We start from the raw sequence: 57,671 nt of genomic DNA on the forward strand, positions 1-57,671 counted from the left end.
GTTCCACGCCGACGTCGCCCATTACCTCGGCACACACCGCGACAAGTACCGCGACTACATCACCAACGACGATATTGCCGACGCCGTGATCGAAGCGGAACAGGCCGACGAAAAGCTGTTTCAGCACGGATTCGGCAATAACGACATGTACATGGAAATCGACTTCGAGCTGTCCGACGCCGACCAGCTCCGCAACAGTATTGCCCTCGAGCAGGACGAAGTACTCGAACGCGAAATCGCGGCAATCCGTCGCGGCGAATCCACCGGAAGTCGCTTCACCAAGTACCCCGGCGTCCCCCTTGCGCTCGTCGCCGCGATCGACCACGCCGAAGCCAATGTCATCATCCACCAGCACGACACCACGCATGCGATCATCAACAACCCCACCCCGGGCGCGCGGATCCACTACCTCCGTCGACAGCCGGGTAGCGGCAACTATCAATACGGCCGAATGCCGGTCCAGCACCGCTACATCACCACTATCCCCGGGCCCAGGCTCACGCAGCTGCAGAAGGCATTTCTCGAGCGCCGCGCCGCCGGCTACGAGAAGTATTCCACGATCGCCGGCAGCCTCCGGCAACGTGGCGAATATTCGCACATCAAAAAAAATGCGATAAGCAAAGCGGTGAGCGGGAAGGGGGGAAGAGATAAAGGCTTGTACGGCAAACTCGGCGTTTCCGATCCGGACGCCGCCGTTACCGAGGCTCGCTGGTGGCACCTGCTCGACGAGGAGGCCATTGCCGAAGCCCGCCGGCAGCGTGAATTCGGCGCGGCCCAGGACCGGCCCGAATCCCCGGGCGCCGTCACCACCGCGGCGCAGGACACCGCCACCACAGCGATCCACCGCTCTCCATCGGACGACTCGGGGCTCACCCCGCTCGCCGACCTCACCGACCGGCTCGATCGCAACGATCTGCTCACCGACAATCCAAATCAGCTGTCCGACACCACCGCTACCGCTGCCGACCGCGCGCCGTGGTCGCCGTCGTTCGGCAATCTGACGGAACCACAGCAAAAGGCGCTCACCCGTGTCGGCAAGGGCTACAGCATCTCCCGGACCGGGAAAGCTCTGGGAATTGCAGCTCCGTCGGTGAATCAAAGGCTCGGGGCGGTGCGTGAAACATTTGGCGAAAGGACTACTGCCGGGGTATTGGAGAAGGTCGGCACCGATCCCGAATTTATTGATGCGATGAAGGATGTGCCACATCCGTCCGAGTATTTGTCCGACGATGAGAAGATCGTGCTCCGATATGTTGCCGGAGGCTACAGCATCGGGCAGATGAGCGGTATTCTAGGAAAAAGCGGGCCTTGGATCTGGGGCCAGGTCAAAGAGTTGGGCCGGGTATTCGAGGTCGACTTCGGCACGAACACCGACTGGGAGACGTCCGTTGCGACCCTGAAAGAACGTGCCCAGAGGTTGGGGGTGCTGACCGCCACGGCTCTGCAGGAGGCGATGGCACCGCCGCCCGCGACGGTCTCCGATGGGCAGAGCGCCCGCGGGCACGAAGCAGCGACCGATCGCGGGCCCAGGGCTGCGGTGGTGCCGTTCGGCCGGCTGGCGAAGCCGGTGAAAGAGGCGCTCGCCTATGCCGGCAAAGGTTACAGCAGGTCGCGGACCATGAGGGCGCTGGAGATCAGCGATTCGACCGTCAAGGAAAGGCTCAGGAAGGCACGTGAGGGACTTGGAGAAGAGACTACTGCCGGGGTATTGAAAAAGGTCGGTACCGACCCGGACTTTATCGACGAGATGAAGGAAGTGCCGCATCCATCGGATCATTTATCCGAGGATGAGAAGATTATTTTACCCTATCTTGCCGCAGGTTATACCGTCGAGCAGATCGATGAAATTTTCAGGCAGCGTAAGAACTGGTCCAGGCCGTATATCAAAGAACTGGGTGAGATATTCGAGGTCGGATTCGGCGCCGATGCGGATTGGAAGGTTTCCGCCGCGGCCCTGCAAGAACGCGTCCTGGAACTCGGGGTTCTGTCCGCCGCCGCATTGGACGCGATAGCGGCGCCGTCGCCGTCGCCCGCGACGGCCACGCTTTCGCTGTCGTCGAATCAGCGAAACATCTTCGAGCACTACGCCGCTGGTTACACACGTCCGGAAATCGCGGCGGAGCTCGGGTTCGAGCCGACAACCGTGGCCGGGAATCTGCTGGCTGTCGGCAAACGTTTCGGAATTGCGATCGATAGTTTCCGAGTGGATCCGCATCGGGCGGAGCGGCTGCTGGCGCCGGTCATGCCATTCTTGCGGCCCGAGCGGATCGCGCGGTTGCGGAGCCGGCGCGAAGCTGGTGATGCCGGCTCCACTGCGGGACCGGCCCCGACCGAGAGTAGCAGTCGACACCATCCCCTCAGGGGTGGCGCCGCTCAGCACAGCGCTGCGGCCGCACTTCCCTCGCGCATCGGGGATATTCCGGCGCCCGGTGGTGGGGTGTGGGAATCGCAGACAGGTGACGGCAATTGCATGTTCCATGCCGTCGCCCGGGTACTCGGCATGAACGACGCCGACGCGCATCTGGATCTACGCGCCCACGCTGTGGAAGCCGCGTACCACAACCGGGCCGGCGCGATCGACGAATTCATGCCTGCCGGCCCACCGGGTCATTTCATGCCCGGGGAACCGCCCACCGACTTCCTGCCCGGCAGCCCGGACGCCGAGCGCCGCGACGCGTACCAGCAGCAGCGTCACGGCATTTATCGGGAGCTTCGTGACGCCGCTTTCACCGGCCAGCTCGAAAACCTGCTGCTGGACGGCCGGTATGCCGATCCTGCCGCCGAATTCCTGCTGCCCGCGGCGGCTCGCACGCTCGGGCTCGACCTGGACATCCGCCACCCCGACGGCACCGCCCACCACCTCCAGTACGGCGCTTCCGGCACCCCCACTTACACGCTGTTCCGTGACAATATCGGCGGCGGTCACTACCACGTCGCCGTTCACACCGACGGTCGGCCTATTGCCAACTATTTCGCCCTGACCGAGCTGGAACAGGAATTGTTCAGCGACGCGGAGTGGCTGGAGAGGTCGTCGAGTGCGGATCCGTATGGGAGCCGGCGCGGATTCGACTCGACGGCGCCCGAAAGTCCGACGGTTGGTCAGGTCAGCACTATTCAGCCGACGCAGAACACCGTGCTGATAGGCGCGGACGGCCGGGCCGTGGTGATCGGGCCGGGGGAGCCGGTGGTGCTGGAGCGGATACCGGGGGCGAGTGGTGCGGCGGCCCGGTATTCGATTCGGCTGCCGTCGGATCCGGCCGCGGTGCGCTATCCCATGCCTGCCGGGCTGGTGCGTTTCTTCAGCTGGAGCCCGACAGCGGACGGTGCGAGAGTCGGTGTGCTGCAACGTGATCAGTACGGTCGGGCGCCGACCGGGTTGATGTTCGCGATACCCGGCGGGCCGTCGGGTGTGCTGGGGTTCGCCAATCCGGTGCCGACTCGTCCGGCCGATGGTGGCGGTCTGCGTTACGAGATGATGGGCTCGGACTTCGTGATCCCCCCGCACGCGGTGCGGGCGCTGGGCATGCACGAGCCCACGGCGATGAGAATGCATGCGGGCCCGGTGTTTTCGCAGGTCGACTCCAGTCCGGCGCCGCGGCGGTCCGATGTCCGGCCCGGGACTCGCAGGGACCATCAGGAGCTGATCGACCAATTGGCCGAGACCGCCGAGCGGGATCCGCAGGGGCTGGTGGACATGTTCCACGAATACCGCGACGGCACGGTCGGGGTGCGGTTCTTCGTCAATGGCAAGCCACATTGGGTGGCGCTCGACCGGAGCCTGCTGCACGACGAGTCGGGATCACCGATGCACGTGGGGCATTCCGACGGCGAGCCGATGTGGGCGGCGTTGCTACAGAAGGCGTATTCGCTGCTGCGATTCGAGATCCCTTTCGATGCAACAGTATCGGTGCGTCCCTTCGGCATACCGCTGGACCCGCGTTCGGTGCCGATAGCTCCCATGCCGCGGTCGACGGTCGATGCGCCCTCGGACCGGTTGGGCATCGTGGACCGCAGCGGAAGGCTGCTGAGCCTGCGGCCCGGGGATCGGCTGTCCGGCACTGACGAGCCGGGCGGCCCGAATTTCATTTCGGTGCGGGTCGGTGACGATCCGGTGGCGCCGAGCTATTCGGTGCACCGTGAGCTCTTGTCGGAGATGACCGCGTCCGGTCTCGGCAGTGACGGTAGATATCACTGGCAGGTGCCGGATCAGGATTCGCGCGTCCAGGGGTTGCGGTGGATGCGCAACGACGCCCCGTGGCATCTGCCACCCGGTAAATCGACGTCCGTGGGCGTCGGCCCGCAAGGTACGTTTGTGATCGACGGGCACGCCCGGGTATCCGAAGCGGCATTGCGCGAATTGGGGCGCACGATACTGCGGCCGACGGGTCCGGTGTTCCACAGTTCGCCCGAGGGCGAACTACGGCCGGTGGCACGGGATGCGGCGCAGGGCAAGCTCGGAGATTGCCACCTCATCGCGCCGTTGCAGGATATCGCCGACAACAATATGCGGCAGATCCTGGATATGACGTACGAATATCGCGACGGCACCGTGTTCGTGCGGACTTTCGACCGGGACCGTGTGCCGCGCTGGGTGCGGTTGGCCAGGGATTTGTGGGCCGACGCCGATGGCAAGCCGATCTATGCCGCGCACGACGAGGATCATGCGTTGTGGGCGGCGCTCGTGGAGAAGGCCTTCGCGACGGTGAAGGGCGGCGACTTCGAAAAGATCAGGGCCGGCTGGCCGGTAATCAATATGTCGGAGCTGCTGCCGCCGTATGAGGTCGGCGGTTCTGGTTCCATCCATCAGCCGGTACGCAGCGTCGAACTGGTGACTTTCCTGCATCCGATGCGGTTCGGGGTCGATACCCTGCACGATCTGGTCTCCGAGCAGCTGGGTGCGGAGGCCGACTGGGGGTTCGCGCAGCGTCTCGGAGAGTTGGAGCCGCAGTGGCAGAACGAGTGGTCCCAGAATCATGAAGTCTCCGAATCCGAGAGATTCGGGAGCTTCCTCCAGGGGCATCTGAACGATGCCGAGCGGAGCCGGTGGTCGGCCGAATTAGATGCGGTGCTGAGTTACCTGGCCGACGCCTATGACCCCGGTAAACTCTTTACCAGCAGGGTGGCCGGAAGGCATATCGCTGACTTTATCGGGTTCCTGCGTGAGCGCGGTGACACCATCATTCTAGGCACGGCTAGTTTCGGCGAGAATTCGGAGAACACCACTCGATATCCGGGACTCGTGGGTAGCCATGCATATCCGAAGGTGGACGTGCAGTCCGGCGACGACGGCCGAATCATCCTGCGGTTGGGTAACCCCTGGGGCACCAACCCGGTCGTGGCGAAGACCGTCAAGGGCGTCACCTACGGCGAGAACGGTGAGCTGAGCATCGATATCGGGCATCTGAGCAAGTTCGCCCACATGCACATCCGCGGCACCGGTGTGAGATTCGCTCTCGGAGACTGGGATTCGGAGCGGCCCGCCGCATGGAACCTGGTACGTACGCAACCGCCGGGCACCACGGCGCTCGCAGGCCAGATTGTGCCGCAGACCGAGGTGGCGCCTGCCGACAATATCGAGCTGACCGAATTGCCAGCTGAATCGACGCCCACGGCGCCGGTGCCCGCGGCGAACACTCAGCACGCACCACGCCCCGCCGTCCCCGACATCGTGATCACACCGCCCGAGCCGAATTACATTGTCCGGGAACTCGGTTCGAGGCATAACGGCCTCCAACCGGATGTCGAGGTCATGTCGATTCCGGAAGAGACGGCGCGGCGGCTGGTCGAGCAGGTTTACCGATATGTCATGGACAAAGCGGGCCCCGAAAACAGGTCCGCGATGGATACGGTGAACCGGATGGGCAGGCAGGCCTACGCCTATGTGGCGGGCTCCGATGGTCCGGAGGCGAAACTCCGCGTCGAGATCGAGCAGATGCTGACCTCCCGCTTCGTCAGGGCCGAGTATTCGCGTCTGTTCACCGCGTCGGGGGTGCCGCTGAGCTTTACCTACAATGGTCACGCTTACCCGATTTCGCTACGCATGAGTCTGCACGATCCCCAGCCGGTGGTGCAGCAACTCGTACCCGAGGGTGAACACGGCGAACCGCAGAGCGTCCCGCCCGCAGCCTATTTCCGCTATTCGCGCGGTTTGGCCCAGATCAGCAATCATGCCAGCGAGCACAACCTGCGGTCTGTCGCGGGCTCCTATGGAACTAAAAAGCCGATGAACACCAGTGGGCTGCGTAGTGTGGATTTCACACCGCAGGGTTCGACCATATACGGTCAGTCGTCCACCAACATTACAGCGTTTATAGCGCTCGAAGCTTCCTACAAAAAGTCCAGCAAGGGCCCGTCGGTACTGTTCCATTATGGAATTCGGTTTCAGATCAGCGACAACGAGAGCCCGGATGGACTGCCTTCGGTAGACCCGGCGGACAAGGTCTGGCGCGATCTCGAGGAGGACGTGTCGGAACGGCTTCCGGTCATGGTCCCGAAGTTCCTGGCCGACAGCACCGAAACGCCGCGGGTCGACCCGAAGAATCGCGCCACCATCCCTCCATCGTTCCATCCCGATAAGGACGACGAGGTTCCCTCCTTGCAAGAGCACCCCCAATTCGCGCCGCTGAGCATTCCGAACCACGATCGAATTCTCCTCGATGCCGTAGCCGGCTACCGGACCCTTCTCGCCGGCATCTCCAAACGTTCCGCCCGCACGTTTGTGGATTTCTTCAAGGAAGAAAATATTATCGGCAACATACCGCTGATGCGGCGCGGCGGTGCGTGGATTTCCCCGTCCTGGAAAACCGAGTCGAAAGAATCGCTGGGCTTCTTCCTGATCCAGGCCGACTTCGAGGGCGGTGAGGAGCTCACCGGTCCCATACACGAAAAATTCGGCCTGGAAACCTATACGAAGCGGGAATTGGGGGTGCAAGGGAGGTCGAGGATCACCGATGAACTCGGTTTTCACCCAGCGGTCAGCGCCACCTTCGGCGCCGGCGATGCCTTCGAGGACACCGGGTATCCGCGCCGAGGCGGCCAGATCACCGGCCGTGGCGGAGCATCTCATCAGACCACGCAGTCCCTGGGCTACGGCAGAAAATCCCACACGGCCCGCTCGCTGCGTCTACATGACGACCTGCTGCACACCACACCCCGCATGAAACTCCGTATCACCCTGATCCGCGACGGCGAAAGATTCGGGCCGGAAGAGGGGACACCGCTGGCCAACGAACGGAATTCATATCCGGTCAATATGCTGGTGCCGTCGAAGGAGGCCCTCGGCTACAAACCGAAACCGGATCAGGTTCGGTACCTGCCCACGAACGTCCTGCATCTGCGGCAACTCGGCCTCGACACCACCCCGACCGGGGTCATCGGCACCGACCCGCTCTTCGATGTGGCCGAGAAGTTCCTGTCCGACCACGGTTTCTTCTCGAGCAAACACGATGACCCGGACGCGCTGGACATGATCGACCGTAAGCAGGAACTCGCGGATGCGCGCGACAACAATATCGGCGCATTCGAGCGGATGCGTTCACAGTTCGACTTGAGTTCGGCGCTACAGGAGATGAGCGATGGCGAAGTAGACGAGACGACGGGGAAGATCGAAGGAGGTTCTATCACCTGGTTCGAAAAGCCCAACCGGTTCGGTACCGAGAAGATTTCGGTCCAGCTCGTCGCGAAAAGGCACTGCGATTCGGAGGACGATCCACACGAGGGATCCAGGCACGATTGGACGTATCCCAAGGGTCAGACCCAGAATGTGGCGGGCATCGTCCTGTCCGGTGGTACGCAGTCCGGCAGGAATTCGGTGTGGGTCAATCCGAGTGGCGGTGGCAATGCCGCGTTCAACAACCCGTTCGACGTGCCGGGCAGTGAACTGATCGCGGGTGTTACCCCGAGCTACGTTCATTCGTACCATCGAGCGTCGGATAAATCATTCGGTTTCGAGACCGGCGGGACCAATATGATCATCAGCTCCGCCGACGAAGGGACGCAGACCTTCTCGGTTCCCGTCAAATATTGGATGAAGATCACCTACGATCACGGCGACGATTCGGAGCTGGAGAGCACCGCCGGCTACGTTCGGCTGAATCTCCCCACCTATCGCACGCTGGCCGAGAAGCCAGCCGACTCGTCCGCGCCGCCGCCGGCCACCATTCGCGAAGTCACGCCCGAGGACATCAAACAGCTCACCGACCCGGATTGGGTAATTCCCGAGCAGGCCATCGTCGTCGACGGCGGAACCAGCACGAGAGTACGCCGGGCCACCCTCGCACTCATCGACGGAACCGCGTCCGACCTCACAAATCCCCATACCGGCACCGAGGGGTCTCGCCCGGACGTCGAGGGTGCCCGGGAAGAGGCCGGGCATCCCCGCCAGGAGACCGAGGATTCTCGCCCGGAGGCTGACGGTACGATTCCCGGCGCGTTCCCCGACGCGGAACCCGTGCTGCCGCGCTGGAACACACCCCCGGCAGTGCCGCCGCAGCAGACCGAGCCACAGCCGTCGGATACGCCGATGCCGGATCCGCCCACCCTCGTCGTGACGGATCCATCCGGTGTGCTGCACAGCGCACACATCGATACCGAATTCGACTTCACACCTGCTCCGCGGACGATTCCCGGCGAATTCCCCACCGACCCTGAGGAGCAGGAACAGGAACAGGAGCCGGAGGCGGCGGCCCGGCCGGTCGGCCCGCGCCGAACCGATACGTGGGCCTCCGACGCCCCCACCATCGTCGTGACGGATCCATCCGGTGTGCTGCACGATGCGCCCGCTGACCCCGCACCAGGCCCGGAACCCGAGATCGGCTGGGTCGAGTGGGGGCTGGACAAGCTCACCGCCGGCGGCCAATGGTTGTGGGAACATTCCTTCGGGGAGCCCGTGACGAACCCGGAGTCGCTGTCCTATCAAGTCATTCACACTGCCTTGTCGTCGCACGCCATGCTGGCTTCGCTGGTGCAGACTTCCCGGCAATCCGACGACATCCAGGGTATCGGCACCGCCGGCGTCATCGCCGGTACCGATTACAACATCCGTCTCGATTCCTATTTCCGGAACGTGAAGGTGCTGCCGGTAACGGTGAATATCAACTCCGAGAACTGGGTCCCCTCCAGCAACAACGCGGCCCAGAGCAATGCCACCGCGCACAGCGATCTGCTCGGCATCAGCCTGACCCAACGCGTGGGCAACAAGGCCGACTTCAGCTACATCCCCGGCGAGACCTTCCAGCACACCTATTCCAGGTCACAACATTCCAGTTCCGTCGAGACGATCGGCAGCAATCGGGTCACCACGAACTCGGGAACCCCGGCCTATGAGTTCACCGCGGACGTGGTTCGTGTCGTCACCGTCGAGAGCGGCACCCAGCACTTCGTCATCAGTGTGGCGAAGGATCTCACCAAGAGTGCGGCGAGGGAATTTACCGCGCTGGTGGAGCGCCTCGGCGGCAAGGTGCTGGGTCGACCACGCGAGGCGCCTGGTGAATTGGACGAGATGCCGGGTGAACTCGGTGATGTGCGGGGTGAATCCGGCAGTGGCAACAACCTCGTCGTCATCAGTATGGCCAAGGAACTCACCAAGAGTGCGGTGCGGGAATTTACCGCGCTGGTGGAGCGCCTCGGCGGCAAGGTGCTGGGTGAACCCGGCAAGGTGGCGGGAGAACCCCACAGTGGTAACAGCCTCGCCGTCGAGGAATCCGGCGTGGTGCGATTCCTGTTGTACGACAAGGATTTACATCTGCATCCCGAACTGGCCCGACTCGTCGAGGCCGCCGGGCACAAAATCCCCAAGCGGAAGAAAGCCGACCTGTTCCCGCCCAGCGCTTACGTTCAGAGCGGCGGCGCTATTTCCCTCGGCACCGTGCTCGCCGCCAACCTCGAGGGCGGCCGCAACGCTTTCCGGAAGCAGGCCATGGACCTCGTGGAGTCGGTGACGCCCCGTTTCGCGACTCCCGGGTCGCCCGAACTTTTCCGCGGGGTGCTGGAGCAGATCGAGAAACACACGTCCACTTTCGGTGTGCGTACCCTGCCGAATGCCGGGCCCGGCGGCAGCGCATTCTATTACGACGACTGGTCGCCCTTGCTCGGTCCACGCCGGGTCACAGTGACATTCAGCGCGATTCCCCATCCCAAGGCGAATCTCGGCAAGATTCGTGGCTGGCGAGCCCCCAAGGGCGTCGCGATCGAGAACACCTTCCTGGTCACCTCGGCCGACGGCAATGCGCACGGTGGCCGCGTCACGGCGGTGAGCACGAGTCGTGGCGGAGACGACCAGTGGAGCTTCAACCCCAGCTTTCAGATCAACGGTGTACGCCCCACTGTCAGCCTCGCCAGGCGGGGTGCCGGCACCGCCACCGAAACCCACGACTCCCAGCGCGATGACGACACGTGGATGCGCGGCGAGGACACCGCCTTCTTCGGCCTTCCGTACCTGTACAGGGTCACGGTCAGCTGGCAGCGCTTGAACATGTCGCAGGCGACGTACCTGTTGAATCTCGCCCGATACACGGGTGGGGTCCTGGTGGGATCCGTGGTGGGAGCCCTGCTGGGAAAGGATATTTCAGGGTTGTGGCGACAGTCCCACACCGAATCGCGGACCGTGAACTCCACGAACTTCATCCAGTTCCACGCCGCCGACACGAGATCCGCCGCCGACAACGCCGCCGCCACCCGCGTCGCGCCCGCCGTCTACAGGTCCGATCCGTCGGTCCGGCGCCCGGCTCCGCCCGCGGGCAGCGTGGCCATCGAGATGGAGGTACCGCGCGACGTTCGCAATCTGCTGATGGAGCCCTGGGTGCCGACGAGGCCCATCCAGGTCTACTGGTTCGATGGTTTCGAGCGCCTCGGCCGGGCGCTGCGTGCGGTCGCACCGGGCATCGAGGCGAGCAGCCGGAACCATTCCTTCGAGACCATGCTTCTCGCCCTGAACACGCTGGCCCAGCGAAAGCGATCGAAGGTGCTCGGCCCGGCATCGATTTCGGCGTTCCTCAACAGTGTCGACGCGTCGACCGGCAACCTGCCGACGCCCGTGCCGCACGCTGGCGGCCGGAAGGTCACCGGCGTCACCGCCGAGGCGACCTTCTACTCGCTCGAGATCGAAAACACGACCGACAAACTCGCAAATGATGGCTTGCTGGTTTCGGCCGACAATTTCAAGGTCGAGGCTGACCTCACCGTCACCTTCATGCCCACCCTCGGCGTGAGTATCCCGACCGTTTCGGACGCCAGTAACCGTGGCGCACCGTCCGGCTGGCCCCTGGGCGGCGGTGCCGGGGGCTACGGGTCGGGCCGGAGTACAGGCAGCCAGCGCCGTAACCTCATGCGCTACGGCCCGGGCGGGGACAACCATCGCGTCTGGACCATCATGCTGATCAAGCTGATCGGGCCCAAGGGCACGCTCTGGGTGCTCGGCAACGCCCTCGCGCGCACCACCGATACGTTGGTGAAACCCATTGTCGCCAGCACGGATTCAACAGCTACCGACAACATCGCACCCGAACCGCAGCCAGCCATTGAAAAGCCGCGGCGGAAGCGGCGTACCAAAAAGTCTCAGCCGGAGCGGAGCATGGAGGAGTCTCAGGCGAAGCGGAGTACCGAGGAGTCTCAGCCGGAGCGGAGTACCGAGGAGTCTCAGCCGAGACGGAGCACTGAGCAGACGCAGACGAAGCAGGGCGCCAAGGGGACTCAGCAGGAGCGGGGCGCTGACGAGACTCAGGCGAAGCAGAGCACCGAGGGGACTCAGCAGGAGCCGGGTGCCGAGGGGAGTAAGCAGGAGCCGGGTGGCAAGGGGACTGAGCCGAAGCAGAGTGCCAAGGAGACTCAGCTGAAGCAGGGTGTCGAGGAGACTGAGCAGGAGCCGGGCGCCGAGGAGAGTAAGCAGGAGCCGGGTGCCAAGGGGACTGAGCCGAAGCAGAGCGCCAAGGAGACTCAGCCGAAGCAGGGTGCCGAGGAGTCTCAGAAGAAGCAGAGCGCCAAGGAAGCTCAGCCGGAGCGGGGTGTCGAGGGGACTCAGCCGGAGCAGGGCGGTAAGCAATCTCAGCCGGAGCGGGCTGCTGAGGGGACTCAGCAGGAGCAGGGCGGCAAGCAATCTCAGCCGACACACGGTATCGACGGGACTCAGGTGGAGCAGAGCACCGATGCCGACGCCGAACATGATGTCGCACTTGACAACTCGGTCGAGCAGGCAGGACAGGATGAGACGCCTGCCGGTGAGCGGCGAACCCCCGGGGAAGCGCTGTCCGAAACCGAGCGCCAGGTCCCGGCGACGCTCGAGCCGATCACCGAACTCGATGCGGCACTTGACTATTGGATGGCCCGGGCCGACGAACTCCGGATCGGGCCCGGATACGACATGCAGTCCGACGGAAGGACCCCCCAGGACTACTCCGGGCACGGGCGGCCGTTCGTCGAGACATCCCTCAGGACAGGCCGTCCCGAGATCGATGACCGGTCGTGGTGGTCCGCACCCCTCGACCACGACTGCATGTTCCATGTTCTGCATGCAATCCTGTTCCCCGGCCGGATCTATTCGGGTGTGGAACTGGCCCGCCGCATTCAGGGACTGCGGATCGGGGTCACCGACAGAATGCACGAGCAGTTCGACACCATGTCGCGCCTCTACGTAACGGAAGAGGATATCGACAGTCTCCGAAACCTCGGCGTATATGAACACAATCCGGCGGCCGATTTTGTCATGTATATAGCGGCGGGATTGTTCGATCGGCCGCTCACGGTGTACTCCGCGACACCGCAAGGGATCGTAACTTCCGAGTTCGAGGCGGTTACCAACCGCCATCCGCCCAGTGCGGTTTTCGTCACCGGCCAGCATTACTACCTGGCGAAAGATATCGAAACAGTCGAGGCGCCAGGCTCTCCGGACCTTTCGGTCACGGCCGAGGAGACGCCGGTTCCGGCGCTCGAGACGCCGGGTTCGTCCGAACGTTCGCCCTTCAGCGGGCGGCCGGCGGGAACGCCGGTGACGCACCGGCCGGGCGTGCCGCCCACGACGCACCGGCCGGGCGTGCCGCCCACGACGCACCGGCCGGGCGTGCCGCCCACGACGCACCGGCCGGGTTCGGTGGTGGCCCGGGTAACCGGGGAATTCGAGGTCCTGTTCGAACAGCCACTCACGCTGGACCAGCTGTACACCGTGCTACAGCCGGAATGGCCGGACCTGTCGTTCGATGACCTGTGGGAATTGCGGGCGCATACCTATGAACTCAGTGGGCTGGAACCCCCCACCGTGTCGCGCGAAAACCTGGATGCCTTCCTGCACGCCGTCTGGGGCAATCGTGATGCGATTCGGAACGCGAACAGTCTCTACAACACCTATTACCTCGGCGTCGGAGCGGGGGAGCGGCCCGAGGATCCGCGCGGCTTCATCGATGAGATGGCGCGGATTCTCTCGCAACGCGCGTCCGGGTCGGCCCGGAGGGCTTCCATGGGCGAGGCCGGTGCGCTCATTCCGCGCAAAGCCGCCGCGCTGGCGCCCGAAGACGTCCCGGTCGTGCGTTTTGCCCGGGAATACGAGCCTGGCGATGTGCCCGATGACAACGCGCTCGAGATCTACGTGAATACCTCCGGTAACGCACGGTCCACGGTGACCGCCCACCTCGTGCGCGAGGTCCTCGACGACCCCGTTCGCTTCCCGGGAGTCGGCGAGGTAACGGTGTTCGGGCCGTTGGAATCCCGGGTGGACGGCATCGTGGTCCACGTCAGCGATCTGGACGCGGTGCGGCGGGTGACCGCGTGGCTGCGGGAGTTCCGGGACGGTCACGCCGATATGTTCCATTGGGACGTGCCGACCGGGTCCGAGCAGGTACTGGCCGGTGTCGGCTTCGGCGCCGCGACGCCACGGGACGGTTTCGGGATGAGCCGGGCCAACGGGATATTCGCGGCGCTCGACCTCCATCGCGGCGGTACGTTCGAGGACTTCCGGTCCGAGGTGCGGAATCAGTTCGGTGCGCGCGGTGTCGACCCGGAGCAGGTGCATCTGAATCTGCCTGCGTCCCAGACGGATACGCGGCAACCGGGCATGGAGCCCGTCATGCCGGGTACTGAGCAGCGGATCGGCGACGAGCACCAACAGCAGGGTGCCGAGCCTGCCACACCGGGCACGGAACAGCCGATCGGCGACGAGCACCAACAGCAGAGTGCCGAACCAGCCACACCGGGCATGGAACAGCGGATCAGCGACGAGCAGCGGTCCGCGGACCCGAGTGAACAACTTCAACCTCCGGATGCGGAGACCGCCGGCCACGTCCGCGCGGAGAAATTGCAGCAAGAAATGCTGACCGCTCTGGTGCAAGAGCAGGTCGGCGAGACGTCGCGCGACGGTGCGGCACACCAGGACCTTGCGAGCGACGCACCCAGGGGGCCACCCTCGATTACCGCCCGGCCGCCTTCACCCACAGACTCCGTCTATTCCGCCGACACTGTCGATTCCACCGGTACCGTCCGGCACGCGCCGCTGGCAGGATCTGAGTCCGCCGACACTGTCGATTCCACCGGTACCGTCCGGCACGCGCCGCTGGCAGGATCTGAGTCCGCGGGCTCCGTCGATTCCACCGGCACCGTTCGCTACGCACCAGTGCCCGGACCCGAGGCGGCCGACAACACCGAAACCGAGCACTCAACCACGTCGTCACGGCCGCGGACACCGACCGACGATTTGGACCTCGTCCGACGCCAGCGCGCCGCCGAGTGGCTGTCCGACCTGTTCAGCCCGCTCGAGCCTCCGCAGGGACTCCGCCGGACCACTTCGCTTCCCGATCGCTTCCCGTCGCCACGCACCTCCGACGGGTCGCTCGACAGCATCGATCCGGACCGGTCCCAACAATCCGTCGAGCCACCTCTGCACGAACCTGAGCGGACCGAAGGTGAGCACACCTCTTCACCCGGTCCGGGAATTCCGCTGCGGTTGGCGGACATTCGGTCCGCACTGCGCATCGACGACGATTCGGCGCACGGCAGCGACGACGCCTCGGTTCACAGCGCTGACGACGAGTCGGTGTACAGCGTCGACGACGGCAGCTCGGCCCAAAGCGCTGACGACGATGCGTGGGTTTACAGCACCGACCCGGATCGCACCACGCAATCCCAGGAGTCTGGCTTGCGTGGATCCGAGCAGATCGGGGACGTACGGACCTCCTCGATCGACCCGGCCATCCAGGAGCACACCGAGTCCGTGGCCGATACCGACGAGGGCGATTCGGCCGCCGGCGTCCACGACGAGGAACCACAGCGGGAGACCGAACAAACAGAAGGCACCGCGCCGGAAGACTACGGGACGTCCGGGGGCGAGCGGAAGTCCGGGACCGAACCGCTGAACCGGCCGCATGGTGCGTTCGTTCCCTTCACGATTCCGCCCCGGAACAGTTCGCTGCGGCCAGTGAGCGCGGCCGAGACTTCCGAGCAGGCTCCGCTTCCCGAGAAGCCCATTGATATCCCCGGCCGCCACAAGTCCATTCCGGACCAGCGGGATCGGGATGATCCGTTCCGGCAGAACCGGTTTCCCGTCAGGAGCATGCACAACCGGGCAGACGGAACAGTTGTGCGCACCGGGCTGCCCGATACGTTCGATCTGTCGGTGCCGACCCCGGAAACGCAACGATTCCGGCCGAAGCGGCCGTCCGGCAGCCGGGAAACGCGGGCGCGGCCGCGCGGCGCGCGCCGGTCGGCGACCACGCAGGACTCCACGGCGCAGCAGGAACAAGGCGAAACATCGCGGGCGGCTTCGGAATTGGGTCCGGGCGAGATGAGCCGTCTCCCCGAGATGGCCGAGATGATCCGGCAGCCGGGGCCGTTCGAGGACGTCTCCGACCTCGTCTACGATGCGCCCGGTCTCGGACACGCGGCACCCGGCGAGCAGATCGGCGACCACTCATACAGCGACGACGGCAGCACCATATGGCCTCAGTCTCGCAGTGGCACAACATCGTCCAGGGTTGAACGCCAGGATCCCGTTACCGAGGGAACTGACGGCAGTGTGGAGGTCCACCCCGGCGACACCGCGCAGGAACGACGTTCGCGGCGAGCGCGTGCGCTGCAACGCCTGCGGCGCTTCACCTCTCGTCTGCGCGGCCGCGGTGTACCCGGCGACGAGACGACCTCGCCGGACACGCAGCACATACCCGCCGCGTCGGCCGAGCACGCTCCAAGCCGTGGCATCCGGTCCGTGTTCCAGCGGTTCGCGCGCCAAACCGGCAGCAGCACAACAACTCCCACCGCGCACACGGTTGCCGCGCCAGATGGCGATGGCGGGACCGGTTCCCGTACGGGCGTCGGCCTCAACCGTGGTGTCGGTGTCGGTACGGGCGTCGGCCGCACCCGCGGTGGCGGTGCCGGCGCCGGTACAGCTGTCGGCCGCACCCGCGGCGCCGGTACGGCCGTTGCACCCGACCGTGGTGCCGGTGCCCACACTGCCGTTGCCCCTAACCGTGCAGCCGCTTCTGGTGCCCGCACAGCTGTCGCGCTTGGCCGCGGCGACGGCAGCAGCATCCACACGACCGTCTTCAGTCGGCCGTATGCGACAGCTCGCCGTGCCGAGCCCGACGACTACCAGTGCCTCGTCCGGGCGCTCACCGGAATCGGCAACAGGTTCGCGCGTCGCGGCATCACAAGCAATGCGATTCGACTCCGCGCGATCACGGGCCCCGAAACCGGCGGAAACACCCTGTGGCGTCGCGGGCGCGCGGCGCTGCCGGGCTATTCGAAGCGGCAAGCCGAGAAGGCCGCCGGCGGCAAGCTCCGCGGATACGCCGGCGAGGACCAAATCGCCCAGCAGCTACAGCTTCTCGGCCCGGGCGCGCAGGCCCTGGTCGTCCACGCACACCCGGACGTCAACGCGAACGGTATTGGCGCACATGCTTATCGGATGGTCAACGATGATGGCATCATCGTCGTCCGCGACTACATACCCGACGCCGGCGGCCACACCAGCAGATGGCCCGGGCGCCGCGACTCCGCTGGCCTGTTCGCCGTTCTCTACACCCCGACCGGCGCCACGTCCCGCCCGATCCGCCTGGGCGTCGAACCGATTCGCGCGCTACTTCAGCGCGGTGTGCGGCGCCCAAGGCTCCCACGCGGCATCCGCATCGGTGCGCCATCCGACGACCAAGCCACCGCCCAGACCGATCCCGGCTACCCCGCCGCCGACGCCACCGATCCGACCACCCGCGACGAACTCGCACGCCGTATCCACCAGAACGCCCTCCCCACGGGCACGGAGATCCACCTCCCCGACAACACGACCGCCACCCTGCTGGCCAACGGCACGATCGGAGTCCACACACCGGCAGATCCGTCGGACACCGTCTACACGCACCAATTCCTCGCCCAGCTGAACGCTCTCGACATCTCCGATGTCACTGTCCACACCCCCACTCCTGGTCACTGGAGCGACGACTTTCATTCGCCTGTCACAGCCCTCATACATGCACTCGGTAAAGACCAGAAGCTGTACGACGACCTGGCCGATCACCTCGAACGGCACAGCGACTACTACAGCCGCCATATCACCAGCGATCAGCTCGAGGGCGAACTAACTTACGAAGCCGCGCGTCGCGAACAATTCCTGACCGACTACAACAACGGCTTCTTCGGACCCGAGGAGTTCCGCGATGAGGAAATCGGTGTCGAGCAGTTCCGCGACAACATCACCAGCGCACGCGCCCGTGAACTGGATAGGGAAATCCGCGAACTCCGTGCCGGCCGCACTACGGGCAGCCGTTCCACCAAATACCCCGGTCTTCCCGTCGTGTTCCACGCCGCTATCGATTACATCAATCCCAATCTCGTCATCATGCAACCCGGAGGCGCCCGGTACACCTTCATAAATAACCCTGCCGTTGGCACCACGGTCCATTACCTCCGTCAACGCCCCGACAGCGACACCTACGAACATGGGCGCACGTCCACCGATACCCCGTATACGGCAACAATTCCCGGCCCCAAACTCACTGCCCTGCAGAAAACTGTACTCGAGCACCTCGCCGCCGGGTATGAAACCCATGGTGCTATCGCCCGACAACTGCAACAAGGCAGCAGCGAGAAGTCGATAAAAGATGCGATGAGCGGCGGGAAGAACGGCGTATTCTTCAAGCTCGGAGTTTCCGACCGCGAGTCCGCCTTGGCCGAAGCTCGCCGGCTGCGCCTGATCGACGAGGATGCTGTAGTCGCAGCCAGTCAGCAGCGTCTACTCGCTGAAGCCGCCGCTGCCGCACACCCGGTACCTGTGGCTGTCAGGTTGAATGATATCGAGCGAAAGGTGCTCTTGGCTTTCCGGGCAGGCCGCACCACTAATGATGAGGCTATCCGCCATCTCGGCGAGCACGGATCTCCGCCCAGCCTGCCTGCGGTAAAGAAGGCAAGGCTCCTGCTGTTCAAGAAATTCGGAATCGGACCCGTGCGCGGGGTGTCTCCGAAAACCAGATGCGAGAACGTAGTAGCCAAGGCCCTCGAGTTGGCCGGCCAGGGCCTGCTCGACCAGGAAACCACCGCCGCACTCGCTACAGCGGCAGCGCTGGCCACCGGCGACGGCAGCGGGCACGCTCACACCACCGGTTCGGCCGGTACCTCGGGTGTTCGTCCCTCGCAGTGCGCGCCCGGCGCCATGCGTTATGTCGCTGCCAGACTCCCCGCCGCCCCGATTACTCCGCCGGCCGAGAATGCGGTCGGCCTCGGCGGAATGAGCGCCGAGGAGTTCAACCGTCATGCCGGTGCCAAGCTGCGAACCTTCTCCAGCCACGCCGAGATCGCGGACATACTCGGCCGATTCGGGGCTTACGCCTTGGTTGTCGATGCCCGCAGTGGTCCGGTCGACGAACATGGAATCGGCGCGCACACCACGGTTTTCGTGATGCACGACGGCGTTGTCGGCGGGTACGACCCGGAGACCGGACGCCACTATCCGCTCGCGGAACATCCCACCGACGGTCTCCGTGCGATCACCGCCATCATCTACGCCGCGGACGGCTCCGAGTACATCCCCACCGGTCGTGACGCCGACGGTGCCGAGGTCCTCGGCGACGTCGGCATCGGCGCGGATCGCCCGAGCGATGTCGAAAGCTCCGGCGCGCCGGCCGATGACGATGACACGGTTGATCCGCTGCGGCCGCCCGCTGGGTTCGATGATCCCGGCACGGTCGGGCGGTTGACGGAGCTGTTGCGGGAGCTGGGAATCCTGCCCGCATCGGAGGCGCCGACCGTGGCGCACGTCGATCGGTTGCTGGCCGATTTCCATGCCGGTGCGGCCAGTGCGGTGACTCCGTTGCATCACGCCCTGCTGCTCGATGTGCTCGAAAATCTCGAGGTCGGGGATGAGGCGCTCACGGCCGACCAGGTTCGTGCCGAGTATCAGCAGTTCCGCACCCGTACTGCCGCGACCCTCGGCGATCGGGCGGTGACGATCGGTGAGCTGCCTGCCGAGTTCGATCGGCTCACCGGCTCGGGGGCCGTGCTTCCGGCTCGGTTGCTCATCGCCGGTGCCGGGCGTGCGGGTCTGCGTGAGGTGAACGAGCGGATGGCGGCGGAGCTGCTGCCGAGATTGCGTGCTGCTGACGCGGCCTTGGTGCGCGAGATTCCGCGTGAGATGAATTTCGCCTGGTTCGGTGGCGAACTCAGTCCGACGGCACTGGCGAATATCAAGGCGTGGGTGCGGTCCGCAGGGGATTCGGACTGGACTTTCACGTTCTGGACCCAGGGTGGTTACGACAGGGTCCGCGCGCAGCTGGAGCAGGACCCGGAAATCCGGGCTGCCGCAGGCAAATTCGTGATCCGCGATGATTTGCGTGAGTTGGTCGCCGAGGTGGGCAGCAGGGAACTGGTTGCTATTTACGACTTCAGCTTGCAGACAGGGGCTTTCAATCTGGCCTCGGATATCGGCCGGTATGCGCTGCTGGTGTCGCGTGGTGGCGTGTACGCGGATGTGGACCTGGCTCCCGGCGCGGTGGAGCTGGCCGATCTCGAGCCGATGTTCCTGCACGAGGAGGACATTCCGGTGTTCGGTGTGCTGATTCGTGACAAAGAGGAACTGGAGCAGGAGCAGTTCGAGGGCTTGCCCGTCGCGGAGCGGTTGCGGCGCCTGGTCGAGCGCCGATACCAGAAGGGGATGCTGGGCAACCACTTCATTGTGGCGCCGCCCAATTCTCGGTATCTGGCGGACGTGATGACGGCGATCCCCGAGCGTTTCATCGGTCGGTACCAGGACGCCGACCGTGCCGCGTTGCAGGCCGACCGCACGGAGCTCGAGGAGATGTTGAGCAAGCTGGTCGAGGGCGAGCCGGCGGACACCGTGCTGGGGCGGGAGTACCGGAGCTTGCTGGAGTCGCTGCAGATCAATGGTATCGAGGCGATCCCTGATGCGATGCTGCGCCTGCATCGGCTGGCTACGCTGCGTGGGGTGCGGCCGCCGCGGCTGGCCCTGGCTGCTCTCAGTGTCAGTGGTCCGGTGCTGATGCAGCCCGACCAGGGAGAGGAGCTGGAGCACGGCTCGATCGGGAGCTACGCCCTCCGGGTTTTCGGGCTGGCGTCGCTGCCCGAGGAAGACCACACCCTCGCGATGAATCCAGCGATTCTGGCGGCTTTCACACCGCTGGCCTGGCTGACCGAGGAGAGCGAGGCGCAGCTCGACGGCCCGAGCATAATTATTATCCCGGGGTGGGCTCCGGTGCCGGTGCCGGTGACCGCCGCCCCCGTGTCAGCGACTGCCGCGGTGACGCCCGCGCTCACGCACGATGAGCGCCGGGAGGCGGCCCGGTTGCTGTTCACCGGCGAGTTGACCGGCCCGTTGGACATGGCACGGCAGCTGGGCCGCGGCGGGGTCGTCGCCTTGCGTGATGCGTTGTCGGCGATCGACGATCCGGTAGCACAGGTGGCGGCCGCGGCATTGACCCAGATCCTGCTTGCCGCCGATCCGGAGCAGGCATTCACCGAGTTGCGTGCTGTGCATTGGGCTCCGAGCCAAGCCCAGTTGCAGGCGCTGGCCGCGACCGGGCTGGTACCCGCCATGGTCGAGTCCACCGGCGATAGCCTGTTCGAATCGTTCGTTCTCGCCTCGGGCAGTGTGAAGGATTCTTCGACGGTGCGCGCTGAGGCCGTCGATCACATCGCGGCGCACCGGGAGGCTTTCTTCGCGCTCTACCATCCGGCGGGCGTCGCCGAGGGGGATCGGGCGGCGCGGTTCGAGGAGGACTTGGAGCAGTTGCGTGCCTCCGGTGCGTATCAGAACGACCTGGCCGATCTGTTGCCGCGGGCGATCATGGAATCACAGCACACCACGATCGCGATCCTCGATGACCGGTCGCTGGCGCCGATCGGCGATCCGGACACCGCGAGTGCGGTGCTGGTGCGCGTCGACGACGGGGGCGGCCACTATCACGCGGGCGTGCGCCCGGCGGTCGCCGATCCCAGCGAGCAGTCCGGCCTGCAGCACACCGAGCGCGAGCAGCAGCAGGCGTCGGCCCCCACCGCCCAGCGGTCCGGTCCGGCGTCGTGGCAGCCGATGGGTGAGGTCGATAATCCGCTGTTCTCGACCTTGGCCGCGCTGTTCGATGTCGAGTCCCCGCAGTCGATGCGGGCGATGTTGGCCGCCGAACTCGAGGAGCATCTCGAGCACTATCGGCAGACGATGCTGTCCGAGCGCGCGCGGGCCGAGTGGGCCACCGAGCGCACGCGCCGGCAGCGGTTCGACGCCGGCGCCGTCTCCGATGCGGAATTCGCCGCGGCGAACCAGGCCGCGGAAACCCGGCGGCGGGAAACCTTCGACGAGAATTTCCAGGAGCAGTCCACTGTCCGGCTGCGGCACGCGATCGCCGATCTGAACCACCCGCGACGCGATCTCGAACCGAATCCCATGCTGAGCACCGACCTGACACACCGGGAACTCCTGATCCTCGCGAGCCGCCGGTTCGGTGCCGACGTCGTGCTGGAACACCCCGCCGGGCCGCCGACCCGCACCGGGGAAGGCAACCAGCAGACCCACCACATCCGCCGGACCGCGCCCGGCCGCTACGAGATCGGGCGCAACACCGACGGATCGCTGTTCGAGACCTTGCGCGGGGATGACGTCCTGCCGCCGGATCAGGTCGGCCCCAGGGACGACATCGACGCCGAGCAGCTCGCGATTCGGGAGCTGACACCGGACGAGAACGAGGCACTGTTCGAGTACGCCGAGATCCAGCGGATCGTGCACAGCCGGTTCCGCTCGTTCTCGGGCATCGACGAGGATGAGGTCTTCCGCCTCGCCGAACGAATGAGACCGAACCTTCGCAGCGACCTCTCCAGCGCGGCGGAAGCACTCGGCACGACCCCGCTACAGGCCGTGGGATGGCAGGGCCAGGCCGACAACTTGGGGATGAGCGTGCGGGACGTCGCACATCAGGAGCTCGACACCCGCACGGATATGGAGTTGTTCGGGCTCGACGTCCCCGCACCGGAGGCGACCCCGGCCCGCGCGCAGACCCCCGACCTCCGGGAATTGACGGAGGCGGAGAGCCGGGCGCTGCGCGAATTCGCCAGGATCAGCAATGCGATATATACCGCGGACCCTTGGGACAGCGTGGAGTTCGCCCGGCAACTGCGGCCGGAATTACAGGATCATTTCGACAGCGCGGTAACAGCGCTTCGGGTGACTCCCGAATTGGCCCTCGATTTGCGGCTCGCGGCCGCCGACCGCCAGGACACCGAACCCGGTGTCCGAGTGGAGGACATCAGGCGCCGGATCACCGTGGCCCAGGAACAGCGGGAGGACGACACCGAGGCGCTCGCACCGGTCTGGGAGTCGTCACCGCAGGATGGGAACCATCTGCTGGAGGTGTTCGCACAGTCCACCGGCCACACGACGCCGGACCGGACACGTGCCACGCTCGCCCAGCGCATGGAAGCGCACCTCGAGGACTACGTCGACTTGCTCCCCTCCTTCACCCCTGCGGGGCGGAAAGAGCAGAGTATCGAGGAGTTCCGCCGCGCCCGGTCGGTGACCGAATTCGAGATGGATCGCCGGCGCCGCGCCCGTCGAGCCGGCGAACTCATTGCCAGCGGCGAACTCTCATTCGACGAGCATATGAGCAGGACCGCAGCGGAGAATGCGGCGGAAACGCACCGTCGTGCGCCATTCGAGGAATCCGTTCGGCAGTTCGATGAATCAGTTCGCCGACGTGCGATGGACCGGCTGGGGTACCTGCTCGACACCGTGCGCGACTCGCGCAGGCCCACGGACCATCTGATGAGTGCCGACCTGCTCCCCATCGTCGCCCGAGAACTTCAGCTCAATATCGTCGTATTGCACCCGGACGGACCGCGCGATGTCTATCACCATGGGGCGCCGGGCACGCCGTTCACTCTGTTGTTCACGTCTGCGGAACATCCGGAGCACCTGCATGCGGCCAGGACCGCCGACGGCACCCTACTCAGAATTCGCCCGGACCAGCTCGACGCCCCGGCCACGTACGAACCACCTTCCGGGCACGAGTGGCAACCGGCAGCGAACCCCCGGACCGAACGCCACGGCATCGGGCATCTCGACGAGCACGGTGTGCGCGTATTCGATTCGGCCGAGGCGGCCTCGAATTACGGCGTGACCGTGCTCGATCGCTGGCACGAACTCACCCCGCAACAGCGCCACGTGTCATGGGCCTACCGGACTTTGCCGGCTTTCAACGTGCTGCTGCGGGACGGCCGAGACAAGACGCAGGAGAATTTCGACCGACTGCGCGCCAGCACCGAATCCGTTGCGCTGCTGACCGAACTGGTCGGACCAGGTCGGCTGTCATTGACCGAGCTGATGGAGTATTACCGATCCGGAGAAGGGGCAGTAGACCAGAAAATCCACGATCCGGATCGCGCGAGTGCAATCTGGCGGACTATCGTCTCGATCGCCGAAAGCGACATTCCGGAGTTCGCACTGGCGCAGCTGGTCGGCGACCATCACAAGTACCGGGATGGGCTGCAACCACTCTTCGAACGCTTCCTCGGCACATCGCCACAAATCGACGCTCTCGAGCGCGGGATCGGCCTGTTCGATCAAGCAACTCGACGACCACTGCCGAACACCGAGCCGATCCGGGTCGTGCGGGGCCTGGTCAGCATCGACTTCATCCGGGACAACGCCGGAAACCGGATACCACTTCTCGCCGCGGACCCGTACAGGCTCGTGGGCACCGTGCAACAGGATCCCGGCTACCTGTCCACATCGGTCGGCCATGAGCTGACCGCCATGGGGGAAGGCCGTTTCGGCTACCAACTGAATCTGACGGTGCCGCCCGGCGCCGAGGGCCTGTGGATCGGGCGACTCGACAACGAACTCGTGTTCGCGCGCGGCACTCGGTACCGCATCACCAGGGTGACCCGAGACGACGCGAACGACACGGTCATCATCGACGCCGAGATCCAGCTACCGGAACCGGACGCCGGCGACCGCACACCCGGCCATCCGGTCGCACCCCCGGCGGAACACCAAACTCCCACCGCCACACCATCCATCGGCTCCGGCGCACCGGGCGCGGACGGCTCCGAGTACATCCCCGCCGGTCGTGACGCCGACGGTGCCGAGGCCCTCGGCGATGTCGGAATCGGCGCGGACCGCCCGAGCGGCGACGACAGCTCCGGCTCGCCCTTGCGGCCGCCCGCCGGGCTCGGCACGTCGGACACCTGGTGGGGTGATGTCGGTGAAACCTGGTGGAACAACCTGCATTTCGACGATCTCTCGGATGCCGAACAGCTGCGTCTGCTGACCGAATTCCCCGCTCTGCGCACCACCGCCCCGATGGGCATCCAAGACAAACTCAACGAGAGACTGTTCGAACTCGAGGTGGCCCGGCTCGAAGGCCTTGCGGACGACAACGGCGACCTCCCACCGGAGGTGGTGCGGCAGCTGAACGAGCTGGATTCGCCCTACACCCATCCGGGGACCGGCCGAACCTGGTGGGACAACCTGCTCATATCCAAGTGGTTCAACCAAGAACAGCTCGGCCTGCTCGAGAAGTTCCCCGCCTTGCGCAACGGTGAAGTACTCCCGGCCTCGATCCGGAGCAGCCGGAACATCCGGTACCTCCTGCTGAAGAAGCTCTGGTTCGCGGAGAACGCCGATGAACCCGATGACGAGCTGCCACCGCACCTGCTGCAACGGCGGCACAACCTGGACATCCCCCGCACTCTCCTGCGCGCCGCCGTCAGAAACGCGGAGGTGGCGGCCGATCGTTCCGGCGGCACGCCATCGGCAGTGCAGCTGCTCTCGTTCAGCCAGAACGATTCGGGCGGGCGTGGCCGCATGGCCATCGGTTTCGGGCCGGTCGATACCGCGTCGACGGTGCACTGGCACGCCTACTCGGCCCCCGCGGCCGCTGCGATGTACGACATGCCCGGTCGCGCAGCGGGATTGCACGCCCGAACCAACCCCGGAGACGCGACCGTGGTCTGGATCGACTACGGCACAGAGGATTCCGAGGATTCCGCCACGAGTCTTGGTACGGCGATCACCCAATTCGCCACGCACCATTCCGGAACACAGCAGATCCACGTCTACGCACCCGCGGCATTGACAGCGTCCGTGCCGCATGTCGACTCGTCCACGGTGACCGTGCATCCCTCGATCCTCGACAACCCGGACGTCGAGCTGCCCCTCGGCGATGTCCGCGTATTCACCAGCAGCCGAGACGGGGCCGACTTCGGCCACGGCATGCTGCGCACCTTCCCCCAGAAATCACCCGAAGTGCGCGCCGCGCTGATGACCTACCAGCAGACAGCCGCCGTCACGAACACCATGTTGCGTAGCGGGAGTGAGAGTTTCGAGGAGGTATTCGAGCGATTCCAGCGCTGTGCCGCCACCGCGGATCTCGTCAGCGAAGAACATCACCCCCGGGTTCCCACTGTCGGCATGCTGGCCGAGTCGAGAAAGCGCCTGCAATATCTCCTGGCCGGCAGCTGTGCGCCATCCGAAGCGCAGGAATTGCGGCTGGTGCTGGACAAGAAGGGCGGCGATCGCACCGACTCCGACCGTGACACGATGCGCAGACTGGCGAGCGCACATCTCGGCGACTCCGACGCTCGGAAGCTGGAGGCGCTCGACGATATTCTGGACCACTCCCAGCCCGCGGCGCGCTGGGAACAGATCCGTGTCGACGGGAAATGCAACGGCCAGTTCGACAAAGCATTCGTGGCATATTTCGGTGCCTCGCCCACACTGCGCAGTGTCCGCCGGTATTTCGCACTGCTCCGCCAGGGCACCGCCGGGCCGGTGCCATCGGCGCCACCGTTCCTCGTCCTCCGCTCACTCGGCCACGTCGACTTCCTGTTCACCGCGGACGGCACCGCGCTCAACGGGCGCACAGACCTCGGCCTTCTCCGCAATGTCATCCAGCGGGACCCCGGCTTCCTGTCCACCGCACTGACCACCGAATTCTTCGAACTCAGCACCGACCCGAAATTCCGCCTCGAGCTCGTCGTACCGCCCGGACTGAGCGGGATCTACATCGGCCGCGACGGTCGCGAGAAGAACGCGCACGAAAACGAGCTCCTGCTCGCGGGCAACACGCCCTTCGTAATCACCGGAATCGGCACGGACCCCTTCGATTCCTACTTCCACCCGGACTTCGTCGTCCTGCGTGGGCACTTCGTAGCACCGACCGCACCCGGCACCGACCAGCCCATCGGACCTGCCGCGCACACCTCAGGTCGTGGGCAGGGAAGTCGGTCGCTGCTGGAGGGGCCCGAGGATTATGCGCTGAAAGGGCTGGAGCCCAGTGAATCGCGGTCGGATCCGGAGTTCGAGCCCGGTCCCGATGAGACCTATTTCGGTGACGCTCTGCTCGATGTCCTCGAATCCGATCGCGGGGATCTCGTCGCCCCGGCGGGCGACGGCAGCACTCGCGTTCGCGCCGACGGCACACCGCACGAGCAATCCGCACGGCAGCGCGGCACACGAGAACGGTTGCGGGGCTTCGCATCCCATCTTCGTGGGCTTGGCGCCTCCGGCGACGTGACGACGTCGGCCGGTACGCGGCACGCTGATACCGCGGCGGACGCAGGTGGCCGGCACCGTGGCATCCGAGCGATCTTCCACCGGCTCGCGCGTCGAACAGGTGGCGGCACAACCACTTCCGCAGTCATCCCCGGCCATGACCCATCCCGCTCGACCGAAGGCGAAGGCGTTGTGGGAACCGATGGCAGTACGACGCGGCCCGCAGACGCCGAGGCAGGCCCCTCGACCGCGCCTCCCCCGAAAACGGTACCGCGGGAGCAACCGCAGGAGCCTCGGGCATTTCCGGTGACGATCGCCGCGGCCGCACGGCGGCCCGGTGCTTCGAGGTCCGGAATAGGCCGGCTGTTCCAGGCGATCGCACCCGAGATCCCGGTGGCGATGGTCGACGGCCGTCGGCGGAATGTGCTGACCGAGACGTGGCATGCGCCTGTGACCATGCGCAATCCCTATCTGTGTTTGAACGGCTGGGACAACCACTGGGATTTGTGGGTCCACCCCCTACATCGTGTGAACAGGCTCGATGGTCATGTGGTCGGCCGGTTCGGTGGCTGGCTGGCGATGCGCTGGCTGCTCTACGGTTCCGCCCGATCGGGCAGGCTCGACTACACCACGCTCACCCCGGCGCAGCAGCAGGACGCGATCGACGTGATCGTTGGCCTGCGCGGCGACAGCGCGGAACAGACAGCGGCCCGATGGGTCCGGTGGGCGCAACTGAGTCTGGGCGCGTCCGCCGTACACCGCTTCCGGGAGTTCACCGACATCCGGGAGCTGCCGGCGAATGCGCGAGTGTGGATGGCCAATCCGCACAATATGGTCAACTCCAACGATTTCCGCATGATGGCGGTGCAGCGCATCGGAGATTCGGATGAATTCCGCATCTACGACGTCGACGATCCCGATCTCGAGGGCATGGCCGGACGAGCGAATGCGGCGTCGCTGGAGGCGCGGATGACCCAGCGTCGCATCACCGATCTGGTGGTCGTCGACCCCGCGCGGGCAGCTGCGATGCACGGCCGGATGTCGATGGCTCGGGCAGTCGACGACGCAGCCGATGCACTGCCGGATTACGCGGCGGCACCGGACCATTCGGTGACGCAGCCGCCCGGATACACGAATCCGCCGGGATACTCGGAGTCGAACGACACCTCCGATGCCGGCAACCGTGCGAACGAGTCGTCTACCTCTGCGGAGCCGGAGGACTTCCCCGAGGACGCCGGTCCCGGGCCCGGATATCTCGAGGACGGGGACTTCGCGTCTACCGCGAACGTACTGGGGTGGCTCTTCGAAGGCGAATCCGGGACAGCCGGGAGGACGAACGATCCCGCTGCCGAGCGCGGCATCGACTCCTGGTCCGCACCGTCGAATCTGGTTGTGCAGCAGGCGGATACGATCGGGGAGACCGGGAACACGGTGCTGATCGCCCGGAACGGGCAGGCGGTGGTGATCGGGGCCGCGGACAGCGTCCGGTGGGACGGGCAGGATGTGCGGGGTAATGCCCGGATCCAGTTGAGCTCGGCCCCCGCGGTGTCGTATCGGGTGCACACCGAACTGCTGCGCCACCTCGACTGGAGCGCGGATCCCGATGGCGGGTGGCTGGGCGCGCCGAGGCGTGACGGGTCGGCCGGCGAGTTGCTGTTCTACGACAGGGGAGTGGTGCAGCTGGGAGTCGGCGAGTTGCTGGCCACCCGGCCGGAGGCGGCTGGTGCGTTGCGGATCGAGTCGCTGAGCTCGCGGGTCGTGGTTCCGCAGAATGGCGTGCAGGCGCTGGGTTTGGACGGACCGGCGGCGGCCGCGGCAATGGTGATGCACACGGGTCCGGTGTTCGCGACGGTGGATTCGCGGCCGGTGCCGCGGGAATCGGATGCGCGGGAGGGGGTGCGGGGCGACTACTCGGTGCTGATGCGGAACCTCGGCCGGCTCGCCCGGCGGGATCCACAGGGTCTGGTGGAGATGTTCCACGAGTACCCCGACGGCACGGTGGGCGTGCGGTACTTCGTCGACGGCCGGCCGCGGTGGGTGGGGCTGGATCGGCGGCTGCTGCACGACTCGTCCGGGTTGCCGGTGCATGCGGGGCATGTTGATGGTGAGCCGTTGTGGGCGGCGTTGGCGCAGAAGGCGTATGAGCTGTTGCGGCCCGATATCGAGTCGGATGTGACGGTGTCGATACGGCCGTTCGGTGAGCCGGTGCATCCGCCGCCGCTACAGCCGATGCCGAGCACGACGATCACGGCCCCGGCGGACCGGTTGACCATCGTCGACCAGAATGGTGAATTGCTGACCGTCCGGCCCGGCGATGAGTTGCACGGCGTCGACCATCCGGAGAATCCGGACCTGCTCGCGGTGTGGATCGGCGACGACCCGGAGGCCCCGGTCTATTCGGTGCCCCGGAGTCTGCTGGGTGAGCTCACGGTGTTCGGCCGGGGCGGCGACGGCGCGTATCACTGGGAGACACCGGCCTCTTGGTCGTCGGAGGCTGCCGCACTTATGTTCCTGGGGTTGCGGCGGTTGTCGCCGGACGTTACCGCGGCGCGTATTCCGGGTGGCACGACGCATATTCCGGGTGGTGCGTCGATATCGGTGGATGTCGGGCCCGGCGGCGAGCTGCTGTTGGATGGCGGCACGCGGGTCTCGGAGCAGGCGTTGCGCGAACTCGGCCGCACGATCCGGCGGGCCGAGGGCCCGGTATTCGGCGATGCGGGACCTGTTCCCGGAGACGCGGCGCAGGGCCGGGTCGGTGACTGTTATCTGGTCGCGCCGCTGATCGTCATTCCCGCCGGTGATCCTCAGGCAATCCGGGATATGGTTTCGGAGTATCCCGACGGCACCAGCGTCGTGCGATTTTTCCCCAAACAGGGTGTGCCGCGGTGGAAGCGGGTCAACAGAGATTTCTGGGCCGATGAGCACGGGCAGATGATCTATGCGGCCCAGGACGCGGGCCGGGCGTTGTGGCCGGCGCTGGTGGAGAAGGCGTATATGGTGCTGCACGGCGGCACGGCCGGATCGATCGAAGCCGGGTTCGCCGGTCGGGCGATGATGGAGTTGCTGCCGCCGTACGAGGTGGACGGGACCGTGGATCAGCCGGTGCGTGGGATCGACATGGCCGACTTCCTGCATCCGATGCGGTTCGGTGTCGATGGGCTGTACGACCTGCTCGTCGAGCAGATCGGTGCCGGGGCCGATGCGGAGTCGGTGTTCGCGTTCGCGCAACGACTCGGCGGGCTGGAGCCCACCTGGAATATCAATAGGGAAGACTCGGTCGAACGATTCTCGAATTTCCTGAACTATTACCTGGAGCCGGCCGAGCGGGCGCGGTGGCAGGCCGAGATCACCGCGGTACTCGATTATCTGGGCCAGGTCCTCGATCCGCGGAGGACGGTGACCAGTGCTGTTGCCCGGCAGCATTTCGCGGATCTGGTGCGGTTCCTGCGCAGTCGCGGCGACAAGATCTTGCTGTCCACCGGAAGTTTCGGTGGAGACCTGGAGAACACCACCGAATATCCCGGTTTGGTCGGGCCCCATGCGTATTCGGTCTTGGGTGTGCGCTCCGGCGACGACGGCGGCATTCTCCTCGAGCTGAAGAATCCGTGGGAACACAACCCGGAGGTGGCACGAACCATCGACGGGCTCACTTACGGCCCGCACGGCAGCCTCACCCTGGATGCCACGCAGCTGACGAAATTCGCATTCCTGTCGATCCACGGCACCGGCACCCGCTTCGCTTTCGGCGACTCGACCGCGCCAGTGACCGACGCCCGGCTCCAACCGGTGACCAGCCCACCCACCGGAGGCGCCGGACCTCACGCACCACCTATCGGTTCGACTCAGCTCGTGACGACAGCCGCTGACTTCTCGGGCGCGGAATGGGGAGATCGGGTCGACGAGTTCGGCTGGCGGGTCTTCCGGGAGAAGTTCGCGGAGGTCGATTTCCCGGTGGGGACGAGGCTGGAGTTCACCGATCGTGAGGGCGAGAACTTCCGGGTCGCGGTGGAGCAGTCGGAGCAGGACCGGCGCGTACGGATAGGGGACGGAACCGGCAGTCGTGTAGTGGATATGGCGGATTTCCAGGACGGTTTGCGGAACGGATTCCCGAGACTGGGCGGCGAAGGTGTCGTTCGGGTGGTGCAGCCGGCGGTGAGTACGGGCTGGGCGTGGGAGACGGGCCGGTTCCTGGACAGGTCGGCCGCCGCTGGTTTCGGTGTGGGCACGGAGGTCTCGTGGCGGGAGGAGACGCCCGAAGACGGCGAGCGGACGGTGCGGGCCGAATTGCGGGACGGGGGCGTATTCGAGATTTATGACGGTGGTGCGGACTCGTCGATGGTGCCGGCGGTGGAACTTCCGATGTGTCTGCGGGATGTCGGGGCGGTGACGGTGGCGGTTGTCGCGGCGGGGCCGCCGGTTGTCGATTCACCCAACGACGAACCCAAGGACCGGCAGCGGCAAGGATTGCAGCTGGTTGCGCAGGGCAAATCCCATTCGGAGATCGGTACTGCCCTCGGGATGTCCTCCACGGGGGTCAGCAGCTTCCTGGGGCGGATCTTCAACAAGATGAAGTTGAAGGGTGCCGATCGTAATCGAACGACCGCGTTGCGATTTGGCCGCAAGCACGGGTGGTTGCGCCCGGAGCCGATGCCGGGCGACGTCGATCATGTGTACTTCGGGCGGAATCCGGAATCCGGTGAACCGAGGCAGTTCGGGGCCGATGAGGTGGACGTGGTTTCCTGGCTGTCGCTGCGCAAACCCGATCTGGGGCGCAGAACTTCGAAAGATATAGCCGAGGAAATAAGCGCGGTCAGACCTACTCGAATGACCGAGGACATGGTCGACAAGCGACTTCGTGCGCTGTACGACAAGCTTGATCTGACAGGTAACGATCGTAAACCCGTCAACCTGGTGTGGGCGGCTCGTGCGTGGGGGTTGCTGCCTCGACGTGTGGAACCCGGTGACCTGGATCATGAAATCGACTCGGATGTGGCTTTGTCGGTGGATGATAGCGCGGTTATTTCGGCCCTGGCCCGGCGTAAAGCGAATATGGAGCGCAAGACTGTCAACGACGTCAAGGAAGAGCTGCGCGCCGCCGGTAATGATCATGTGACCGAAAAATCAATCAGGAGGAGAATCGAGAAACTGTACGGAAAATTGGAGCTGTGGGGGGATGCCGCTAATCACGTGAACGCGGTGCGAATGGCTCGTACGCGAGGATGGTTGCCCGCTGCGCCGGTGCCGGGCGATCTGGATTACGAGTATCACGGTGTCGATCCGGTATCGGGAACCCGTGTCTCACTTCTGGACGATGAGATGAGTGTGCTCGTAAGGCTCGCGCGGGGGGAATCTCAGGTCGCGATATCCAAAGCGCTCGGAATCGGTGTGGAGACTGTAGCGCGGCGGATAAGTGTCATATCAGCGCGGCTGGGTCTGCTGTTGCCGGTGGAGGACGGGCTGCGGGCCGCGGAGTTGGTCCGGGCCGCTCGTGCCTGGGGGCTGCTGAGTCCGGCGGCGGAGGGTGAGGTTTTCGCGAGTGGCGTGGCGACCGGGCCGGGGCTCGGTATCGGTACATCACACGCCGGCGCTATAGCCATTGCGCAGCAACAGGTTCCGGCAGTCGGCAGCATTTGCCTCGACCTCACGCTGGACGATATCGAACGAATCACTGGCCGCCGCATGATCCCGTTCGACCGCCCTGCGGGCCTTGGTGGCCGCAAGCGCCGGGAAGCCGAAATCCGCTCCCGCGCGGTCCTGCATCCCAGTGACGGTCACATTCAGATCAGAGACCACCTGCGCGCTCACGCACCTGCCATCGCCCACGTCGTCGATATGTACAAGGGGCGCGCCGACAAGAACGGTGTCGGAGGGCATTCCTACTACCTCGTAGCCCATCGGGACGGCACCGTCACCGTCGTGGACCGCGCTTTCAAGGAATCTCACCCTTTCCCGCCGAAATACCGGCGCGAAATCGGCATCAGCTATGTCAGTTACTTCACGATGACCGGCGAGGAGATCCCCCCGCCCGCGCGCGCCGGCCCGCCGGTCACGCGCGCCGGCAAGCCGGTTGGCCGATCGGGCTCCACCCCGGGAAAGCTCGTCGGCCTCGGTTCCTGGGCGCCCGGAGCCGGGCAGGATCAACCGTTCGGTGATCAGCCGGGAGAATGGGAAGGGCTGCCCTCCGATGAGACGCTCCCACAGATCACGCTGTCCGGCGACGCCACCGACCCGGCGTTCGCTCTCGAGTCGACCGGCCCGTCCGATGGTGTGCGTGTATTCGATACCGACTACGCCGGAGCCGTCTATGCCTTTCTGCGGCTACGCATTTGGCCCGAGCTGCCGGTCGAGCAGCGGGCCGCGCTGCGCTCCTACCAGGAGTGGCCGATCGTCAACAACAAACTGCGGCTCTACACGGACGAAGGGTCCTTCGACCGGCTGTGCGAGAAAATCCGGCGGGACGCCTACACCGCGGACCAGGTGAGCAAGACACACGACACTGTTCCGGACCTCGCGGCATTGCTGCTGCGTCATGACGTCCTGAGCGGCAGGTCCGGACGCGGCTACGATGAAACGCTGGAGCTGGAGGCGCTGCAGACCATTCTGGCTGGTCCCCGACCGGAGGCCCGCTGGGAAGAGATTCGGATCAATTCCGACCTCGCACGCATCTTCGACGACTACAGCCGGCGGCATTTCGGGGTGCCGTTCGGAGCGGACGTCATTCGCGCGCAAATCGCCCAACTCGAGCTGGCCACCAACCGGACGCTGCCGCTGACGGAACCGATCCGGGTGGTTCGCTCGCTGCAAAATATCGACTTCCTGGTCGATCGGTACGGCAACTCCATGCGGGGACAGCCGAACCTCTCCCCGCTGCTCAATGCCCCGCAGCAGGAACTCGGCTTCATGTCCACCTCGGTAGCCGCCGAACCCGCCGACCTCACCAACGCTACGAATTTCCGCTTGGAGCTCGTGGTGCCGCCCGGCACCCGCGGGGTCTACATCGGCGAGGACGGCATCGAGAAATTCGCCGACCAGAACGAGCTGCTGCTCGCGCACGGAACGCGCTATGTGATCACGGGGTACGACGATTCCGACCCCGACGTCACCGTGCTGTACGGCCACGTCGAACCGGACACATCCCTCGGACTCGGCGTCGGACTCGGCCCGGAATCGTCTCCGGCGGACGATTCCGCGCCCACCCATTTCGCGGAATCCGATGTGGTGCAACATTTCTCGATCGACAATGGCGAACCGGTGGAACGTCTCGGGGAGATGGAGCAGCACCTCTGGGGGTCGCAGGTACTGCTGTCCGGCGATACCGCACACCCGCAGATCACACTGTCCGGGTACGACACGGATCCGGCGTGGACCTCCGAGCCTCCCCGCGCATTCGACGGCGTGCGCGTATTCGACACCGATTACGCCGGTGCGGTCTTCGCCTCGCTGCGGCTCCGTATCTGGGACACGCTGCCGGAAGAGTTGCGAGATGTGTTGCGCTCGTATCAGGAATGGCCGCTGGCCAACCACAAACTGCGCATCTACGCGGATGAGGCGGCTTTCGACCGCTCCTGCGAGAAAATACGGCGGAACGCCGACCTCGCGGCACTGGTGAATCTTCCGCTCGGCACCGTACCGGAGCTGGCGACGCTGCTGAATCGCCGCGACGAATTGCACGGCAGTGCTAGCCGCAGCGTGGACGAAACGCTGGAACTGGATGTGCTGAACGCCATTCTGGCGCAACACCGGCCGGTCGCTTACTGGGAAGACATCCGGACCGACGCCGAAATCTGCCGCAACTTCGATGATTTCTGTGAGCGGCATTTCGGTGTGCCGTTCCACGCCGACATCGTCCGCTTGCAGATCGAACTGCTGGATCAGGCGACCGACCGGCCGCTGCCGCTGACCGAACCGATCCGGGTCGTCCGCTCGGTCCAGGACATCGACTTCCTCGTCGACCGGAACGGCAACTTCATGAAAGGGCAGCCGGACCTCTCCCGGCTACTCGGTGTCCCGCAGCAGGAACCGGCGTTCCTGTCGACCTTGGTGGGAGCCGATCTCGCGGATCTCATGCACGACACCAACTTCCGTCTGGAGCTCGTGGTGCCGCCGGGCGCCCGCGGCGTCTATATCGGCCAGGACGGTGACCCCAACTACGCCCATCAGAACGAGTTGCTGCTGGCCCGCGGCACACGCTATGTGATCACGGGGTATGACGATTCCGACCCCAATGTCACAGTGCTGTATGGCTACGTCGTGCCGGATACCTTCCCCGAAGGCGGCATCGGTCTCAGCCCGGACCCGTCTCCGACGCACAACCCGGTACGTCCCGCTCCGGCTGGGCACGGCCGCTACGGACCGGAGGGGGACGCCGGGACGTTCCCCGTCCTACCCACACCGCGTCACCTCCTGCCGCGTGACCACAACGCCCCACCGACCGGCGCGGCCGAGCTGGCTCCCGTCGTGCCCGATGCCGCCCCGAGTGTGGATCGGGTCGACGAGTTCGGGTGGCGGGTGTTCAGGGACAAGTTCGCGGAGGCTGCGTTCCCGGTGGGGACGCGGTTGGAATTCAAGGTCGGCGACCGCGTCATGATGACGGCGTCGGTGGAGCCCGGTGGCGTGCGGGTGATCGGTGCTCGGCGTGGTCCGGGGGACGTGGTGAGTGCGGATGCGTTCTGGCGGAGCGTGGCCCGGGGGTCTGCGGAGCTGCGCGCCGAGGGCGTGGTCGGGATTGTGCAACCCGCGGCGTCGAGCCACGTCGTTTGGGAGGCGGGCCGGTTCCTGTACTACTCGAGTCATTTCGGGTTCGGTCCGGGCACCCGGGTGGTTTGGGCCGATGCCGAATCCGGGATCGAGATGATGGCGGAATTGCGTGGGGAGGGCGGTTCCACCGTCTTCGGTGCCGGTATCGGGACCGTTGTGGTGGCGGATTTGCAGGAACATTTGCGGCGCGTGGAAACGGTTCGAGTGCAGGCCGTCGCGCGGCGTCTGGACCCTGTTGCCCGGCCGCAGCAGCAGCGGCAGTTGCAAACGCTCGCGCTGGCTGTTCGGGTCGACAAAACCAACTACGATATTTCCATCGCCCTCGAGATCAGCACAGAGATGGTATCCAGAGATTTGGAGGCGGTATACCGCAAGCTGAAGCCGGCGAGTGCTAAATCCGATCGAGCGGCCTGGATGCCGCTGGCTCGGGAGCGGGGATGGTTGCGACGGGATCCGTTGCCCGGTGACGTAGATTATCTGTACTACGGCCGCAACCCGGATTCGGGTGAACCCAAAGGGTTCTCGGCCGATAAGACGGATTTGCTTTACCGGATATCCAGGCTGAAATCTAATAGGTATCAGAAGACGATGGATGGTATTGCCAAGGAGCTCTACCCGCACGGGCGTATTACAGACAGGGAAATCGTGGTGCGTATTTCTGCACTATCCAGGGATTTCTTGCTGACGGGGGGCGGCGGTGGGCAACTGGCCATTGTGCGGGCCGCGCGCAGGTGGGGGCTGCTGGCCAAGGAGCCCGAGCCGGGTGATCTGGATTACGAGCCGGACGCCGGCGCTGCGGCAACCTCGGCACCTGCCGGAACGCGTCCGTCGGGATCATCGGCGGTGGTGGCCCGCGCAGGGCGGCACATCAGTGCCGAAGGTGAGGGGCCCGACCGGAACGAGGGCTTCGAGAGCCCCGAGGTTTTCTCGAACCCGCAACTGTTCCCGGCGCACTTCGAAATAGCTGCGTTCGGGCACCTCTACCCGCCCGGTACTCGCATCGATATATTCTATGACAATGGTATGCTGCGGATGAAGGTCACCGACTATCATCAGTTTACCCTGTACTACCAACCCTCCGGTGGCCAAGAGGTTTCCCTGGGCAGGCTGCCGCTGCTTCCTCGCGATGCACTCGCCCTGGTAAGTGGGCGAATTAATAGAACCACCGCCGTAGAGATTCGCCGTCGCCGCGCGACCGAGCCATTGGATCCCCTGGAGAACGAGATACTCCACTGCATTGTCAAGCGCTATACGCGGCCGGAAATGCGTGAATACCTCGAAGGGAAGGGCTTCCATGGGGTCGGCAATGCTAGAATTCAGGAGGCGGTGAAATCGTTGCGGACAATATTTGAGGTCCGCGCTGAGGCGGTCGTGCCCACTATATACCCTATGATCGCGGAAGCGGCTCTGGCGCGACACCAAATTGATCCGGACAAGCTCAACGCGATTCCGGCGAATCTGGATCCATTGCAGACAATTATATTTACTCACCTGTCCGAAAATCCGGAGCATGGTTATGGTTCTTCTTCCTCCGAAGACTTTATCGGCGCCCTGCAGCGCAGGCGGACTACCGAAATAACAAGAGGCCAAGCGGAAATAGCAACGGAAGGGATTGTCTATAAACTCGGGATAGCAAAGAGTGAGTGCATCGATCTGGGTGGCGGCAGGAGGACAAATTTCCGGGGTACGGTTGCGGCCCTTGCTCGTGCCCTTCGGGGGCGGTCCGACCCCGCCGCTGTCATCGAATTCCGGAAAGCCGGCGGGCCCGCGGCGTTCTTCCCCGCGCAGCTCAGCCGATCCAAGCGTATGCAGCGGGAGATATTCGAATATTTCTACGAGAATTTCAAAGACGGCTACCGAGCCATACCTATAGCGGAGATCGTCGGTGCGATCGAAGAACGAGGATTTCGAGATGTTTCCGCCTGGCAGGTCCGTAACGCGATTCGGCTGTTACTCGACGAATTCGGTGTTCCCGGAGCCGAAGCGGTCCGGGGCGGCGGTGCGCAACCGGAGGACGTATTCGCGGCAGCAGTCGGTGCCTTGTCGCCGGTCGATGTTGTCGAGTACCGGGCCATCGGCAGAGTCAGCGCGCCGTCGACAGGGGCACGCGGGCAAGCCGGGCGGCTGCCGACGGAAGCGACTACCCACACCGAACAACACCTCGAATCCGGACGCGAAGGCTCGCACCGCATCCACGTGTTTCGCCACCCTGCTGACATGTTCCCGGCACATTTCGAGTTGAATGCGGCCGCCGGTGACTACCTGCCCGGCACCCACATCTATCTCTTCGACAACAGTGGACAACTGCGGCTCACCATCACCAGCGACGGTCTCGTCACCTCCCGGCGCCGTATCGCCGGGGATCCGAACACCTACCCGGACGGGCCTCCCAGTGACCTCTACGACACGCTCGACCGGCTACGCGAATACGTCGACGAATACAACCCGAGTCGAATAGAAATTCACTATCCGGCACCCCGCGCAAATGATGCATCCCCCGCCGCCCCCGCCGCAGCTCCCTTCGTACGCTTGGGGCCCCTGAACCACGCGATCGTCCATGGCATCGTGAAGGGCTACACGAAAAAAGAAATCTTCAACGCGATTCGGGACAACATATTTCCTGACGTACCTGCTGCGGTAGTGGCCAACCTGACCGAGCCGGCTGTCAGAAAGCATGTGGACTCGCTGTATGGTGCCGTCGGAATTCCCAAAACGATCGGCGGTGCGGCCCGGCATGTCGGAATAGAAAGATTCTCGGCGATTGCCCGGGCAAGCCACTGGGTCGATCAGGACACCCTCGACGCACTGCCGTTGAATCTCGGGCTCTTGGAGAGAGCGGTGTATGCATATATTTGGGAACATTCCGGCGATGAAAGGGCTTTGCATCTCAAGGATATGGCCACTGGGCTCAGCAACAAGGAATTCGAGGGGGAAATGCTCGGGGAAATCCCCAGCCAGACGGTATCACCAGTCATAGCGGATATACTCTTGCGGGCCGGGGTTCCTAAAAACGAATGGATCAGGACTTCCAGTGACGATCGCGTGGATCCCGCCGCCACGGTCGCGGCCTTGGCCCGCAGTATTCAGGGACCGCTCGAACCCGCGGCAATATCGAATTTCCGGAAGTCGGGCGGTACCGCCCTGTGGCGGACGCCGCGGGTCCTGAAGGATGAAATATTCGACTATCTTTTCGGAAACCGCGGGACATACCTCGACATAAGGGTGGCGGATCTCATCGCGCACCTTGCCCGCATAGGACTTGCCGACGTTTCCGCAACTCAGATCAGGAATACGACCAAGAGGATGCTCGACGACATCGGACTTCCCGAAAATGTCCTCCACGCCGAGGGGCCGAAGGACGAGAGCATGATCGTCAAATTCGCAAGGTTGGCCCGACTGCATTCCGACGCTTTTTCCGCATATCGGCTGGCTCGCATGCCAGGCGCGGCCGCCGGGTCGTCCGGAGGAAGTGGTCCGCATGTTTTCGCCGCGGGCGCTGCGCCGCCGGAGCCTTCCGGCAGTGCCCCGCATCCCGGCGCTGCGGTCGCCCGGCCTCAGCACGGAACATCTCGGCCCCCTGACGACGCCGCACCGCGGGTACTGCGCCGCGCGCTGGCCCTGAACCCGAGCATCCGGATCCGGCCGGCCGGGCAATCTGCCTGGTACCCCGCCGAATTGGAGGCCGTTACGGGCGCGCCACTGCAGAAGATCGTCGCACCCGTCGGCGACCGCCACACCATTGTCGCGGGCGAACTAACCGACCTGGGGCCCGGATCCCTGGCTATCGTCGTCGACAGCCACATCAGCTTGATGGAAGGGCACACGGGAGGTCTCATCGGTGCGCGAATCGTCCTCTTGCACAACCAGGAAGGGCAGATTCGGGTTTACGACCCCGCAACCGGGGACGATCGCCGCTTCGACAAGCAGCATTTCCCGCCCAGTCGTGTGACCGCAGCCATCGCGTACACCCGCGCCGGTGGATTACATACGATCACAGGCCGTCATCCCAAATATGGTGCGCGTGCCCTGGGCTCGGTCCTCATCGGCGCACCCTCGGACGGCAGCGCGCCCGGACTCCAGCAACCTCACGACACCGCCCGCAGCGGTGCCATCGGATACACCGCCGCCGATGGGCGCTACGACTGCGGCCCCCGCATGCTGACCCATTTCGCCCGGCTCACCGGTAACTCCGGCATCGATATCCGAGGCCTTCGCCGGACGGGCCTCGCCGGTATGACCCACCGGGAATTCCAGAGCCGCATTCCGCACGCCCGGCTGCACACGGTTCAGGATGCCCACACCAGCATCGCCGAGTTCCTCGACGATCCCCGTTCCCCCGCGGTGTACGCACATATCGTTCCGAACTACACCGTGGCGAACCGCCACGGAATCGGCGCACACGTCCTACTCGCCGTCAACATCACCAAGGCCCGCCGCAACCCCCGCACCCCCGACTTCACCGCCTACGGCCCTCTGGCCGTCTTCGACATCCTCCACGACCGCACCCTGCGAACACCCCACGCGTTCCCCCCACAGCACCCGCACGAAACCACCACGATCGAGGTCATCTACACCGACCACAACGGCAATGTCGTCGCACCTCCCGCCCGCAACCACACACCCGCCACCGGCCCGAGGCAGCTGCTGGGTCTCCACGAATCCGAATCCGAAAACTCCAGTGACACAACACCTGCCACCGCATCGATGGGCCCCGGCCACGCCGCACCGGCCACCTCCGATGCCGGTCCACATCCGGGGTCGGGCTCCGGTGAAGGGCCCTATCTCGGCGACCACCCGCTGGAAACGATCCGGCGGGGGACGGAGGAGTTCGAGCGGACGGGCACCACCGAGCTCGGCGCCCCCAACGAGCGCACGACCGGTCCCGCTACCGCGTCGCAGCGACAGGCCGGAGGTGCACCGTTCTCACCGGCGCGACCGGCCCTGCCGCCGGCCGCGCCCGGCGCGGGCGATGCGCTCGGGCGCGTCCTTCGGGAACTCCCGGACATATTCGACCGGCCACGCACACTCGACGAGCTGTACACCTCGGTGGTACCGCGGTATCCGGGCCTGTCGTTCGATGATCTGCAGGCGCTGCGGGTGGATTCCTATCCGAGCAACGGCATGCGGGCGCCGACGGTGTCCACGGAGAACCTGGATATCTTCCTGCGAGACGTCTGGCGCCATCGCGAGTCGATGCGCACGGTGGACGACGTCTATTTCGCATACACGGACCGGGGCACGAGCGCGGGCGAGCCGGCCGCGCATCCGCACGTCTATTTCGACGCGCTGGTGGAGATCCTCGGTCGCCGCGCGCCCGGAGACGCGCGGGCAGCCTTCATCGGAGGCGGAGGCGTGCTCACGCCGGACAACGCCCACGAGTTGGCACTCGAAGCTGTTCCGTCCGTGCAGTACAACCGAGAGGACGCACCGGATGGCATGGGGTGGGCGGATATTGGTTTCAAGGTCTACGTGAATACGTCCGGTCTCGGGCGGCCCGTGCTGACCGCCCGGGTCGTGTCCGAAGTGGTCGATGAGCCCGCCCGGTTCCCGGGGGTGTATGCGGTGAAGGCGTCCGGCCCGATGGAGCGGCGGGTGGACGGCCTGGTCGTCTACGTGCGGGATCTGGCCGCGGTACATCGAGTGGTCGGATGGTTGCGGACGCTCCAGGGCAGCAACGCCGACCTGTTCCACTGGGACGTCCCGCCCGGAGCCGAGCACGTGCTGGCCGGTGTCGGCTTCGGCGCCGAACAATCGCGGGAGAGCTTCGGCTGGTTGCGGGCCCTCGCGATTGCCACGGCGCTCGACGCGCACCGGAACGGCGGCTTCGACGACTTCCATGCGGAAGTATCGAATCAGCTCCGCGCCAACGGCATCGACCCCGACCGGCCGCACCTGAGCCTGTCCGGCGATCCGACCGGCCCGCACCGATCACACATCCGGGACGCGGGCGCGGCGTGGCCCTCGGCTCGGCCCGCTGCCGAAACCTATTCGCCCGCTGTCGATCCGCGGGAAGCGCTCGAGGACCATCACGGTCGCGTATTCGCCCAGCCGGCTCTCGAATCCGTGGAGTCCGGGCACCGGCCTGGTGACGACCATCCCGCAGGACCGCGCAACTCCGGCGATCCGGGCACGGTATCGATTCCGGATGATAAGGGGCACAGCGAAACTCGGGACGACAGCGGCGAGCCCGCGGACCCCGGGCCTGCGCGCGACACGGCGACGCCCGGCCACGACACATCCGAGCCCGCGGACTCCGGGACCGCACGTGATGCGGCGACGTCCGGCCACGGAACCTCCGAAACGCCCGGTAGTTCCGACCGCGTCATGCCGACGCACTGGGAACCGGTCGAGGGCGGCTACGACCCGCTGTTCGCCGCGCTGGCCCGGGTGTGGGGGCTGCCCTCGCCGGAATATATGCGCCAGCAGATCCGTGGCAGTCTGCACGACACCGAGCAGCGGGAACGCGAGCTGGACGACGAGATCGACGATCTGCGGTGGCAGCGCCGGATCGATGCGGCGGGGTGGTTCCGGCACCGTCGGCGGCAGCGGAAGTTCGGTCCGTGGATGGAGAATTCGCGGCGACTGATGTCGTCCTACGACCTCACCGCCGAGCTGGACTCGACGGAACCCGGTGTTGCCGAGGCGCCGCTGCGACTGGCCGCGGATCTCTACGGCTCGAACGTGGTGCTCGAGCATCCGGATGGGCGGATATCCGAGGTCGTCGGCGATCCGGCGCGGGAGACGGCTTTCGTGCGCCGCGGATCCGACGGCAGATACGAGGTCGGTGTGGACGCCGAGGGTGCCCTCGTCACCGCGCCGAGCGGTCCGACCCCGGCACCCAGGACTTATTCCGCCGACGAACGGGTTCTGCGGGACGATATTCCGGAGGCGTTGCGCCGCGTGGTCGCCTCACCGCAGCTGCCGCTGCTGCACGGGGCGGCGATGGGGGCCGATCGTATCGGCGAGCGGGTCGACTATCTCGCCTCCGAAGAGCTCGAGGAGCTCCGCCTGTTCATCGGGCCCGGTGGCCGACTGTTCCGGGTCGCCGACGGCCTGCCGTTCGACACCGAAATCGCCGGGCGCACGGCATTATTCGTCATGGACGAGTTCGGCAACCTGTATGCCGGGTTCGAGAATATCGATATCGAGGTCCACTCGTCGTTCCTCGGCGGGCGCATCGTCACCGCGGCCGGCGGACTCCGCGCGGTCGACGGCCGCGTCACCTGGTGGAGCGACGCCAGCGGGCATTACCTGCCGAGTCCGGCGGTCAACGATTACGCGCTGCAGTGGCTGCTGCAACAGGGCCTGGCGCTCGCCGACGGCTTCGTCCGTGCCGGCTTCGCCGATGAGCCCCAGGAGCGATTCGGCGAGCTGGACCGCGAACGCACCGAGGTCGCGCATCGGCAGATCCTGGTCGATGCCGCGCGGGAGGCATTGGTTCAGCTGGACGTCGCGCTGACGGACACGCCGCACGGCACCGCGGCGCAGGACCTCGTCCGGGCCGCATACGACGACCTGGAGAACCGGCAGTCCGAACTCGACCGCTGGCGGGAAGGCTTGGCCGCGGGCCACATTCAGCCGGAGCTGCGGGACCAGCTCGTCGTGCGTCCGGCGCCGACGGGACCGCACGACCGCATGACCATCCCGCAGGCGCCCCGGGGTTTCGACGACGCGGACTTTCCCGCGCGGGACCGGGCGGCATGGTGGCAGGAGCACGGTCGCGAGTGGTGGGAGGCGGTGCGTTTCGAGGAGCTGTCGCCGGGCTTCCAGTCCAGCCTGCTCACCGGCCATCCCGGTCTTCGCAATGGTGAGGGCATCCCGGAATCGGTGCGGAATACCTTGAACCGCAGGTACATTCAGCTCGAGATCGCCCGGTTCGGCACGTTGTCCGCCGAGCAGCGGACGGCAGCGGAGATCCGCAGGCTCGGGAATCTGAAGACGGTCCTGGCCGATCTGCACACCGCGGAACTCGAGTCCGCGGTCGCCGCGGCGCGAGCCGGGGTCGACGCGGCGGTGCGGCTGCTCTCGTTCGAGCAGGACCCGTCGGGTCGTCGTCCCAGCGTGAGTATCGCGTTCGGCCAGGTCGATACGGCAGCGACGGTGCACTGGCACGCCTCGGTGAACGCGTCGATCGACGCGGTGTATCAGGCGGTCGGCCCGGCTGCGGCGCGGCACGCGGAAACCGCTGGCGCACAACCAGATCACGCGACTGTGGTGTGGATCGATCAGGAGCCGGGGGAACTGTCGCCGCGCCGTGTGCTCCCGAATCGCACCCCCGACCGGCTCAGCGCGGCGGTGTCGGCCTTCGCCGCCGCGCACCGCGTCGGGACCGGCGCCGGCATGCTGTCGCGGATCGACGTGTCCGCACCGGAAACAGCGGCGAAATCCGCTGCACCGCATCTCGATTCATCCATCGTCACGATCCAAGGTGTCACGGTGGGGAAGGGTTGGCGTGTTCCGGCACAGCATTCGGTCGAGGTGCCGGACGACACCTACCTCGGCAATCACCTCATCGAAAGCACCCAGCGAGAAACCGAGGCATTCGAGCGGACCGGCACCACCGAACCCGCACGCCGCCGACACAACCGGGACGTTCCCAGCAAACCCACACCCGCCGAACACCGCGAGCATCTGAAAACCCTCACGCCCGAACAGATTGAGAGACTGGTCGCGCCGGTCCCGGTTCCGGTCAAAGCCGTTGGCGTCCCTTTCCACAATGGCCGTCGCGGTGCTCTCACTCTCGTCAACGACCTCGGCCACGTCGCCCAGATACCGGGCGCCGGGCGCATGGAGGCGGATTTCGTTGTCCCGCCGCCCGGTTCCCCCGGACACGGTCGTCCCTACTACAACCTGGTGATCTCGGATGACAATCACATCGCGCTTCCCGAGGTGCTGGCGAAAGGATTCGACCCCGGCACGGATAATTCTCGCGGCATCCTGACCTGGCGCGTCGGGGAGGAAGTCCGCTTCCTGCACCACGACTCCGACGGCAAGGACCATCTCATCCAGGTGCCGCCCGGCACCGATCTCGTCGTCCGGGAGAACCAGGGGCAATCGTGGCATTGGATGAGGAGGGCCGGAGACAAGCGGTGGGTTATCGCACCGGACACTGTCCTGCCCGAACTGCCGAAGCTGGCCGACCGGCGCAAGGAGAAACTGTACGGACCCACCGGGCGCCCACGACCGGAGGACGTCTCACAGGGTGCCGTAGGCGACTGCGCCCTGATCGCCTGGCTCAAGGCGAAAGCCCACCACGAACCGCAGCTGATCGAGGACATGCTGGTCGACAACGAGGACGGCACCGTTTATGTCCGTCTCTGTACCGACGACGGCACCATCGTGTGGGACCTCATCACGAAAGACCTCCCCGTGACCCCCGGCACCGAATACGCGCACTTCGCCGGCCACAAGCCGGGACAACCACTGTGGGTCGCCATGATCGAGAAAGCTCTGGCGATCCGGTTCGGGGCGGGGAACGGCTACGCCGGGATTCAGCGCGTCATCGCCGCCGGGCGTCTCGAAACGGCCTTCTACCATCCCGGGCGCGGCGCACTGCCACAACCCTCCAGCGCCATCGCCGACGACACCTTCCTGCATCCACTTCACCTCGACGCCGACACCCTCGAACGACTCCTCGGCGTCAACCCGGGATCCCGTCCCGGCGACCCCGAATTCCGCCGCGCCGTCGCCGAACTCCTCCACAATCCGCTGCAGCAGATCCATGACCTGCGGCGGGCCGAGGACAAGGCCATGGATGCCCTCCCTCCCAGCGAAGCCCGTGCTCGAGCGCGCCGGTATGTGAGCACGGAGGACCTCTGCTCACCGGCTGGCTTCCGGAAGTATCTGGACGAGGAGTTCCCTGGGCAGTGGACCTCCGAGAAGAACGCCCTGGAGGCATACCTCCGTGCGATGTACGGCGGGTCCGCCGAGCAGCGGCTCGTGCCGCGCGAATACCTATTCGTCGCCGAATGGATCGGCGAGCGGTTCGACCGCGCGCTGCGGGGCGGAACCACGGTCACCCTCGCGACCGGCCGGTTCGACGAAGACGAGGGCGATTTCGGCCTGGTCCGTGACCACGCGTACGCGCTCCTCGGTATTCCACGCGACCGGAGCGGCGCCCCGGACGGGCTCCTAGTGGAAGCCCCGCACATCAACAAGTACGGCTATCCGGCTCCGGCCGAGGGCATCGAATACCGCCTTTCGCCGGGCGGCCCCCGCCGCACCACCGCCCCCTATCACACCGAACGGCGTGAGGATCCGGACGGCACCAAATACCGTATCGAACACTACGAAGAGCTGGATCACCGCGAGAATCCGGACGGTACCGCCGCAGAGCCGGACCGCACCGTACACCGCATCGAATACCGCATCGACCCGGACGACACGGAATACCGCACCGATCATCGCGAGGATCCGGACGGCACTAAATACCGCACCGAATTCCGCCAGGCACCCGGTGAACCCAAGTTCCGAATCCAATCGCAAGCACGCGAGAATCCGGACGGGACCATTTACCGTATGTCTCCCACCGGAGCAGACCGGCATGTCCGCTTTACCGACGGTTCACAGCAGTGGGTCACGGCCGAAGCCAGAATCTGGCAGACCCCCGAGGGGCACCAGCTCTGGACCTACCCACGCCGCGGGCAGCTGTGGAAACACACGGACGGTACGGAATCGGATGCCTCCGACGACACCCGGACCCCGCCCGATGGCACCATTCCCGAACGCGGCGGCATCATCTTCGTGGGCATCGAACACCTCCCGAAGTTCAGCTCCGTATGGATCGCCGGACCAGGCGCACACGCTCTCTACGGCCCCAGACGCTCCACCGCGACCGATTCGTCCGTGCTCCGCGCTCCACCGCCGGGCGCTGACGTGGGTACCGGCACGAGTGCTGTCACCCGGCATCAAGTGGGTTTCCAGACATTCGGGTTGTCGCCGGAGCTTTTCCGGGCGCCCGCTGATCCCGGGCTCGCCAGTCTTCCTCCCACCACGGCCATCGATCTGCTCGACAGCGACGGGAGGCTGCGGCTGACCGTTGCCGCCGACGGGTTCACCCTGCACTACCGTCCTACGGGTGGTGCGGAGGTTCTTTTGCCCGGCCCGGCCCTCGGCAGCGCGGACGCCCTGCAACTTATTCGCGATCGCTTCCGCACGAATACGGTCACCGGAATACAAGGGCACCGCCCCCTCCCGCCCTCGGGTGGTGAGCATCGCGCAGAGCCGAGCGGAGAAACCTCTCGCCGTATCGACGTGTTCCGGGGTCCGGTCGATATGTTCCCGGCATATTTCGGATCGGGTGCGGTAGCCGGAAACTACCTACCGGGCACTCGCATCTATGTGTACGACAGCAGGGGGAGACTGCGCCTCACCGTCGCCGTCGACGGCCTGCTCACCCCTCATTACCAGCTCACCGGCAATCCGAACACTCGCCCCGAGGGGCCCGCCCGCAATACGCACAACACCGTAGGCCTGCTCGCCACGCACATCCAGCAATTCAGGCCGACCGGCATTGAAATCCACCACCCGGCGCCCGGTACCTCCGGGATACTGCGCGTGTCCGGCCGTGCCTTGGTCTTCGAAGACGCGGTACTGCTCTGCATTGCAAAGGGGTACGGCATGCGGGAAATTCTTGACCACCTTCGAAACAACGGGTTCGGTGACCTTATGCCGTCGCAGGTGAAAGCGCAGGCAGAGTCTCTGTATAACGCCTTCGGTCGCAATTCGAATTCCAGCGGTGGTTACACAAAGGCTATTCAAGTCTCCGATTTTTCGGAGCGGGCTCGAGGTTCGGGCCGGATCGATCAAATTACTCTAGACGCGCTCCCGTTGAGTTTGAAGCCTCTGCACAAAGCTGTTTTCGGGTACATTTACAACCATCCCCGTGGTTCTGCTTCGGAAGTCGGGGCTTACTGGAATGAAGTTGCCGGCGCACTCCAACGTGAAGGAGTGTTTCATGGTGTCACCTGGAACACTGTCATGGATGCTGCTCTGGAGATACTCACGAGAGTCGGTGTTCCCAAAGGCAAGTGGATCCGGAGCAGTAATCGCCACAGTGTAGATCCGGTGACCACGATCGAAGCCCTGGCTCGGAGTATGGAAGGTAATCTCGAGGAGGATGCCGTCGCCGCATTCCAGAAATCCGGTGGTGCGACACAATGGTCGACCCTACTGCCGCTGGAAATCGAGGTGTTCCACTATCTCTACGGCAATCGCAATAGCGTGGGTATCGATTTACGGGATATCATCGACCATCTAAGGGGCAAGAGCCTCCCCGGTTTATCCACGCAGCAGCCGACGGCCAAGCGGCAAGTAGAACGTGCGATTATCCGGATAATCGGCGACCTCGGGCTTCCTGAAGACGTGATGGCCTCTTACAACGAGCGCGGGTCGGCGCTCGAGAGGTTCATGAAGATTGCCGCCGAGCATTCCGAGGCCGTCGCTGCTTACCGAGCAGCCAGGCGCAGCGCGCCTGCCGGGCGCACATCCGGAACGCCGCGGCGGGCCGCTGATGGTGGCTCGCACGCGCTGGCCACCGGTGCCGCACCGCGCGCCCCCACCGGCACCGCCCCGCACCCCGGCCTGCCGGTGGCCCGGCCCGATCGCGGTGCCGCCCGGCCCGGGAACGACTGCGCGCCAGAGGCTTTCCGTTACGCGGAACTCTTGAACCCGAACCTCGCTTTCCGGCCGCTCGGGCCCGTTGCCGGGTTGCCGGGTTGGCGTGCCCCGCAGTTCGAGTTCGCCGCCGGGGCGCCGTTGCAGCGCATCACCCCGCGCGTCGTCGACGGCCATGTCATCGACAGTCACAGCATCGTGGCCAACGAACTGTCCGGCTTGGGGCCGGGCTCGCTGGCTTTCGTCATCGACGCCCACCTCAGCCCCGACGAGCGGGGTATCGGTGCACACACCGTCGTCGTGCACAACAAGGAGGGGCGGATCTGGGTTTACGACCCGGCGACCGGAGTGGATCGCCCGTTCGAGGAACACCACTTCCCGCCCAGCCTCGTGACTGTCGCGATCATCTACAACCCCGAGGGTGAAGCGGACGAAATTCTGTACCAGTCCTACGACGGTGCCAAGGCTCTCGGTGACACCCTCATCGGCGCACCACCGGCCGAGGACGCCGATACCGACATGCCGGATGCCGGGCCCGCCCCCCGCACCGAACCGTCTCACGCACTGTCGGAACGCTTGGAAGACGAGATACTGCACTGCGCCGCAAAGGGCTACTCGGAAAACGAAATTCTCGCCCGGCTCGAGTCGATAGGAATTCCTGTCTCCAGGCGACAGGTTCGGGATGGTGTCCGTTCGCTATGGAGCGAGTTCGGTATCCCCGCCGACTCTTACCGAGAGATCGGATTCACCAGGCTGGTGGAGAGGGCGCGGGCACAGCAACGGATCGTTCAGACGAAGATCGACGAACTCCCCGCTAATCTCAATCCGCTGCACAAAGCCGTGTACGCCCATGTATTCGAAAATCTCGGAGACGAACTTATCGCCGCCTCCTACGAATACACAGCCGCTGCCCTCCGTGTCAAAGAATTCGAAGGTAAAGACTCCAGCGAGATCACCGCAGCGCGAGTAAGAATCGCCTCCGAGGGGGTCCTCAACCGGCTTGGGATCTCCAGAGACGACTGGGTCCGAGATATCCAGGGCCGCGGCGACCCGCGTGTCACGGTCGCAGAGCTGGCCCTCGCCCTGGAGGGCCGGACCGATCCCGATGCCATCGCCGAATTCCGGAGGAAAGGCGGGCCGGCGGCATTCTGGTCCAGGCGGCCGCAGCAGCAGGATAAGCTGCACAAGGCTATATTCAATTACATTTACGAAAATTGCAAGGCCGGCTACCGGAAAATTTCACACGCCGAGATTATCGGTGCCATCGAGAGCCCGGAAATCCCCAATGTCACCAAAATGGTGATACATCTCGCGATTCGGGAGATACTCCGTGATCTCCGTATTCCCGAAAACCGGTGGCTTCGCACCGGCAGCGGCGGCCTCGAGCGTCCGAAGGACACGCTCGCCGACGTGGCCGGCAGCTTGACCCCCGCCGACGTCGCCGCGTACCGAGCGACCGGTAAATTCGGTCGTGTCAGCGGGCGCTCCGCTGGCAGTAGCTCCCACACCGTTCCGGACCAGCCCGCTGCCGACGCCCGTGACACCGACGAGACCCGTAGTGCCGCACCGGCATCCGACGACAACGAGGCTGCCACAGCTCCCAGTTCCGCCGCACCTGCGGCTGCCCGGCAGCAACGTACTCGAGCCTTCGCCAACCTCGACATCCTGCCGGCGGACTTCGTGCTATATCTGGAGACCGGCGTGGGCGACTACCCGCCCGGCACCCACATCTACCTCACCGGCATCGGCAACGACGTCTATCTGAACGAGACTCATCGGCTGCGCCTGACCATCGCAGCCGACGGTGGATTCACCGCGCGGAACCACGACGGTTCCGGCCACGAAGAACCTGCTCGCTACGGCCACGAAGTCCTGGAATTCCTCCGCGACCAGATCGGAACCTGCGCCGCAGCGACATTCCACGTCCATCGCCCCGGACCAGACACCTCCGGACAGACCGCACAGATCGGCATCACTGAGCTCGCCGACCGGTTGAACCAGCTCACGCTCCTGACCGACACGAAACTGGTCCTTCCCGACAGCACCACTGCCACCCTGCAACCCAACGGTGATTTCGAACTCCGCAACCCGACTACCTCGCGGGTCCTCGACAAAACCCAATTCGTGCCCCATCTGGGCGCCTACCTCAACGCCCCGTTCCCGCCGCAGGTCACGATCCACACCCCCACCCCACCCCACTGGATCTCGATCCACCGCGACCCGATCGTCGCCTTCGCCCGCGCCCACGGCCTCGACCCCCAGCGACTGCGTGACGATATCGCAAACCATCTCGACGTCAACCGTGCGGACTACACTCACCAGATCACCTCTGACCACCTCGACGCCGAGCAAATCCACGAGGACGCGCACAATTACGAATTCTTCAGTAATCCCTCCTTCCGCGGTGACACCCCGATCGAAACCGAAGAGGCGCGCGCCGCCGAATTCCGCGACGATATGAACCGCGAGCGGGGGCGGCTACTGCAACGCGAAATCGACGCGCTGCGCGCCGGTCGCACCACCGACTACCGCTCCGCAGCGCACCCCGGACTCCCGTTCCGGCTGCAGATCGCCGCCGAGTTCACGCATGTCAACCAGGTCGTAATCCAACCCGGGAGCACCCGGCATTCGGTCATTACCACACCCGTCCCCGGCCGGTCCGTCACCTTCTTCCGGAACCACCCCGAGAAGGGCTACCAGCTGGGAATCACATCCACCGGCGGCGCGTTCGCGGCTCCGGTACCCGGAATCGCACTGACGGCTCATCAGCGGGCGCTCCTGAACTATGTCGCGCAAGGTTACAAAAATAAGGACATCGAAGACCGACTGCGCGCGGACGGATTCTCCGGCACTCGGAACGATCTGGTGGAGGGTACCCTGAAAAATACCTACAAGCAGTTCGGGCTTGCCGGCTTCGCCAACCCGCGTAAAGAGGTCGTGACCAAAGCTCGAAGGCTGGGGCTGCTCGACAGGGACACCGAAACGCCTCCGATGCCCCCGGCCATCATGCTGCCGCCGCTGCAAAACAAGGTGCTCGAATACTATGCCGCAGCCCTCGCCATGAATCGAGATTTCGAGGCCCCGTTCATATTCGACCGTTTACAGGAAGACGGATTTACCGGTAACAAAGCACAGATAATCCGTGTGGTAGTCCTGTTGTTCGGGAGGCTCAGGGTGGAAAGCCGCCCCGGGGAGTCCGCGGCCGACAAGCGGAGGCGGGCCGTCGCCATAGCCCGCAGCGAGCATCCGGGGATGCTCGACGAGACTGTCGTCACCGAACTTGTGGCACGTCTGACCACCTTCGAGGAGCCCGCCGTGCCCCTGCCCGGCCTCAGACTGGCGCCCCTGCAGAACCGGTTGCTCGAATACTATGCCGCAGCCGTCACCTTGAATCGTGACTTCACCGTGCCCTTCATAGCCGACCACCTCCGCGATGAGGGACTTATCGGTGACGAACCGATAGATGAGCCAGTGTCCCGATTGTTCGAGAAGCTCAGGGTGGAAAGGCGTCCCGGCGAGTCCCCGGCCGACAGGCGCAGGCGGGCCGTCGCCGCGGCCCGCAGCCGTCCGGGTCTGCTCGACGAAGACGCTGTCGCCGAACTCGCGGAGCGCCTGGCATGAACCACCTGGCAGCCGCCATGATGCGGCACGTCGATTCGTTTATCGTCACGATTCACGCGCCGGGGCACACTTTCCGGGCCACGGGACCGGGCGCCGGGGTCTCCAGGAGGCCGAGATGAATCAATGACGCAATCAGGCGCCACGACGCCCACGCTGACCCGACCATCCTTATACCGGAGTACTCATGACAAGTCCCCCCACCACCTACAGCCGCTGGACCCGCCGGTCGCTGAGCTACCTGCCGGTGCACCGGGAGGGGCAGTTGATCGGGTACCTGTGGGCCTCGGCCGAGCACCACGCGGCGGGGTTCGAGCGCCAACTCGCCACTGCTGGAGACGATCTGGATTGCCTTCTGGTCTGGGAGCGGCGTCTCGACGAGGCGGCCCGGCGCGGGCTCGCACCGCGGGACGCCGTTCAGGAGTGGATCGGCGCACCCGAGGATGCGGTGGCCGGCACGGTTCCGCCCGGAACACGGCTCGGCAGCGCGCCGAGTCTGGCGGAGTTGTGGGAGCGGCTCAATCCGGACGGCCCGCCGCTGGGGGAGGGGCCGCTGGTGCAGGACGGCACCTATCCCGATGGGACTCCGGCCGACCGCCGCGACGGCTGGGGTCCCCTGCACAGCGTCCCACCGCAGACATCGTCAACGGAGGAGGAGCACGATGAACGATCGCGTTGAGCTCAATCCGGACGGATTGCGCCGTTCGGCAAACGAATTCGACGATGTGGCCGACAAGACCAAGAAGCTGCTGGAGACGTTGAAGTCGAGTTCCGGCAGCAAGGGTGAGGCGTGGGGGGACGACAAGAGCGGGCACAAGTTCGCCGACGGGGACAAGGGGTATATCAAGAACCGCAACAACACCTTCGAATCCCTGTCCAAGGTCGCTGAGGTCTTCGGGGCGAACGCCAAGAATCTCCGGGACTCGGCGACCACGTTCGAGAAGAACGAGCAGGAGCAGTCGAGACTGCGCCCGCAGAATCAGGATCGCGGTGTGCTGCAACAAGAACAGCCTCGGTACAGGCTCCGCAACCGGGACCGCCGCGATGTCCCGGAGGAATCGGGGAGACTCGAAACCTATGCGGCCCCACGGAGATTGCGGCGCACCGAGAGTTCGATACCCGCTACGGATTCGGTGAGTCGGGAGGGGACCGAGCAGCCGAGGGAGGCGCCGCTGGCGCCGCGGCGGTTCGAGCGTTCGATACCGGGCACGGATCCGGTGAGTCGAGAGGGTACCGAGCAGTCGTGGGAGGCGCCGCTGGCGCAGCGGGCGGATCTCCCGGATCGAGGTAGGGAGCCGTTGCGTGCGGGGGAGACGGTGCAGGCGCCGATGGCGCGGCGCGCGGATTACCCGAATCGCGGCATAGAGCCGACGCAGCCGTTGCGTGTGAGGGAAACGGTGCAGGCGCCGCTGGCTCGCCGGGCGGATTACCCGAATCGCGGTACGGAGCCGACGCAGCCGTTGCGTGCCGGGGAGACCGTGCAGGCTCCGATGGCGCGGCGGCTGCGGGGCTCGGTGTCGCGGCTGACTCCGGAGGACCACGTCGATTCGCCTCGGCACGAGGTACACGCGCATACGAGGTCCGCGCGGATCGATCGTGCAATACCCGCGTCGAATCCGGTGAGCACCGAAGGTGACGTGCAGTATCCGGAAGGCGAACCAGGCGCCTGAACGATCACGTCAGGATCGTCACCTGCTCGACGTTCGTCTCGAACCCGTGCCGGTAACCTCGCCCGGTCGCTCTCGGTTCGATGAGCGTTCACGACGAGTTATCCTGGCGTGCGAAGAAATGCGAGCGGGCCCGCAGCGATTACCCCGCGAACATGTCTCCCGTAACCGCCGGAATTACCGCTGTGACGCATTTGTCATGCCTTTATGACTCGTCGGCGGCGCTCTGTTATGCCGGTATTACTCGAAACTGATCGGCATGGTGTTGAATCCCAATTGGTAGCAAATGTTCAGCGCGGCGTTGCGTTACGGCTCGACCTACGATGCGGAGGCCCCTGGTGGTGAATGAACGACTGCAGGCCGATGCCGCGATGATGATGGAGGCGTTCACCGATCAAATGGCGGGTCTCGCGAAGATCCAGCGTGATCGCGCCCGGCTCACCGCGACTGTTACCGCATGTCAGAAGCGAATCAGCGTGACCGTCAATGCCGATGGCATTCTCATCGAGACCCGGTTCGCCGAGGATATCGGCGATCTGACCTTCGCCGAGATCGCCGCGGCGATGACCGAGGCGGTGCAGGGCGCCGCCCGGAAGGTGAGCGAGCAGGGCCGGGAGCTGATGGAGCCGTTGCGGGAGCGCAAGGATCGGTTGCCGCCGCTGTCGGCGCTCCTCGAGGACATGCCGGATGTGCGGTCCATGATGCCGGTGGCGCCGAAGGTGTCGACCGCGCCGCCGAACTCCCCGGAACGCCAATACGACGACGAGGGAGCGCGTTTCGGCGATTCGGAGCCGTTCGAACGCCGGTCGATGGTCAGTGATCTCGACAAGTGAGGTCGCCGCGGGATGAGTCTGTATCTGCCGCCGGAACTGCGCTGGCTGGGGTGGATCGCGGGTGGTACCTGGCCGGACGGTGACGAGGACAAGTGCTGGGCGGTGTCGAGCGCCTTCAAGGAGGCCGCCGAGGCGCTGCGGAAACTGACCCCGGAAATCGAGGGCGTCAAAAGCACCGCGGTTTCCGCCTATCCCGAGGGTGCGGGCGGCGACAAGATCAGTGCGCTGTTCGACCAGATGCTGACCGGCGATCAGTCGATGGATTCGCTGGCGAAATTCATGGATCAGATCTCCGACGCGACCGAAGATTTCGGCACGTCGATTCAGAGCGCGAAACTGATGACGATCGTCTCGCTGATCGCGCTCGCCATCGAAATCGCGTGGGATTTAGTCTTCCCGCCTACCGCAGCGGCCGAGATCGCGGCCGATGAAGCGGCCACCCAATTCATTCTGCGCCGCCTGGAACTGCAGATCCAGGAAAAGATCGTGGCGAAGGTGCTGTCGGTCTTCGGGGAGAAGTTCGCCAACCTCAGTAAGGGGTGGGTGATGAAGATTCTCGAGGGCGCGTTGATTTCCGGTGGGCTGGACGCGGCCGTGCAGGTCGGCCAGATGGGCCCGGGTGGGCATCGGAAGCATTTCGACTGGAAAGAGTTCGGTGGTGCGATGGCCGGCGGGGGCATCGGTGCGCCGTTCGGACGGGCGGCGGCGAACTGGATCAACAAGTACACGTCGAAGTTCTTCGGGGACAAGCTGTCGAATCCGTGGGTCCGGATCGGCAACGGCGTGATCGTGGGGGCCGGTTCCGGCCCGGTATTCAGCGCCTTCGGCGGTATCGGCTCCGCGCTGGTCACCGGTGATTGGGAGGGGACGTTCAACAACCCGCACGGCTGGGTCGGTGGCGTGGCCCAGGGCGGGATGGTGGGTGGTTCCAGGGGGCACTTCGGAGGTAAGGGGTTTAACGGCGACCACAACTTCGAGGTCAACTGGAAGGCGCCCGGGGACGGGTCGGTGGATATACCGGTGCGGGGCGGGTTCTCGGACGATCCGGGCGGATTGGGACCCAACGGTTCCGGACACGGTAACAACGGTTCCGGGAACGGTTTCTACGGTGATCATGTCGCGACTCAGAACCCGCCCGGGACGTGGGGGCCGCGGGGTGGCGATCACGACTTCAATTCCGGTAACTCCCATGGCCCTGGCGACCGGCCGGAAACGTATGGGGGCGGGCAGAATTCGCCGCAGTCGACGCATTCGGCCGCGTATACCGGCAACCACTCGGACGGGCCGCCCGCACCGCCGCCCAGGAGCTTCTCGCATGAGTCGGACGGTGAGGGTGGCTATGGATCGAACAGCTCGGGATCGAACAACTCGAGTACGAGCAAGCAACCGCCTCCGGTAACGAACGACAACAGCAGCCAGTCGGGTGGTTCGTCCAATCAGTACGAGAGGCTGACGTCGAATTCCGGTGGTTCGAGCAATGGTTCGGACTCGTCGGGCGGGTCGTCGAACGCCGGCTCGCACTCGTCGAGCGATGGTCCGAGCTCCTCGAGTGGATCGTCGAACGGTAGCTCGCATTCGTCGGACGGTGGTTCGGACTCGTCGAATGGGTCGTCGAACGGTGGTTCGCATTCGTCGAATGGGCCGTCCGACGGCGGGGGAAGTCGCAATGAGTCCTCGTCCTCGAATTCTGGTGGGAGTCAAGGAAGTTCGGCGGGTTCGAACGACGGGCCGCCGTCGCGCTCGCCGTCGTCGAATCTGTCCGGTGATAGCCGCGGTTCGTCGGTGGTCAGCGGATCGAGCGATCGGCCCGCGGGCGGGCCGGTCGACGGTCGCGGTGGCGCGCCCGGTGGGCGTCCGGCTCCCGGGAGCGATGGGTCGGTGTCGCAACCGCCCAAGAGTGGTGTCCAGATGCCTTCGCGGTCGACGCCCGACACGAATATCGTTGTGGGGCAGTCGCAGCGGGGGCCGGCGTCGGTGTCGTCGCTGGGTTCGAGCGATGCGGGGCGGCCTCCGCGTTCGTCGGCGGTGTCGTCGTTGGGTTCGGATGATTCGGTGCCGCCGCCGCGGCGTCCCTCCGATTCGGGCCCCGGTGGTCCGCCGCAGCGGACGCCGGGTTCGGATGCGGGGTCGAATGATTCGAGGCCGCCGCGGTCCTCGGCGCCGGGTTCCGGCCCGGGTGACCAGCCGCCGCGGCGAACTCCTGTGCCCGGTTCGGATGCGGGCGGCAGCTCACCGTCGCGGCAGCGTCCGCCGGATGCCGGTGGGGCACCGCCGCCGCGCTCGCGGCCCTCCGAAGGAGATCCGCCGCCGCGGGGATCGGTTCCGCCGGAGCAGCATTCGGGTTCGGGCGGGCAGCGCGGGCACGACGACAACGGCCCGGGTGTGCGGTCGTTCGAGGGTGATCAGGAGCATCCGAACTGGGCGCGCAGCGAGTCGGGTGATGTGGTGGTCACCTCGCCCGATGGCACCGAGCATTGGGTGGACAAGGATCAGAACATCTACATCGGGCGTCCGGAGGATCCGGCGTGGGTGAAGGTCGGTCTGGACGGCTCGGTCGAATTCGTGCCCAAGAGCGGCAATGATGCTGGGGCAGAACATGGTCCGCGGAGTGACGAGCCGAGTGGACCGGTCCGGGAGGACGACGGCAGTTTCAGCCGGGACGACGGCACCGAGCACACGGTGCTCGACAACGGTTCGGTGCAGACGAAGTCTCCGGACGGGTCGACGACGATCGTCAAGCGCCGCGGCGGCGCGGAACTCCATTCGCCGTGGGGTGACCGGACGGACTTCGATCCGGAGGGAAACACCACCCACACCCGGCCGGACGACCCGACGGTAGTCGATACGCACGACAACACTGTGCACATCGGCACCCGGCCGGACGACCCGACGGTGGTCGATACGCACGACGACACCGTGCAACTCGGCACGCCGGGGCGGGAGAAGGATGAGGACGGCAACCTGGTTGTCACCTCACCAGACGGCACCGAGCATGTGGTCGGTGACGACGGGACCATTCTGGTGGGCCGCCCGGGTGATCCGCAGCGGATAAAGATTGATACCGACCACTCGATCGTGTTCGTCGGCCCGGATGGCGCCGCTCCGACTCCCCGTCCCGGGGCGGTGTCGGGTAAGGGCACCGGTGGGCATTCTCCGACGTTCACCCGGCCCGATGGTGTCTCGCACACGGTGCTCGGTGACGGCTCGGTGCGGACGGAGTCC

Annotated in this window: 6 protein-coding genes (1 of these 6 running past the window's edge); 5 read left to right on the forward strand and 1 reads right to left on the reverse strand. The window is 65.4% G+C overall.

Going from position 1 to position 57,671, the window contains the following annotated elements; genetic code table 11:
- Positions 1–598: hypothetical protein (locus ABZW16_RS06760; protein WP_354952977.1), on the reverse strand; the 598-nt coding region annotated here is incomplete at its 3' end.
- Positions 599–655: 57 nt separating this feature from the next.
- On the opposite strand from ABZW16_RS06760, the gene ABZW16_RS06765 reads away from it, so the two are divergent.
- The 5 genes from ABZW16_RS06765 to ABZW16_RS06785 all read left to right on the forward strand — a co-directional run.
- Positions 656–51,952, forward strand: coding sequence for an ADP-ribosyltransferase (locus ABZW16_RS06765; RefSeq protein WP_354952979.1), 51,297 nt, complete (start codon positions 656–658; stop codon positions 51,950–51,952).
- Between the two features lie 184 nt (positions 51,953–52,136).
- Positions 52,137–52,628, forward strand: a complete 492-nt coding sequence (locus ABZW16_RS06770) for a hypothetical protein (RefSeq protein WP_354952981.1) — start codon at positions 52,137–52,139, stop codon at positions 52,626–52,628.
- On the forward strand, positions 52,612–53,619 hold the full coding sequence (locus ABZW16_RS06775; protein WP_354952983.1) for a hypothetical protein: 1,008 nt from the start codon (positions 52,612–52,614) through the stop codon (positions 53,617–53,619). Before ABZW16_RS06770 ends, ABZW16_RS06775 begins: the two co-directional genes overlap by 17 nt.
- Positions 53,620–53,954: 335 nt before the next feature.
- Positions 53,955–54,449 (forward strand): YbaB/EbfC family nucleoid-associated protein, encoded by a 495-nt coding sequence (locus tag ABZW16_RS06780; protein ID WP_354952985.1) that lies wholly within the window; start codon positions 53,955–53,957, stop codon positions 54,447–54,449.
- 12 nt (positions 54,450–54,461) lie between these two features.
- Positions 54,462–57,671, forward strand: partial view of a hypothetical protein gene (locus tag ABZW16_RS06785; RefSeq protein ID WP_354952987.1) — the 5' portion only. 2,745 nt of this gene lie beyond the right edge of the window; the window shows 3,210 of its 5,955 coding nt (coding positions 1–3,210); it begins with the start codon at positions 54,462–54,464; its stop codon lies off the right edge, out of view.

The sequence above is a fragment of the Nocardia sp. NPDC004604 genome, from assembly GCF_040609795.1.
In the GTDB taxonomy this organism is placed as follows: domain Bacteria; phylum Actinomycetota; class Actinomycetes; order Mycobacteriales; family Mycobacteriaceae; genus Nocardia.

What these genes read in the sequence shown, in the direction of transcription:
- ABZW16_RS06770 (WP_354952981.1), top strand. Translation starts at nt 52,137, where the DNA reads ATGACAAGTCCCCCCACCACCTACAGCCGCTGGACCCGCCGGTCGCTG.
- ABZW16_RS06775 (WP_354952983.1), top strand. Translation starts at nt 52,612, where the DNA reads ATGAACGATCGCGTTGAGCTCAATCCGGACGGATTGCGCCGTTCGGCA.